Annotated in this window: 52 protein-coding genes (2 of these 52 running past the window's edge); 27 read left to right on the top strand and 25 right to left on the bottom strand. The window is 72.3% G+C overall.

Features of this window, described 5'->3' with window-relative positions; translation table 11 throughout:
- On the bottom strand, positions 1-202 hold the 5' end (the start) of the coding sequence (locus LZ198_RS13350; RefSeq protein ID WP_253972314.1) for a hypothetical protein. It extends 689 nt beyond the left edge of the window; 202 of the gene's 891 nt are visible here — the first part of the coding sequence; it begins with the start codon at positions 200-202; its stop codon lies off the left edge, out of view.
- A gap of 158 nt (positions 203-360) precedes the next feature.
- Between LZ198_RS13350 and LZ198_RS13345 the strand changes: the two genes are divergently transcribed.
- The 3 genes from LZ198_RS13345 to LZ198_RS13335 all read left to right on the top strand — a co-directional run bounded on the left by LZ198_RS13345 (position 361) and on the right by LZ198_RS13335 (position 2392).
- Positions 361-609 (top strand): hypothetical protein, encoded by a 249-nt coding sequence (locus LZ198_RS13345; RefSeq protein WP_253972313.1) that lies wholly within the window; start codon positions 361-363, stop codon positions 607-609.
- The gene (locus LZ198_RS13340) at positions 606-1148 is read left to right on the top strand and encodes a transglycosylase domain-containing protein (RefSeq protein ID WP_253972312.1); all 543 of its coding nucleotides are present in this window, start codon (positions 606-608) and stop codon (positions 1146-1148) included. Before LZ198_RS13345 ends, LZ198_RS13340 begins: the two co-directional genes overlap by 4 nt.
- Before the next feature lie 110 nt (positions 1149-1258).
- Complete coding sequence (locus LZ198_RS13335) at positions 1259-2392, top strand: hypothetical protein (RefSeq protein WP_253972311.1); 1134 nt, start codon at positions 1259-1261, stop codon at positions 2390-2392.
- Between the two features lie 36 nt (positions 2393-2428).
- Here the strand turns inward: LZ198_RS13335 and LZ198_RS13330 are convergent, their stop codons facing one another.
- From LZ198_RS13330 to LZ198_RS13320, 3 genes are all read right to left on the bottom strand, one after another.
- Positions 2429-2734: a cyclic-phosphate processing receiver domain-containing protein gene (locus LZ198_RS13330; protein ID WP_253972310.1), complete on the bottom strand. Its 306-nt coding sequence runs from the start codon at positions 2732-2734 to the stop codon at positions 2429-2431.
- Positions 2735-2778: 44 nt separating this feature from the next.
- Positions 2779-3012, bottom strand: coding sequence for a hypothetical protein (locus tag LZ198_RS13325; protein WP_253972309.1), 234 nt, complete (start codon positions 3010-3012; stop codon positions 2779-2781).
- A 70-nt stretch (positions 3013-3082) separates the two neighbouring features.
- A complete protein-coding gene (locus tag LZ198_RS13320) occupies positions 3083-3913 on the bottom strand; it encodes a 2-oxo acid dehydrogenase subunit E2 (protein ID WP_253972308.1) in 831 nt (276 codons plus the stop codon).
- Between the two features lie 117 nt (positions 3914-4030).
- Here LZ198_RS13320 and LZ198_RS13315 point away from each other — a divergent pair, with 117 nt between their 5' ends.
- From LZ198_RS13315 to yjjJ (LZ198_RS13305), 3 genes are all read left to right on the top strand, one after another.
- On the top strand, positions 4031-4966 hold the full coding sequence (locus tag LZ198_RS13315) for a DUF1684 domain-containing protein (RefSeq protein ID WP_253972307.1): 936 nt from the start codon (positions 4031-4033) through the stop codon (positions 4964-4966).
- A 143-nt stretch (positions 4967-5109) separates the two neighbouring features.
- On the top strand, positions 5110-6411 hold the full coding sequence (yjjJ, locus tag LZ198_RS13310; protein WP_253972306.1) for a type II toxin-antitoxin system HipA family toxin YjjJ: 1302 nt from the start codon (positions 5110-5112) through the stop codon (positions 6409-6411).
- A 252-nt stretch (positions 6412-6663) separates the two neighbouring features.
- A complete protein-coding gene (gene yjjJ / locus LZ198_RS13305) occupies positions 6664-7974 on the top strand; it encodes a type II toxin-antitoxin system HipA family toxin YjjJ (RefSeq protein WP_253972305.1) in 1311 nt (436 codons plus the stop codon).
- Between the two features lie 16 nt (positions 7975-7990).
- Here yjjJ (LZ198_RS13305) and LZ198_RS13300 read toward each other — a convergent pair whose 3' ends face one another.
- Positions 7991-8578, bottom strand: a complete 588-nt coding sequence (locus LZ198_RS13300; protein ID WP_253972304.1) for a type 1 glutamine amidotransferase domain-containing protein — start codon at positions 8576-8578, stop codon at positions 7991-7993.
- 210 nt (positions 8579-8788) lie between these two features.
- Here LZ198_RS13300 and LZ198_RS13295 point away from each other — a divergent pair, with 210 nt between their 5' ends.
- The 3 genes from LZ198_RS13295 to LZ198_RS43415 all read left to right on the top strand — a co-directional run bounded on the left by LZ198_RS13295 (position 8789) and on the right by LZ198_RS43415 (position 12741).
- Complete coding sequence (locus LZ198_RS13295) at positions 8789-9955, top strand: PQQ-dependent sugar dehydrogenase (RefSeq protein ID WP_253972303.1); 1167 nt, start codon at positions 8789-8791, stop codon at positions 9953-9955.
- Positions 9956-10018: 63 nt separating this feature from the next.
- Positions 10019-11614: a cation:proton antiporter gene (locus tag LZ198_RS13290; protein WP_253972302.1), complete on the top strand. Its 1596-nt coding sequence runs from the start codon at positions 10019-10021 to the stop codon at positions 11612-11614.
- Positions 11611-12741, top strand: a complete 1131-nt coding sequence (locus tag LZ198_RS43415) for an NAD-binding protein (RefSeq protein ID WP_253972301.1) — start codon at positions 11611-11613, stop codon at positions 12739-12741. The genes LZ198_RS13290 and LZ198_RS43415 overlap by 4 nt, the downstream gene beginning before the upstream one ends.
- Positions 12742-12750: 9 nt before the next feature.
- Here LZ198_RS43415 and LZ198_RS13280 read toward each other — a convergent pair whose 3' ends face one another.
- The 4 genes from LZ198_RS13280 to LZ198_RS13265 form a co-directional block, all read right to left on the bottom strand.
- Complete coding sequence (locus tag LZ198_RS13280; protein WP_253972300.1) at positions 12751-13920, bottom strand: tetratricopeptide repeat protein; 1170 nt, start codon at positions 13918-13920, stop codon at positions 12751-12753.
- 88 nt (positions 13921-14008) lie between these two features.
- The gene (locus LZ198_RS13275) at positions 14009-15727 is read right to left on the bottom strand and encodes an aldehyde dehydrogenase family protein (protein ID WP_253972299.1); all 1719 of its coding nucleotides are present in this window, start codon (positions 15725-15727) and stop codon (positions 14009-14011) included.
- Between the two features lie 85 nt (positions 15728-15812).
- Positions 15813-17879 (bottom strand): M56 family metallopeptidase, encoded by a 2067-nt coding sequence (locus tag LZ198_RS13270; RefSeq protein WP_253972298.1) that lies wholly within the window; start codon positions 17877-17879, stop codon positions 15813-15815.
- A 3-nt stretch (positions 17880-17882) separates the two neighbouring features.
- Positions 17883-18266: a BlaI/MecI/CopY family transcriptional regulator gene (locus LZ198_RS13265; protein ID WP_253972297.1), complete on the bottom strand. Its 384-nt coding sequence runs from the start codon at positions 18264-18266 to the stop codon at positions 17883-17885.
- A 312-nt stretch (positions 18267-18578) separates the two neighbouring features.
- On the opposite strand from LZ198_RS13265, the gene LZ198_RS13260 reads away from it, so the two are divergent.
- Positions 18579-20789, top strand: a complete 2211-nt coding sequence (locus LZ198_RS13260) for an ATP-binding protein (protein ID WP_253972344.1) — start codon at positions 18579-18581, stop codon at positions 20787-20789.
- A 16-nt stretch (positions 20790-20805) separates the two neighbouring features.
- On the opposite strand, the gene LZ198_RS13255 is transcribed toward LZ198_RS13260, so the two are convergent.
- The 3 genes from LZ198_RS13255 to LZ198_RS13245 all read right to left on the bottom strand — a co-directional run bounded on the left by LZ198_RS13255 (position 20806) and on the right by LZ198_RS13245 (position 24274).
- Complete coding sequence (locus LZ198_RS13255; protein ID WP_253972296.1) at positions 20806-22206, bottom strand: hypothetical protein; 1401 nt, start codon at positions 22204-22206, stop codon at positions 20806-20808.
- Between the two features lie 146 nt (positions 22207-22352).
- Positions 22353-23960, bottom strand: coding sequence for a phospholipase D-like domain-containing protein (locus tag LZ198_RS13250; protein ID WP_253972295.1), 1608 nt, complete (start codon positions 23958-23960; stop codon positions 22353-22355).
- A 74-nt stretch (positions 23961-24034) separates the two neighbouring features.
- On the bottom strand, positions 24035-24274 hold the full coding sequence (locus LZ198_RS13245) for a chaperonin (protein WP_253972294.1): 240 nt from the start codon (positions 24272-24274) through the stop codon (positions 24035-24037).
- Positions 24275-24667: 393 nt separating this feature from the next.
- On the opposite strand from LZ198_RS13245, the gene LZ198_RS13240 reads away from it, so the two are divergent.
- A complete protein-coding gene (locus LZ198_RS13240) occupies positions 24668-25249 on the top strand; it encodes a hypothetical protein (RefSeq protein ID WP_253972293.1) in 582 nt (193 codons plus the stop codon).
- 115 nt (positions 25250-25364) lie between these two features.
- Entirely contained in the window at positions 25365-26147 is a 783-nt protein-coding gene (locus LZ198_RS13235) for a hypothetical protein (protein ID WP_253972292.1), read from the top strand.
- A gap of 27 nt (positions 26148-26174) precedes the next feature.
- On the opposite strand, the gene LZ198_RS13230 is transcribed toward LZ198_RS13235, so the two are convergent.
- The 7 genes from LZ198_RS13230 to LZ198_RS13200 all read right to left on the bottom strand — a co-directional run bounded on the left by LZ198_RS13230 (position 26175) and on the right by LZ198_RS13200 (position 31495).
- Positions 26175-26633 (bottom strand): hypothetical protein, encoded by a 459-nt coding sequence (locus tag LZ198_RS13230; RefSeq protein WP_253972291.1) that lies wholly within the window; start codon positions 26631-26633, stop codon positions 26175-26177.
- A complete protein-coding gene (locus LZ198_RS13225) occupies positions 26630-27271 on the bottom strand; it encodes an anti-sigma factor family protein (RefSeq protein ID WP_253972290.1) in 642 nt (213 codons plus the stop codon). Before LZ198_RS13225 ends, LZ198_RS13230 begins: the two co-directional genes overlap by 4 nt.
- A 72-nt stretch (positions 27272-27343) precedes the next feature.
- Complete coding sequence (locus LZ198_RS13220) at positions 27344-27958, bottom strand: RNA polymerase sigma factor (RefSeq protein ID WP_234068188.1); 615 nt, start codon at positions 27956-27958, stop codon at positions 27344-27346.
- 75 nt (positions 27959-28033) lie between these two features.
- Positions 28034-28957, bottom strand: coding sequence for an Immediate early protein ICP0 (locus tag LZ198_RS13215; protein ID WP_253972289.1), 924 nt, complete (start codon positions 28955-28957; stop codon positions 28034-28036).
- Between the two features lie 324 nt (positions 28958-29281).
- The gene (locus LZ198_RS13210; RefSeq protein ID WP_253972288.1) at positions 29282-29797 is read right to left on the bottom strand and encodes a hypothetical protein; all 516 of its coding nucleotides are present in this window, start codon (positions 29795-29797) and stop codon (positions 29282-29284) included.
- Positions 29794-30717, bottom strand: coding sequence for an oxygen-dependent coproporphyrinogen oxidase (gene hemF / locus LZ198_RS13205; protein WP_253972287.1), 924 nt, complete (start codon positions 30715-30717; stop codon positions 29794-29796). The genes LZ198_RS13210 and hemF overlap by 4 nt, the downstream gene beginning before the upstream one ends.
- Positions 30718-30739: 22 nt before the next feature.
- A complete protein-coding gene (locus tag LZ198_RS13200; protein WP_253972286.1) occupies positions 30740-31495 on the bottom strand; it encodes a hypothetical protein in 756 nt (251 codons plus the stop codon).
- Between the two features lie 172 nt (positions 31496-31667).
- Between LZ198_RS13200 and LZ198_RS13195 the strand changes: the two genes are divergently transcribed.
- Positions 31668-32264: a hypothetical protein gene (locus LZ198_RS13195; RefSeq protein WP_253972285.1), complete on the top strand. Its 597-nt coding sequence runs from the start codon at positions 31668-31670 to the stop codon at positions 32262-32264.
- A 13-nt stretch (positions 32265-32277) separates the two neighbouring features.
- On the opposite strand, the gene LZ198_RS13190 is transcribed toward LZ198_RS13195, so the two are convergent.
- A complete protein-coding gene (locus LZ198_RS13190) occupies positions 32278-32568 on the bottom strand; it encodes a DUF3467 domain-containing protein (RefSeq protein WP_253972284.1) in 291 nt (96 codons plus the stop codon).
- Between the two features lie 66 nt (positions 32569-32634).
- Between LZ198_RS13190 and LZ198_RS13185 the strand changes: the two genes are divergently transcribed.
- The 9 genes from LZ198_RS13185 (at position 32635) to LZ198_RS13145 (ending at position 45319) form a co-directional block, all read left to right on the top strand.
- On the top strand, positions 32635-33438 hold the full coding sequence (locus tag LZ198_RS13185; RefSeq protein WP_253972343.1) for an alpha/beta hydrolase: 804 nt from the start codon (positions 32635-32637) through the stop codon (positions 33436-33438).
- Positions 33439-33492: 54 nt separating this feature from the next.
- Entirely contained in the window at positions 33493-34212 is a 720-nt protein-coding gene (locus LZ198_RS13180) for an ABC transporter ATP-binding protein (RefSeq protein ID WP_253972283.1), read from the top strand.
- On the top strand, positions 34209-36749 hold the full coding sequence (locus LZ198_RS13175; RefSeq protein ID WP_253972282.1) for an FtsX-like permease family protein: 2541 nt from the start codon (positions 34209-34211) through the stop codon (positions 36747-36749). Before LZ198_RS13180 ends, LZ198_RS13175 begins: the two co-directional genes overlap by 4 nt.
- Before the next feature lie 4 nt (positions 36750-36753).
- A complete protein-coding gene (locus LZ198_RS13170; RefSeq protein ID WP_253972281.1) occupies positions 36754-37989 on the top strand; it encodes a lipocalin-like domain-containing protein in 1236 nt (411 codons plus the stop codon).
- Between the two features lie 45 nt (positions 37990-38034).
- Positions 38035-40509 (top strand): AAA family ATPase, encoded by a 2475-nt coding sequence (locus LZ198_RS13165; RefSeq protein WP_253972280.1) that lies wholly within the window; start codon positions 38035-38037, stop codon positions 40507-40509.
- Positions 40506-41741 carry a hypothetical protein gene (locus tag LZ198_RS13160; RefSeq protein WP_253972279.1) on the top strand — a complete coding sequence of 412 codons (1236 nt, stop codon included), beginning with the start codon at positions 40506-40508 and terminating at the stop codon, positions 41739-41741. Before LZ198_RS13165 ends, LZ198_RS13160 begins: the two co-directional genes overlap by 4 nt.
- Before the next feature lie 101 nt (positions 41742-41842).
- Positions 41843-42661 carry a hypothetical protein gene (locus tag LZ198_RS13155; protein ID WP_253972278.1) on the top strand — a complete coding sequence of 273 codons (819 nt, stop codon included), beginning with the start codon at positions 41843-41845 and terminating at the stop codon, positions 42659-42661.
- Positions 42662-42736: 75 nt separating this feature from the next.
- Positions 42737-44425: a hydrophobin family protein gene (locus tag LZ198_RS13150; RefSeq protein ID WP_253972277.1), complete on the top strand. Its 1689-nt coding sequence runs from the start codon at positions 42737-42739 to the stop codon at positions 44423-44425.
- A gap of 51 nt (positions 44426-44476) precedes the next feature.
- Complete coding sequence (locus tag LZ198_RS13145; protein ID WP_253972276.1) at positions 44477-45319, top strand: AraC family transcriptional regulator; 843 nt, start codon at positions 44477-44479, stop codon at positions 45317-45319.
- Here LZ198_RS13145 and LZ198_RS13140 read toward each other — a convergent pair.
- On the bottom strand, positions 45294-46259 hold the full coding sequence (locus tag LZ198_RS13140; protein ID WP_253972275.1) for an MBL fold metallo-hydrolase: 966 nt from the start codon (positions 46257-46259) through the stop codon (positions 45294-45296). The two genes, LZ198_RS13145 and LZ198_RS13140, sit on opposite strands and share 26 nt — an antisense overlap.
- A gap of 199 nt (positions 46260-46458) precedes the next feature.
- On the opposite strand from LZ198_RS13140, the gene glpK reads away from it, so the two are divergent.
- From glpK to LZ198_RS13115, 5 genes are all read left to right on the top strand, one after another.
- Positions 46459-47949: a glycerol kinase GlpK gene (glpK, locus tag LZ198_RS13135; RefSeq protein WP_253972274.1), complete on the top strand. Its 1491-nt coding sequence runs from the start codon at positions 46459-46461 to the stop codon at positions 47947-47949.
- Positions 47946-49325: a hypothetical protein gene (locus LZ198_RS13130; RefSeq protein WP_253972273.1), complete on the top strand. Its 1380-nt coding sequence runs from the start codon at positions 47946-47948 to the stop codon at positions 49323-49325. Before glpK ends, LZ198_RS13130 begins: the two co-directional genes overlap by 4 nt.
- Before the next feature lie 44 nt (positions 49326-49369).
- Positions 49370-49681: a 4a-hydroxytetrahydrobiopterin dehydratase gene (locus LZ198_RS13125; protein WP_253972272.1), complete on the top strand. Its 312-nt coding sequence runs from the start codon at positions 49370-49372 to the stop codon at positions 49679-49681.
- Positions 49678-50961, top strand: a complete 1284-nt coding sequence (locus LZ198_RS13120; protein WP_407667422.1) for a hypothetical protein — start codon at positions 49678-49680, stop codon at positions 50959-50961. Before LZ198_RS13125 ends, LZ198_RS13120 begins: the two co-directional genes overlap by 4 nt.
- A gap of 126 nt (positions 50962-51087) precedes the next feature.
- Entirely contained in the window at positions 51088-52638 is a 1551-nt protein-coding gene (locus LZ198_RS13115) for a hypothetical protein (protein ID WP_253972271.1), read from the top strand.
- A gap of 114 nt (positions 52639-52752) precedes the next feature.
- On the opposite strand, the gene LZ198_RS13110 is transcribed toward LZ198_RS13115, so the two are convergent.
- From LZ198_RS13110 to LZ198_RS13095, 4 genes are all read right to left on the bottom strand, one after another.
- Entirely contained in the window at positions 52753-53142 is a 390-nt protein-coding gene (locus LZ198_RS13110) for a cell envelope biogenesis protein TolA (RefSeq protein WP_253972270.1), read from the bottom strand.
- A gap of 192 nt (positions 53143-53334) precedes the next feature.
- Complete coding sequence (dapE, locus tag LZ198_RS13105) at positions 53335-54417, bottom strand: succinyl-diaminopimelate desuccinylase (protein WP_253972269.1); 1083 nt, start codon at positions 54415-54417, stop codon at positions 53335-53337.
- Between the two features lie 115 nt (positions 54418-54532).
- The gene (locus LZ198_RS13100) at positions 54533-56296 is read right to left on the bottom strand and encodes a hypothetical protein (RefSeq protein WP_253972268.1); all 1764 of its coding nucleotides are present in this window, start codon (positions 56294-56296) and stop codon (positions 54533-54535) included.
- Positions 56297-56429: 133 nt separating this feature from the next.
- A protein-coding gene (locus tag LZ198_RS13095; RefSeq protein WP_253972267.1) for a cupin domain-containing protein crosses the window boundary here: on the bottom strand, positions 56430-56947 show its 3' portion. Its footprint extends 118 nt past the window's final position; the window shows 518 of its 636 coding nt (coding positions 119-636); its start codon lies beyond the right edge, outside the window; the stop codon is at positions 56430-56432.

Below are 56947 nucleotides of genomic sequence, written 5' to 3'. Positions count from 1 at the left end.
TGAGGGCGCCGAAGTTCGGGTCGGTGGTGGGCGAGGAGATGAGGTAGGGCAGGCTCGCGGTGACGACGTAGAGCAGCAGGCCCAGCGACACGGCGATGGCCAGGGTGAGGGGCCACGGGCGCAGGCTGCGCGCGCGCGTGTCCCGCGCGGGCGTGCGCGCGTTCCGCCTCACCGTGGTCACCGGGCTCTCGCGTCCACTCAAGCCAGCACCTCGCGACGTCGCCGTCGTCCACCCCGTCGCCCAGGCATAGCGCCACGCCACCCTGGGAGCCACCCACCCCGAGACACAGCCAGGACAGCACAGAATCGTCGCGGGTGCCCGTGCATGGGCTGGTCCAGAGGCTGCATCACGCCCACCCCATGCGACGTATCCGCGGGTTGCGCCCGTTGCTGTGTCTGCTGGGCCTCATCCTCGTGCTGCCGCTGGCGGCCATCGAGTGGCTGTATCGCCACGCCCTCGCCCAGGTGCCGGAGCTGCCCACGCTCCCTGCGTGGGAGATGACGCCGGACGAGCAACGCCGACGCGACTGGTGGCTGGCGATGGAGCTGCGGCCTGGAGAGAGGAGGTCCAACCCCTCTGGCCCTGGACCCTCGCCGGGTACTTCGTGAAGCCCCTGCTCGGCGCTCCCCACTTCGAGACGCTCGGTGGCTCGCGCCTCATAGGCCGCGCCGAGAGCTACTGGGGCTTCAAGTCGAGAGACCTCGAAGGCAATCCCTTGCGACGGTCCGCTCACGTGGCGTTGGGCATCTGGTTCTCCCGACACTGGAGCGCTGAGCAGCTCGCGACCGATGCGCTCGCCCAGCTGTCCGTGGGTCCGCGCATCGAGGGCGTACATGACGTCTCTCGCGCGCTCCTCGGCCAGGAATGGGCGGACCTCTCCGTCGCGGACGTGGCCCTGCTCGCGGCGCTCCACGACCTGCCGCACCGGCGCAGGAACCCCACGTGTGGCGACAACCTCGAATACATCCGCGGACGACGGGACTGGCGGCTGCGCGAACTCGAGCGCGCGTGCGTGCTCTCGCAGCGCGAACTCGAGGCCGCCCTGCGTTCGCCCCTCGTGTTCGCGCCGACGTTCTCGGACTGGCCTCCCTGCCCGGGAGCAAAGCCCACCAGCGAGGAACCCGGCGAGGCCCCCGTGGCCCGGTGAGTGATTCGACCATGCGGCCATGCTGCCGCCCGGCGACGCCCCAGCCCTCGCTTGTCGTCGCGATACGGGGGCCCACCTTTTCTTCCGGTGCGAAGGGAAAGGAACCGACCATGCGACTCGCTCTTGCCTCAGCGGCCCTGACGTTCAGCTTCCTGCTCTCCCCCATGGCTCACGCCCAATCCGCGGGAGGCAGCACGGGCGGAAGCTCCACCCAGGGGACGGGAGGAACCGGAAGCTCCACCGACACCCAGTCCGGCACAGGAGGCGCGGGGTCCTCCCAGTCGACGAACCCTGACTCCACCGGCGGCACCTACTCCGTCCCTCCAGAGGGCACCACCGGCACCCAGGACCAGACGGGCAGCGGCACCGGTAGCACCGGCACCACCGGCGGCGCCGACACGACGGGCACCGGTGGCGCCGGCTCCAGCAACCCGGACATGAACAACCCGAGCATGGGTGACGCCGGCACCGGTGGCTCCGACATCAACGGCACCGGCGGCGCGGGCTCCGGCGGCACGGGCGGCTCGACCCAGCCCGGCTCGGGGAGCAGCGGCGGCTCCGACATCAACGGCACCGGCGGCGCGGGCTCCGGCAGCACGACCTCACCCGACACGAGCGGCAGCAGCGGCTCCGGCAGCAGCGGCTCCGGCTCCAGCGGCTCGGGTTCCTCGGAGCCGAACAACGGCTCGAGCCCGAACATGGGCAGCTCGACCCAGGCGAGCTCCGGCACCACCGCCAATCCCCGCGACGCGGCCCGCGCCACGGATGAGCGCGCCCAGACTCGCAACGCGAACGCGCTCGCCTCCGGCAAGGCCCAGGACCCCAAGGCGCTCACCGCCGAGGTGGCCCAGCTCCGCTCCGACGTCCAGCGTCTTCAACGTCAGGTGAACACGCTCCACGGCGACAAGGGCGCCAACGCGCAGGGCACGGGGGGCTCCGGCGCCACCGCGAACACCTCGGGCGCGAACCCCGACCGGACGGTGGTGGCCTCGGTGGTGATGCGCGGGCAGGTCGCCTCCTCCCACAACGGCCGCGTCGTGGTGCGTGACGCGGAGACGGGCGACCTCTACAACCTCCGCGTGAGCCAGACCACGCAGGTGCTCCACGGCAACCAGCGCGTCGCCGCGCGCAGCCTGCGCCAGGGCACGCCCGTCCAGGCGGCGTACAACCTGATCGCCAACGGCGACAGCTACGCGACCCGGCTCCAGGTCACCCCGGTGGCCGAGCAGCCCGCGCGCCGCTGAAACCCCGCACGCGCGGGCACGCCCGGGACGCGAGCCTCAGGGTTCGCGCTCCCGGGCGAACCGCTCGATGCGCAGGATGGCCTGCTCCATCTTCTGGCGCGCGGAGCTGTTGGCGGAGTGCACGCGCACGCGCGGCGGGACGAAGCCCCGCGTGGCCACCGCCTCCTCCAACCACAGCAGCACGTCGTAGCCCGTGCCGTGGTCGTCATCACCGAGGTCGTGGTCGAGGCTCAGCTCCACCACCCGCCCGCCCTCGAGCAGGGTGATGACCTCCTCCGGCCATCGCGTCGGGACCCAGCCCTCGGGCGTGGGCCGCTCGTCATCCAGGAAGACCTTCAGCACGTCCATCCCTCCACGGGTGGCGCCGGCCGGGTCGTCTCCCGGGCTCAGCGCTCGCCGTCGCCGGACGAGGTGTTCCCGGCGAGCTGACGCAGCTTCGCGGCGAAGGGGCTCTCCCCCTCCTCGCGCCCAGGTCCCCCCGACAGCCGCTGCCGGCGCGCCATCGCGAGCCCGCCCTCCGCGGGGCCCTCCACGGCCTCCTTCTCGTAGCGGTCCTGGCCACCGAGCGCGCGTCCCACCGGACGGGATGCGCTGATGCGACGCTGGGTATCCACGGGCATTGCGAGAACCTCCTGCACGAATGCGACCCCCCGGTTCTACCTCAGCCCCGGGTTCCTGGCAGCCCCACCCCTAGGCCGGGGGCCGCCACACCGCCCCGGGGTCCTCCAGCACGGCCCCGATGTGCCGCAGCACCCGCGCCACCAGGTCCACGTCCAGCAGGCGGGCGTCCCAGGTGCAGGTGAGCGTCATCACCCTCCCGGGCACCAGTCCCCCCTCCTCCACCACGGGGACCTCCCGCACCGAGCCCGGGGCCAGCACCAGCGGCACCCGCGTGTACGGCGCCATGGCGACGAAGCCCCGCTCCAGGCCGAGTGAGCCCAGGCTCGTCACCACCACCGAGCCGAACGGGTCCCTCGGCATCCCCAGCCAGCGCAGGTCGAGGTTCAGCGTGAACCAGACGAAGGACAACAGGCGCAGCACCAGCCCCATGAGGAGGCCGGGGACGAGGGACGAGCGGCGCTTGCCGCGCTCGATGACCGCGTCCCTCCGCGCACGCACCTGCGCCACACGCGACTCCAGCTCCCGCGCGAAGTCCTCCAACGACAGCGTGTCCGCCCGAGGCACCGTGGCCGTGGTCAGGTCCGCGCGACCGGAGGACTCGGGCTGCGCCACCAGGACGCACACGCCCACGTCCACGCGGTAGGCGGGGCGGCCCCAGCGCAGGAGGACGTTGGCCTCCGGGTGCAGGCGCAGGGCGTCCGCGGCGGCCTTGGCCACCAGGTGTGTCACGGTGAGGTGCTGGCCCGTACGGGCCCGCCAGTCCTCCAGGAACCCGAGGGCGCGCTCCATGCGCAGCTCCAGGGTCGCATAGGCGCTCGGGTCCCGGGGGGCGCGCCACGTCCCCAGGGCCAGCTTGCGGAAGACACCGGGCGGCGGCGCCGGCTTGAGGTCGAGGTTCACGCGGGGCCTGCCGGCTTCGCACGGAGCGACTCGGCCTGCAACCCCGCCCTGCGCGGCGGACGGCGCCCTGTTAGACAGGGCCCACCGGACGCAGCACGCTCCCCGCAAGGCCCCGACATGACGCCCATCGCCCTGGCCCTGTCCCTCGCGCTCCATACCTCGCCGTCCCCCAAGGCCGCGCCGCCCGCGAAGCCCGCGACCGCCGCGAAACCCATGTCCACCACCGCGCCCCCCGACGACCTCTCCACCACCACCCGCGCCTGGCACGACCAGCGAATCCAGCGGCTCCAGTCCGAGGACGGCTGGCTCACCCTGGTGGGCCTGTTCTGGCTCGACGAGGGCGAGCAGACCGCGGGCTCCGCGCCCGACAGCAAGCTCGACTTCCCGGCGAACACGCCCGCGAAGCTCGGCGTCTTCACGCGCACGGGGAAGGCCGTGAGCTTCCAGCCCGCGCCGGGCGTGGCCATCACCCGCGACGGCAAGCCCTTCACGGGCGGACCGCTCAAGACGGACGAGCAGGGGTCCCCGGACGTGCTGAAGCTCGGCAGCCTCAACTTCCACGTCATCCAGCGTGGAGAGAAGCTGGGCGTGCGCGTGAAGGACTCGCAGGCCCCCGCGCGCCAGCAGTTCCACGGCATCGACACCTACCCGGCGAGCGCCACGTGGCGGGTGAGCGCGCGCTTCGAGCCGGCGACCACGCCGCGCACGCTCCAGGTGCCCAACGTGCTGGGGACGACCGAGGAGATGAAGGCGCCGGGCACGCTCGTGTTCACGGTGGACGGCAAGGAGCACCGCCTGACGCCCGTGGTGGAGGAGGGCTCGCAGCAGTTGTTCATCATCTTCGCGGACGAGACGAACCGCGACGCCACCTACGGCGCGGGCCGCTTCCTCTACGCGGACATGCCCAAGGACGGTCAGGTGGTGCTCGACTTCAACCGCGCCTACAACCCGCCCTGCGCCTTCACGCGCTTCGCCACCTGCCCCCTCCCCCCGCGAGGCAACCGGCTCGCCCTGCGCGTCGAGGCGGGTGAGAAGCGCTACGGCGACCACTGATTCGCCGGCGACACCGACTCACCCTCCGGGCTGGAGCCGCGCGAAGCGGGTCCGGCCCGTCTGCTTCGCGGGGCCATGCGGCGCGCTTGTGGACGCGGGAGCCGACGGAACACACTCCGGAAACCCGTTCAGCGCGGACGCCCATGGCCACGGTGGAACAACTGCTCGCGGTGCTCGACCAGTTCCCCGATGCGTCGGCCGAGGCGCTCGCGGAGCGACTCCAGACCGACCGCTCCACGGTGAAGCGACTGCTCACCTCCGCCGGGGAGCGCGTCTGTGCCATGCGACAGGACGCCGGGACGCGCTACGCGCGCACGCGCGAGCTTCCGGGACTCGGCGCCCAGCTCCCGGTCCACCGCGTGGACGACACGGGCCGCGTCCACCGACACGGGACGCTGCACCTGCTCGCGGACGGCGGACACTGGCTGGAGCGCACGGAGGGCGCCTCCGAGCGCTTCGCGGAGTTCCTCCCCGTCGCCATGGACATGAGCCCCCAGGGCTACCTGGGCGAGCGCTTCACCACCCTCCACCCCGACCTGCACCTCCCCACGCGGGTGACGACCTGGACGGATGACGAGTACCTCATCGCCCTGGGGCGGCGCGGCGAGGACTGCGTCGGCGCGCTCATCCTCGGTGACGAGTCGCTGCGGCGCTTCCTGGCCACGCCGCTCCAGGAGGTCGGGGTCGATGCGTTCCCCGCACTCGCCGTCGCCTCGAGAACCCATCCCTCCAGCGCCCTCGTCGGCGGAGAGCATCCCAAGTTCACGGCGTACGTCGAGGGCCGCCACGTCATCGTGAAGTTCGCGCCGGACGACGCGGGCGAGGTGTCCTCGCGCTGGAGGGACCTCCTGGTGACCGAGCACCTGGCCCTCGCGACGCTGCGAGACGCCGGTCGCGACGCCGCCAGGTCGCGCTGGATGGACGTCCAGGGCTACCGCTTCCTCGAGGTCGAGCGCTTCGACCGGGTCGGCCCCCGCGGCCGTCGGGAGCTGCTGTCGTTGGACGCCCTCACCAGCGAGGACCTGGACGCACGGAGCATCTGGACGCAGTCGGCGCAGCGGCTGCTCGAGGCCGGCTCCATCTCGCGGGAGGACGCGACGCGGATGCGCTGGCTCGACACCTTCGGCCAGCTCATCGGCAACACGGACCGGCACTTCGGCAACCTGTCCTTCTTCCCCGAAGGCACGCGCCGCTTCCGACTCGCTCCGGTCTACGACATGCTGCCCATGGTCTTCGCGCCCGTGGGCACGGTCGTCCCCGAGCGCGAGTTCGAGCCGCTCCCACCCACGGCCGACACCCTCGACGTCTGGCACGACGCCGCCCGCCACGCGCTGACCTACTGGGCGCGGCTCGCGCGGGAGCCCGCGCTCAGTCCGACCCTCCGCGAGCGCTGCGCCCGATGCGGCGACACGCTCCAGGCCCTCGTGCGGGAAGTCCCCGCATGAGCCCCGAGCCCGGCGGGCAGCACCCCGGCGCGCACTGAGCTGGTCACTCGATTTTCTCGAATTACAAGGATGGCGCGACCCCTCCAGGCGCTCGCTCCCCACCATCCAACCGTCCGGAATCCAACGGAAACGGCGCGTTCCGATCGATTCACCGTTCGGACGTCCGCATCGGATTTCTCAAATAAGATTCGCGAGTTGCGAGACCGAACCGCATCCATTATCAGTTCATGAATCTGTTCACGGACCGGTTCAATGACGACCGTCGACCACCTCCTCGACACGCTTCGCAAGCAGGTGGGCGCACGGGCCGCCGACCTGGAGAAGCAGTTCGGCATCTCGCGCCCGACGTTGACGCGCCTCATCGCGAAGGCGGGCGAGCGTGTGTGCCGGATGGGGCGGGGACCCGCGACGCGCTACGCCCTCACGCGGGAGGTCCATCACCTGGGCACGCAGGTCCCCGTGCACCGCATCGACGAAGCGGGGCGCATCCATCGCAACGCGACGCTCCATCTCCTGACCAGCTTCTCCGGCAACCACCACTGGCTCGAGCCCACCGAGGGGCAAGGCACGTTCTTCGAGGGGCTCCCTCCCTTCGCGGCGGACATGAGCCCCCAGGGCTACATCGGGCGGGGCTTCACCCGTCGGAACCCCGGACTGGAGCTGCCGCCGCGGGTGATCGACTGGCATGACGACCACAGGCTCGTCGCGCTCTCCCTGCGCGGCGAGGACTGCGTGGGCGCGTTCATCATCGGAAAGGAGTCGCTCGACCGCTTCCTGTCCTTGCACGAACAAGAGGTCGACGAGAGCGACTACCCGGGGCTCGCGACGGCCTCGGGCAAGGAGCAGACGGGCTCCTCCGCGGGCGGTGAGCAGCCCAAGTTCTTCACGTATTCGAGAGGGCGCCACCACATCGTCAAGTTCGCGAGCAACGACGACAGCGCCGCGGCGAGGCGCTGGCGCGAGCTGCTCGTCTGCGAAGAGCGGGCCCTCGCGAGCGTGGGCGCGGTCGGCATCGACGTGGCCACCTCGCGGTGGTTCGACAAGGAGGGCTATCGCTTCCTCGAGGTCGAGCGCTTCGACCGGATCGGCGCACGCGGCAGGCGTGGGCTGCTCTCCCTGGGCGCCATCACGGACGAGTACTTCGGAGACCGCGACAACTGGACCCAGGCGGCGCTTCGCATGGCGAAGGCCCAATCCATCACGCCTGAGGATGCCCGGCGGATTCGCTGGCTCGACACGTTCGGCCAGCTCATCGGCAACACGGACCGGCACTTCGGCAACCTGTCGTTCTTCGACGAGGGTCCCACGCGGTTCCGCCTCGCGCCGGTCTACGACATGCTGCCCATGCTCTTCGCTCCGAACGGGACCCTCATCGTCGAGCACGAGTTCAAGCCGCGTCCCCCCACGGCCGACACCCTCGACGTCTGGCACGACGCCGCCCGCCACGCGCTGGCGTACTGGGCGAGGCTCGCGCACGAGCCCGCGCTCGGCCCGGACTTCCGCGAGCGCTGTGCCCGGTGCGGCGACACGCTCCAGGCGCTCGTGCGGCAGGTCCCGTCCTGACGCGAGCGCCGCGCGCTCAATGCACGGCGGTCAGCACCTCGTGCGCGAAGATGACGTCGGGGACCAGCGGCGCCTCGAGCCGTGGCGCGCTCCCCTCCGCGACCTGACGCAGCAGCGCGGAGGTGAAGGCCTCCAGGTCTCCCGGGTTGCGTGAGGTGATGAGGTTGCCGTCTTCCACCACCTCGCGGTCCACCCACCACGCCCCCGCGTTGACGAGGTCCGTCTTGAGGGAGGGCCACGACGTGACGGTGTGCCCGTCCGCGATGTCGGCCTCCACCAGCAGCCAGGGCCCGTGGCACACCGCCGCCACCGGCTTGTCCGAACGGAAGAGGTCCCGCACCAGGCCCACCACGTCCACGTCCATGCGCAGGTGGTCCGGTGAGTAGCCGCCCGGAATCACCACCGCGTCGAACTCGCGCGAGGAGGCGTTGCGCGCGGCCCTGTCGATGGTGACCACCTCCCGGCCCTTCTTCCCCCGCACCTGCGTCCCGCCGTCCAAGCCGACGACCACCACCTCGTGTCCCGCCAGCCTCACCCGGTCATACGGCACACGGAACTCCGCATCCTCGAAGTCGTCCGCCACCATGAACGCGATGCGAGCCATCCGACGTCTCCCTGTGTTGCCCTGTCTGGGGTGTTTCGTGCGGTCAAGGTGCCCACGCGGACCGGCCCCCGGGAAGCGCGCCCACGCCCCACGCGACACCCGCCCGCCTGCCCTCCCGGCGGGGGCCTTCCCCGAGCCGACGGGACGCCGCCGGCCACACCGCACGTCGCCGCTGGCCCGCCCCTCCTGGACCGCGCATTAATCCCCCCCATGGTCTCCCCCCGCCTGCTCACGTCCGCCCTCGTGGTGCTCGCCTGCGCCACCTCCGCCTGCCGCAAGAGCCAGGCGCAGGGAACCGCGTCGCCCCAGGACTGCGTCCTCGTGGAGGACGGCTGGGGACCGACCGGCACCGTGCCCATCACCGTGGACGTGGTCGCCCAGGGCCTGGAGGTCCCCTGGGGCCTCGCCTGGCTGCCCGGCGGTGACGCGCTCGTCACCGAGCGGCCCGGCCGCGTGCGCCTGCTGAAGGCCGGCGCCCTGCAGGCCCAGCCGGTGGCCACCGTGCGCGTCACCCGCGTCGCCGAGGGCGGGCTGCTCGGCATCGCCGCCCATCCGGACTTCGCCTCGAACCGCTGGTTCTACGTGTACGTCACCACCGATGTGAGCGGGGAGGACGAGAACCGCATCGAGCGCTGGACGCTCTCCGAGGACCACGCCACCGCGACCTTCGACCGCGTCATCTACGGCGGCATCCCCTCCGCGAAGTACCACGACGGCGGCCGCCTGCGCTTCGGCCCGGACGGCATGCTCTACGCCGGCACCGGCGACGCGCGCGACCCGGACCGCTCGCAGGACGTGAACGACCCGGCGGGCAAGCTCCTGCGCCTCACCCCGGAGGGCCAGGTCCCCCAGGACAACCCCTTCCCTCCTTCGCCCGCCTTCCTCACCGGCATCCGGAACACGCAGGGCTGGGACTGGAAGGATGCCACCCACCTGTACGTCACCGACCACGGCCCCAGCGGCGAGACGCTGCGCCGGGGCCACGACGAGGTGAACTACGCCCACGCGGGAGACAACCTGGGCTGGCCGGGCATCTACTCGTGCGAGACACGGCAGGGGCACATCACGCCCTCCCTCACCTTCGACGACGCCGCGCCCCCGGGAGGCGCCGCCCTCTACACCGGCACCGCCATCCCGGAGTGGAGGGGCTCGCTGCTGGTGGGCACGCTGGGCTCGCGCCACCTCCACCGGGTGGAGTTCTCCTCGGAGAACCCCGCCCGCGTCGCCCGGCACGAGGTCTACCTCCAGGATGCGTTCGGCCGCCTGCGCGACGTGAGCATGGGGCCGGACGGCCACCTCTACGTCACCACCAGCAACTGCGACGGGCGCGGGGACTGCGGGCCCCAGAAGGACCGCATCCTGCGCGTCTACCGCTGAGTCCCACGCCCCGTCCCCACGGGGGTCGTGACCTCATCTGCCGGTTCTGGAAGACTGCGCGCCGTGCACCTGGAGATGCCCCTCGTCATCGGATTGATGGTGGCAGCCATCGTCCTCGCCATCGCGGCCAAACGGGCGCGAATGCCATACAACGTCGCACTTGTCGTGGGCGGGTTGCTCATCTCCATGGGCAACCTGCTCCCCGGCGTGCCGCCCCTCGACCCGGAGGTGGTGTTCCTCGTCTGTCTCCCCGCGCTGTTGTTCGAAGGTGGCATCACCGCGGACCTGTCTGGCATCCGCGCCAACGCCTTGCCCATCCTCATCCTCTCCACGTTGGGCATGGTGTTGGCGATCGGCGCCACGGGCACCGCGCTCCACCATCTGCTCGCCCTGCCGCTGTGGTCCGCGCTGCTGCTCGGCGCGCTGCTGTCCGTGACGGACACCGTCTCCATCCTCTACGCGTTCCGCCGCGCCCCGGTGCCCCCGCGCCTGTCGGGCATCATGCAGGGCGAGAGCCTCTTCAACGACGGCACCGCCCTGGTGGCCTACGCGGCCATCGCCAGCGTGGTGGCGGGCGCGACGACGCCGTCGGTGCCCATGCTCGCCGCGCGCGTGCTGCTGGCCTCGGCGGGCGGCGCGGTGGTGGGGCTGGCGCTGGGCATGCTGGGCGGCTTCGTCATCCGCCGCACCGAGGACCCGCTGGCCGAAATCATGGTGACGACGGCCGTGGCGCTGGCGTCGTTCGTCGTGGCCGAGCAGCTCCACCTGTCCGGCGCCATCTCCGCCGTCGTCGCGGGGCTCGCGGTGGGCATGAGCCTGCGCAAGCAGGTCTCGCCGCAGAGCCAGGTGGCCATCCACTCCTTCTGGGAGTACGCCACCTTCGGGGTGAACACCTTCCTGTTCCTGGCGGTGGGCCTCACCACGCGCCCGGAGACGCTGCGCGGCTACGTGCCGGAGACGTTGATCGCCATGGGCTGCGTCATCGCCGGGCGCGCGGTGGCCATCTACGGCCCCTTCCTGCTGCTCAGGCTCATCCGCCCGGCGGAGGCGGTGCCGCCGCGCTGGCAGCACGTGTTCATCGTCGGCAACATCAAGGGCGCGCTCTCCATCGGCCTGGCGCTGGGCCTGCCCGCGTCGACGCCGGGGCGGGAGCAGCTGCTCGCCGTCACCTTCGGCGTCACGCTCATCTCGCTGGTGGGCCAGGGGCTCCTGCTCACGCGCGCGCTGAAGTGGCTGGGCCTGTTCCATCAGGACGAGGTGGCGCTGGCCATGTCCGAGCAGCGGGGCCGGCTCATCGCCAGCCGCGCGGCGCACCAGGAGCTGGCGGTGCTGCACGAGCAGGGGCTGGTGCCCCGGGCCGCGTACGACCACCTGCGCAGCGAGTACCAGGTGAACATCGCCCGCGCCGAGCGCGAGCTGCGCAGGCTCAACGAGCAGCACCTGGCGCAGGGGGCGAAGGACCTCATCACCATGCGGCGGCGCCTCATCGACGCGGAGCGCACCGCGCTCCAGGGCGCGCGCCGCAGCGGGCTCATCCCCGAGGCGACGGCCGAGCACATGCTGGCGCAGTTGGACGAGCGCACGTTGAGTCTGGAGAAGGTGCTGCACGGGGCCCACGGCGAGGACGCCGGGGTCGAGCCCGGGAGGAAGGCGTCGTGAAAATCGTCATCGCGGGTGGAGGACGGGTGGGCAGCGTGCTGGCGGCGCGGCTGGTGGCCGAGCAGCACACCGTGACGGTCATCGAGCGGGACAACACCATCTGCACGCGCCTCTTCGAGGAGGTGGGCGTGGTGACGGTGTGCGGGGACGCGACGAGCCCCCAGGTGCTGGAGGCCGCGGGCATCACCTCCGCGGACGTGGCGGCGGGCGTGCTGGCGCGGGACTCGGAGAACCTGGCGTTCGCCATGCTGGTGCGCAGCATGTCGCCCGCGCGCATCATGGTGCGCATGCTCGACACCAGCTACCGGGAGGCGTACCGGCTGGCGGGCGTGAAGGAGCTGGTCGCGGAGGCGGAGGTGGTGGTGGCGAAGATGACCACGGCCATCGACTTCCCGCAGGTGGCCGGCTCGCTGCCGCTGGGCGACGGCGACACGGTGCTGTTCGAGCTGGCGCTGCCGCTGCGCGCGCGCGTGGCCGGCCAGACGGTGGCGCAGGTGCGCGCCAGCGAGGGCTTCCCGCGCGAGTGCATCTTCATCGGCATGGTGGACCCGCAGGGGCGCGCCGCGCTGCCGGACGGGAGCACGGCGCTGCGCGCGGGGCACACGGTCATCCTGGTGGCGCGGCGGGCGCAGCTCGCGGACGCGGTGGCCTTCCTCACCGCCGAGCCGGTGAACACCGGTGGCGCCGCCGCGCTGGCGGCCACGCTGCGCAAGGTGGACTTCCTGGCGCCGCTCAACCCGGACGAGCTGGAGACGGTGGCGCGCGGCGCCGAGCACCTGCAGCGCCCGGCGGGCACGGAGCTGTTCCGGCTGGGCGACGCGGGCGAGAACTTCTACGTGGTGCTCTCCGGGGAGGTGCAGCTCAAGGACACGGGCGGGCAGTCCGTGGCCACGGTGAAGCCGGGCGGCTTCTTCGGTGAGCTGGCGCTGCTGACGGGCGAGCCGCGCACCGCGACGGCGGTGACGGCCACCGTGTGCGAACTGGCGGCCGTGGGACGCGAGGACTTCCGCAGCGTCGTCATGGCCAACCCCGGCGTCGCGCTGGAGATGAGCCGCATCCTCGGCGAGCGCCTGTCCCGCGTGCAGGGCGGCAAGGCGCAGAAGCGCTGGGGCTTCTTCGGCCGGTAGCGGCCCCGCTCAGGCGCCGAGCTTCTCGACGAGCTTCCCGGCCTGCTCCTTCACGTGGCCCTCGCCCAGCGCCTGGGCCTGGCGCGCGTGGTGGGCGGCGACCGCGGGCTCCGTGAGCAGCGTCGCCATCGCCATGTACAGGTGCAGCGCGCCCTCCTTCGGGTGCGTGGCGAGCGCGTGCTCCAGGATGGCGCGGGCCCGCGCGGCGTCGTCGTCCTGGAGCAGCAGCAACACCAGGTCGTTGACGGGCTCCAGCGCCGTGGGCATCCGGGCCACGGCGGCCTCGAGCACCTGGCGCGCCTGCGTCCGCTCGTTCAGCGCCAGGTGCACCTGGGCCAACGCCTGGCGCGCCGGCCAGCTGTCCGGCGACGCCCCCAGCACCTCCTCGAAGAGGGCCTTCGCCTCCGCGAAGGTGCCGGCGCTCATCGTGGCCAGCCCGTGCATGTAGACGTAGTTGACGTCACGCGGGTCCAGCTTGCGCAGGTCCACCGCGGAGCGCTTCGCGCCCTCCGGGCTGCCGGCGGACAGGTACAGCTTGAAGAGGTCCTCCAGCACCGCCCGGCGCAGCCCGCCCTGGGCCTTGTCCAGCGCCTGCGTCCCCGCCTGGATGGCCAGCCCCAGCCCCCCCGTCGCCGCGTGCGCGCGCGACAGCATCAGCAGCGGCATCGACTCCTGGGGGGCGCCCTCCGCGGCCTTCTGGAAGTGCGTCACCGCCTCCGCGGGCGCGCCCTGCTGCAGGTGGATGCGCCCCAGCTCGAAGTGCACGTGCGCGCTGCCCGGCGCCACCTGGAGCGCGGACGCGTACGCCGCCTTGGCGCCCTCCAGGTCACCCCGGTCGAGCAGCAGCCCGCCCAGGTTGAAGCGCTCGAAGTAGCCGGACGTCGGCGCGGCGGCCAGCGCCTTGAGGGACTCCAGCGCCTCCGCGTCCCCCGCCTGCGCGCGCAGCATGGCCAGGTGCCCCTGGGCCTCCGCGTGGTCCGGCTTCACCTTCAGGAGCCGCAGCGCGGCGGCCTCCGCGTCCCGCGCGACGCCCAGGCTCAGGTAGGTGCGGACCAGCCCCAGCAGACAGTCGACGTCGTCCGGGTCGATGGCCAGCCCCTTCTGGAAGCTCTTCACCGCCTCCTGGGGCTGTCCCACCTGCAGAAGCCGTCCACCGTCCCGAGCGTGCGTCGATGCCATGCGTCGGGTCTACCACGGGGCCGCCGCGCCCGGCAGCCCACCCGGGAGGAGCGGCGGCCCCTTCACCGCGCGCATCAGCGCGCGTCACTCACCTCCACAGCGCCGCCGCGGCGAGGCCCGGCACCTTCGTCCAGGAGCGCTCCAGCTCGAACCCGACCAGCCGGCGCCCCAGCGAACCCAGCCCCCGGTGCCCCGGCACCCACGGCGGCGCGGGCAGGCTCGTCAGCGGCGCCCGGAGGACGGTCTTCTCCACCTGCTCCAGCATGAAGGTGTTGTGGACCCAGCCCGACCCGCTCTGGATGTCCCGGGGTGACGAGGAGGGGTGGCCGCCCCAGGGCAGCGTCACCAGCGCATACGCCGCCGCCGGCCAGGTGTTCACCGCCACCGCCCCGTAACGCAGCTCGCGGATGGCGCGCTCCACCGCGGCCGCGACGGCCGGGTCCCTCAGCGACCGGGGGTGGACGACGAGGGTCGCGTTCAGCGTGCCCCACACCTTCTGGTTGACGAAGGACACCGCCTGGTCGAGGAACGCCACCGGGTCGTCCCCGCCCGGCAGGCCCGTCTCCGACAACACCGCGCACCACGCCTCGCCCCGGAAGACGCGGTCCTCGGTGCGCGCGGGGTCCACGTCCGGAATCAGCGCGTACGACAGCTCGCCCGGCCCCGCCGTGCCCACCCGCCGCACCTGGGCGCGGTTCTCGGTGAGCTGCCGCCAGCGCTGCTCCGCGCCCGGGTAGTACGCGCGCCGCACCGGCGCCCGGCGCAGGCTCGCCTCCACCGCGTCCACGACGGCCGGGCGCCGCACCCAGTCCCGGGGCTGCACCAGCAGCCGGGCCGCGTTGCAGTTGAAGGCCGCGTTGTTGGCCACCGAGCCGGCGATGTTGTCCGCCTGGGAGCGCAGCTCGCCGTCCGAATACGGCCCGGGCACGAGGATGACGGGGGAGTTGTTGCCCAGCTCGCTGGTGACGCGCTTGCGCAAGAGCGGCGTGTCGTTCGCGCGGCGCGCGTCCGCGTCCGGCCCCGGAGCGCCCCACACCAGCGCGTCATGGGTCCGCTCGCTGCCGGTGACATGCACCTCGTCCACCATGGCGTGCGCCACCAGCGCCGCGCCCTCGTCCGCGCCGCCGTACACCACCGCGAGGACGCGGTGCCGCGACAGCGGGGAGAAGGCCTGCTCCAGGAAGGGCCCCAGGTAGGCGTTCACCGGGTTCATCTTGAGCACGCACGCGGTGCCCTCCACGAAGAGCTTGTAGAGACAGTCGGCCGGGGCAATCGAGTTGACGTTGCCCGCCCCCAGCACCGCGCACAGCCGGCCCTCGTGCGGGGTCCGGTAGAAGCGGGCCTGGTGCTCGCGCAGGTTGTCCGCGGTGACCCCGGGCAGGAAGTGGACCTCGCCGTGGCTGCGGGGCAGCAGCACCCCGTCGAGCGAGTCCAGCGGATGGAGGCGCGCGGCGAGCCGCCCGTCCTCCAGCGTGCGCAAGCACGAGGCGGGGAGGAGCGGTGTGCCCTGCCGTTGGATGTCCCGCAGGGCGTCGGCCAGCAGCCGCAGGTTGCGCAGCACCACCAGCGGCCCCGCCAACCACTCCTCCCCCGCCAGGGGCCCCGAGGGGTCCAGGCCCTTCGCCTCGCACGCCGCCCGCACGCTCGGCGCGGCGACGGCCGCGAAGGACAGGCGCAGCTCCTCGAGGAGGGCGATGCGCTCGCCCAACCCCAACCTCACCCACCCGCGAGAGCCCTCCTTCACCCGATGGATGACGGTGTCGAGGGTACCGGCGGGCGTGCTCCGGGGAACGGCCGCGACATTCATGGGGACCTCCTGAATGGGGATGGCGCGACTGGAAAACTAGGGGAGCGCCATCCCTCACGTCATCGGGAGTCCCGACGGACCGTTCTCAGGTGGGCAACGGCTGGCCCAGGCCTTTGCCCAGCGCCTCCTCGATGATGGCGCGGACCTTCTTGTGCGCCTCGCGGTGGCGCTTCTCCTGCTGCTCGCCCAGCTTCTGCTGCTCGCGGCCCATCGCCTGCTGCTGCTCGCCCAGCTTCTCCTGCTCCTCGCCGAGCGCCTCCTGCTGCGCGCCCAGCTTCTCCTGCTGCTCGCCCAGCGCGTCGAGCTGCGCCTCCAGCGCGTCGTCGCGCTTGTCCAGCTCCTCCTCGCGGCGATCCCGCTCCTCCTCGGAGAGGGAGTTCAGGCGCATGCGCTCCAGGCTCAGCCCCGCACGCTCGTGGCCCAGCTCCGCCTGGCGAATGCCCAGCTCCGCCTGCTTCTGGCCCAGCTCCGCCTGGCGCTGGCCCAACTCGCCTTGCTGCTCCCCCAGCGTGCCCATGCGGTCGCCCAGCCTGCCCTGCTCCTCGCCCGTGGCCCGGAGCGGCTCCAACGTGCCCCGCACCGCCTTGAGCGTGGTCTCGTCGCGGATGATGAACGCGTCGCCGTTGACGCGGGCGAAGAGCAGCGGCGGCCCGCCCTTCTTCCGGAACATCCGCGCCAGCTCCAGGTCCGTGGTGCTGCCGCTCATCGTCGCGGTGTTCGCGTCGACCATGAGCACGTAGCCGAAGTCGTCGTCGGACACGGCGGGAGGCCGGGGCGGCACGGGCGCGGCGACCCCACCGGAGGGCGGACGCGGCGGCACGGGGGCCGTGGGCGTCGTCGCCATGGCGACGACGGGCGGCGGAGGCCTGGGAGGCGCGGGAGGCGGCGGACGCCCCCCCGGCGTGACGATGACCATGCCCTGCGCGGGCGCCCCGGGCGCGGACGGAGCGGGCTTCGTCGGGAGCGCGCTCGACGGCTTCGGGACGGCGGGCTTCGGGGACGCGGACACCGTCGCGTCCTTCGGCGTCTCATCGGACGGCCTCGCCACCACCTGGAAGGGCACCAGCGCCGCGAGCCCCAGGGTGGAGAGGGCGACCTTCAACCACCGACGGGATGGAGGGGAAACGACTTCGACGTGCTCCAGCATGCTCAACCTCCTGTGCAAGACCTGAACGTGATTGGAAGCCCCCAGCGCGGCGGCCGTGCCGTGGGGACGCGTGACACCGAAGACGAGGAGCAGCTCGCCGTAGTCGGCGGCCTCGGCGCCGGTGAGCCGCAGCGCCTCCGCGTCGCAGGCCTCCTCGCGGGCCAGCGCGTACTCGCGGGCCACGCGGCGCGCGAGCGGATGGAAGAAGAGGAGCGCCTCCGCGAGCGCCGGCACCCAGCCGAGCCACAGGTCCCCGCGCCGCAGGTGCGCCACCTCGTGCGCCAGCGCCATGCGCAGCCCCTCCACGGGCAGCCGCCGCACCGCCTTCGTCGGCAGCACCACCACGGGCGAGAGGAGCCCCGTGGCCAGCGGGCTCGGCGCCGCGTCCGACACCAGCAGCCCGGGGACGCGCCGCAGGCCCGCGGCCTCCGCCAGCTCGCGAAGCTCCGCCTCCAACACGGGGTGCGTCAGGCGCGTCGCCTGGCGGCGCAGGCTCCTCACGTGGAGGAAGCCGCGCACGTGCTCGCGCGCGCGCCACAGCACCCCCGCCATCCACACGCCCAGCAGCCCCAGCACGAGCCCGCCCAGCCAGGTCCCGCGCGGAGGCGAGGTGAGGCGCGCCATCAGCCCCGTCTCCTGCTGGGCCTCGGGCTCGAGCCACGTGACGGCCCCGGGCCGCTCCGCCGCCCCCTCGCCCGCCTGCGCGACGACCGGCGCGTCCAGGCCTCGCGGCGCGTCCGCGACGACGGGCGCGGCGCGGACCGACTCGCGCGACGCGGGCAGCAACGGCAGCTCCAGCGGGCGCGGTCCCCCCAGCGCCACCACGAACTTCAGCGCCACCAGCCACCACAGCCCCGCGCGCAGCGACGCCGGCATCCGCGGCCACCACCGCGTGAGCGCCCACGCCAGCAAGGCGCAGAGCGCCCCCTGCCACGACGCACGCCACAACCCCTCCGACCACGAGACGGCCCACGCGGACAGGTCCAGCACTCCCAGCGTTTCCATGGGCTACTCCTTGCGCTTCTGCGAGCGAAGCCGCGCCACCACGTCCTGGAGCTGTTGCAATTCCTCGTCCGAGACGTCGTCCGCCTCGGAGAGGTACGCGGCGAACGGAGACACCGAGCCGGACAGGGTGCGCTGCACGAAGTCGCCCACCACGTCCCGCAGCAGCTCCCCGGCCGGCACCGGCGAGGCGTACTGGAACACGCCGTCCACCTTGCGCCGCGTCAGGTAGCCCTTCTGCCGCAGCCGCTCCATCACCGTCAGGATGGTGGACCGCGCCAGCCCCTGCGGCTCTCCGAAGCGCTCCGCCACCTCGCCCACCGTCGCGGGCCCGTGCTCGGCCACGTACCGCAGCACCGACAGCTCCTGCTCTCCCACCGGCTTCTTCATGGACGACCCCGCTGACGACAACTGTAGTCACAAAGCAAGGTACCCGTGACTACAAACGTAGTCAAGCCGGGCTCCGGCGCTCGGGGCCGACCCTTTCGCGCCGTCGTGGCGCGTCCCATCTTTGGGAGGAGCGGTTCCATCCCTGGAACGGAGACCGGGGCCCGGGAGGACGTGGTGGCGACGAAGGGCGACATGCTGCAGGGAGGGCAGGCACGCCAGGACGCCGGCCTCCTCGCGGAGGCCCGCACCGACGACGGGACGCGCGAGCGGGAGCTCCTGCTCCAGACGGGCCGGCACCTGCGCGCGGCGCTGATGGTGGACGCGGAGGGACGCGTCGCGTGGATGGACCCGGTGCTGGCGCGGGCCGTCGGCTGGGAGGCGCAGGCCGCCGTCGGACGGGCGGCCAGACAGGTGCTCGCCGTGTTGCCGTGGCTGGAGCACGCGGTGGTCGCGGGGCTGCGGGGTCAGGAGGACGCGTGCGAGGGGACCGGGCGCGGTCAGCGCCTGCGCGCCCTGGTGCTCCCCGTCTTCGACGGCGGGCGGCTGATGGGCGTGTGCGCGCGCCTGCACGTCGTCGAGCCCACGCAGTCCCAGGCGGACGGGAAAGAGGAGGTCATCCACCAGCTCGCGCGGGCGCAGCAGCGCTTCGAGTCCATCGTCGACGGCATCGACGGCATCGTCTGGGAGGCCGACGCGGACCTCCACCTCACGTTCCTCAGCCGTCAGTCCGAGCGGCTGCTGGGCTATCCCCGGGAGCAGTGGCTGGAGGAGCCGGACTTCTGGGACCGGCACGTGTACCCCGACGACCGCGCCTGGGCGCGCGCCTACTGCCTGCGGGCGTTGCGCGAGCAGCGCTCACTCGAGTTCGAGTACCGGATGTTCGCCTCCGACGGCCGCATCGTCTGGCTGCGGGCCCACGTGACGGTGGTGACCGACGACGGGCAGAGTCCGAGGCTGCGCGGGCTCCTGGTGGACGTCACCGAGCAGCGCCTGTCGCACGAGCGGCTGGAGCAGACCCACTCCATCCTCCGCGCCATCTTCGACTCCATCTCCGACGGGGTCGTGGTGGTCGACGCGGCCCAGCGAATCACCGCCTACAACAAGCGCTTCCAGGACATGTGGGGCCTGAGCGACGCGGTGATGGCGACGCACGACGCCGACACGGCCCTGCGCGCGGCGGCCCCGCTGGTGAAGGACGCCCAGGGCTTCGTCGAGGGCATCGAGCAGCGCTACTTCCCCACCGAGGAGGTCGACGTGCGGACGGTGGAGCTGGTCGACGGGCGCGTCCTCGAGTGCACGTCGAAGCCCCAGCGGCTCGGGGGGACGCCCATCGGCCGCGTGTGGAGCTACCGGGACGTGACGTCCGAGCGGCGCTCGAAAATCGAGCGGGAGCGGCTGCTCGTCGCCGAGCAGAACGCCCGCGAGCAACTGGAGGAGTCCTTCGCGCTCATCGACACGTTCCTCGCGCACGCGCCGGTGGGGCTGGCGTTCCTGGACCAGGATCTGCGCTACCTGCGCATCAACGACGCCCTGGCGGCGCTGCACGGCCGCCACCGCAACGAGGAGATGGGCCACACGGTGCGGGAGATGAACCCGCTGATGGCGGACACCATCGAGCCGAGGCTGCGCGAGGTGATGGCGACGGGCAAGGCCATCAACGGACTGGAGATGTCCGGCTACGTGCCCTCCACGCCCGACGAGCTGCGCCACTGGCGCGTCAACTACTACCCCATCCGCACGCCGAAGGTCATCGTGGGCGTGGGCGTGGTGGTGGTGGAGGTGACGGAGGAGTACCGCGCGCAGAAGGAGCGGGAGCGGCTGTTGCGCGAGGCGCAGGAGGCCATCCGCGTGCGGGACGACTTCCTGTCCATCGCCGCGCACGAGCTGAAGACGCCGCTGACGCCGCTCAAGCTCCACCTCCAGATGATGAAGCAGCAGGCCGCCGCGGGGCGCCCGCCGCGCGAGCACCACGTGGACAAGGCCCTGGCCCAGGTGAGCCGGCTGGCCGTGCTCATCCACGACCTGCTCGACGCGACCCGCATCCAGGCGGGGCGGCTGGAGCTCAAGCACGAGCCGGTGTCGCTGCAGGCGCTGGTGCGCGACGTGCTCGCACAGAACGCCGCGCCCGGGCAGGGCCACACGCTGGAGCACGAGGAGCCCGCCGAGCCGCTCGTCGTCCTGGGAGACCCGGGCCGGCTGGCCCAGGTGCTCACCAACCTGCTGGAGAACGCCTTCAAGTACAGCCCCACCGGCGGCGCGGTCCGGGTGACGCTCGAGAGGAAGGGGGACGAGGCCGTGGTGTCCGTCCGGGACCAGGGCATCGGCATCCCGGAGGACCAGCGCACCCAGCTCTTCGAGCGCCTGTTCCGCGCGCGCAACGCCCCCATCTCCGGCTTCGGCGGCCTGGGGCTGGGGCTCTACATCTGCCGCGACATCGTCGAGCGCCACGGCGGACGCATCTGGGTGGACAGCGAGCTGGGGCAGGGCTCCACCTTCCACTTCACCCTGCCGCTCATGACGTGAGGCGCGCCAGCGCCGCTCAGCGCTGGAAGTCCACGCCCACGCCCGCGCCCGCCGTCACCCCGCGCACCAGGTGGCCATCCGCCTGCGGGAAGTGGACGGTGCCCGCGGAGCCCCAGGCGTAGAGGTAGTTCATCAGCCGCTGGCGCAGCTCCGTCCCCAGCGAGTAGCGCGGACGGTCCCCCAGCGCCGTGAGCACCGCGCGCGCCAGCACCCGCGTGCGACCGCCCGGCAGCTCGAAGCCCGCGGACACGTCCAGGTCCGTGCGCCCGAAGCCGTGGTACTGCGCGGCCAGGCTCCCCAGGAGCAGCAGCGAGTCCGCGCTGCCCTTCGCGATGGAGGCCTCCAGGTAGCCCGCGAAGCCGTCCTCCAGGACCTCCTCCGCGAGCGGCTGCTCGGACAACCCCGTGCCGGAGAAGCGCCCCAGCTCGTAGTCCGGACCGAACATGCCGAAGCGGAACCGGCCGCCCTGCTTGCGCCCCTGGAGCGTGACGCTCAGCTGCGTGTTGGAGGCGGTCTGCCCCTCCAGCGCCACGCCCAGCAGCGCGCCGCCGGCCACCGAGTGCTCCGAGGCGAAGCGCGCGCCACCGGCCAGCAGGGCCCACACCCGCAGCCGCTCTCCCTTGTACAGCGCGATGTCGCCGCCCACCGAGGCCAGCGTCAGGTTGGGCGTCTCCCCGCCCGCCTTGCCCGCGTCGTGCGCGGCGGACACCCGCAGCAGGTAGCGGTCGAACTTCGCCGCGTCGTCGCTGCCCGCCCGCCCCAGGTCCAGCATCAGCTCGCCGGCGAAGATGCGCGCGCCGAGCACGTCGCTGGCCAGCACCTCCACGCGCACCGGCCCCTTCGTCACCGTCAGCGAGCCGCCCGCCGGGTGGTAGTCCGGCGACAGCACGTTGCTGTAGCGCCCCACCAGGTAGCCGCGCCCCAGCGACTCGTCCACGAAGGGCTCCACGCGCAGGTAGAACGGGCGCCCCTCCTGGCCGATGCGCAGCATGCGCACCACCTGCCCGGCGTCGCTCAGCTCGTCCCAGTCCTCGCGCCGCAGGTGCGCGCCGTAGTCGCCGTCCGTCTGCTTCGGCTCCTCGTCCACCATGCGCAGGCGCAGGTTGGCGCCCAGCCGCAGCACGAAGGTGTCCCCCTTCGTCACGCCCAGCGACGGGTAGACGCGGACGAACAGGTCCTGCCCTCCGCCCGGCGTGCCCGAGGGCAGGCTCAGCGCGCCCGCCTCCAACTGGCCGGTGAAGCCGAAGCCCTCGTCGCCCTTGCGGCTGCCCGGGGGCGCGGGCTCGTCCAGCCGCGCCTTGGACACGGGGGAGTCGAAGCCGCCGCTGGAGGACTCCTCCGCTGGACCCTCCTCGTAGATGGAGGAGCTCTGGGTGGAGACGAGGGACAAGAGGACGAGGAGAGGGGCGCCGGTCATCGTCCCTCGAGTCTACCCGGGCTCGCGCTCCGACGAAGCGACACGCCACCCCCGCCGTGTGGGTGGCGCTGCGGGAGGTCGGCACACCCCGCGCGCTTCACCAGAAGTGCGACACACGTCCGCGACAGAGGTCCCGCCGGCCCCGCTCAGGGGAGTCGCCCGTCCTCGTCCTCCCCGCCCGCGGGGAGGATGGCGCGGTGGGGCCGCTCCTCGGCCACGCCCACCAGCCAGCGGGACAGCAGCCGGATGCCGGAGGCGAACAGCCCGTCCTCCCCCCCGCGCAGCGCCTCGAAGAGGGCCTCGTCCAGCACGGAGTCCTCCGGGTCGATGATGAGCTCCTCCGGCTCCAGCGACTTGAGCAGCGGGCTCTGGTCGAACACCGTCTCCAGCGGGTGGGGGCGCAGCCGGTGCAGCCCCGCCTCCGCGACCGCGTCCAGGAAGTCCACCCAGCGCGCGTCCGCCCGGGCCAGCGGCGCCACCCCCTCCACGCCCCCCAGCCCCGCGTGCTCCGCCATCAGCGACACCCGCACGCGGCGGATGGCCCGGGCCACCGCGTCGCCCGGCGCGCCCGCCTCCCAGCTCAGGTTCAGCTCCGAGTCCAGCCCCAGGCTGCGGTTGGTGGTGTTGGCCGAGCCCAGCGTGAGGAAGGCGTCGTCCACCACCATCACCTTCGAGTGGATGTACGTGTAGACCTCCGCGCCCGTCTCCTCGTCGCGCGCCGCCGAGCAGTAGACGCGGAAGACGTGCCCCGTCTCGCGCGCCACGTGCTCGAGCGTGCGCAGCAGCCGCACCTGCGCCACGCCCATGGCCAACTGCTCACGCAGCGCCTCCGGCTGCCGGGGCAGCACCAGCACCACCTGGAGGCGGGGCCGGCCCGCCGCGCGGAAGCGCCGCACCAGCGCCTGGAAGATGGCGCGCGAGGAGAAGTACTGGTTCTCGATGTAGATGAACCGGTCCGCCGCGTCGATGGCGTCCAGGAAGAGCGCCCGCACCTCCTGCACCGCCTCCTGCGGCGGAACCAGCGTCTTGCCGAAGGTGCGGCTGAGCGCCACCGGCCCCGGCGGCGCGGGCACGCTCGGGCAGAAGCCCACGTCGTCGCGCGACACCCGCGGCAGCCGCAGCTCGCCGCCCCCCGAGTGGGCCCACCGCGCCTCGAACAGCTCCGTCAGCCGGTCCACCACGGGCCCGGTGAGCACCGCCTGCACGTCGTGGTAGGGGCCGTGGGGCTCGCGCCCGCTGTCGCAGCGCCACGGTGAGCGCGCCGCGTGGGTCCGGTCGTCCCAGCGACAATCACAGACATCCATCCCGCCGGAGAACGCCACCGCGCCGTCGATGACCACCAGCTTCTGGTGGTGGGCGCCGTACAGCGGACTGGAGGCGTCGAAGCGGAAGCGCACGCGCTCGTTCGTCGTCCAGTTGAACAGCAGGTGCTGCATCCACTCGCGCTCCATGGCGAGCAGCAGGCTGAAGTCCCACGCGAGCAGATAGACGTGCAGCTCCGGGTTGGCCCGGCACAGCTCGTCCAGCATGGGCAAGAGCCGCGCCTCTCCGCCGCGCGCCTCGTCCAGGTCCTCGCCGCGCAGCAGCGACACGTCGCTGTCGAACTGCCACCCGGTCATCACGATGTGGCGCCGAGCCTTCTTCATGGCCCGGTACAGCTCCCGGTAGTAGGCGCGACCGTCCACCAGCACGCCCGCCTCGCCCACCTCCTCCACCGTCCAGCAGTTGCGTCCGGGAATGATGATGCGCTTCACCGCTCAGCTCCCCTCGCCGCCGCCTCCCCCGAGGACGCCACGCGTGCGTGGCGCCACCTCCGTCACCGGACGCCTCAGCCCTCGAAGACGATGCGGCGACCGGTCGCCAGCGTCATGTCTCGCGACGACACCACCTGCTTCACCTTCTTCACCTCGCCGCCCACCGTGTCGAACGCCGCGGCGATGAGGTCGCCCAGCGTCATCTGCACCCGCCGCGCGCGCCGCCCCGCGCCCGCCACCGCGCGCTTCGTCGTCACCTTCACCTGCCGAGCCTTCCGCTGGATGCCCTGTCCACGCCGCTGAGCCTTCGCCATGGGTCTCTCTCCAAGGTTGAAGCGTTTGCCTGCACCACCACCGCACCCACCCGCCGCCGCCGCCCGCCCCAGCACCCAAAGCAACGCGCGTGCCGCGCACCAAACCCTTGTTTCCACAAGGGCCGGCCGCCTGCCCCCCTCCCCTCCGAGCCTGGAGGGACTGCCATTTTTTCAGCCCCCCGGTGCGATTTCCGCCAGTCGCGCCCGCCCGCACCCGCACCCCGCTCCCCCCACGTCGAGTGTCCACCACCCCACAAATACAAATGACACATGGGTCAACTCCGCCCCAATTCCAAACGTCCTCGCATAACGGAAAAGTTTAGACATATCAGTCAATTTGAAAATCATTGAGAAACCCGCTTCAATGTCTCTCAATCTCCCCAGGACGAGCACATGGATCTGAAAATCCCCCAGGTCGCCAATCAGCCCGAAGCGAAGGTCCCCCTCACCGCCTTCCAGGGAGTCGAGGTCGTCGGCCAGTCCATCCTCGCCATCGTCAATGGCATGGAGCTGGCGCAGGCCCGGGCCCTGAGAATCCTCGCGGAGAACGGCATCACTCCGCTGGAGGCCAAGACGTGGTACCCGATGCCAGCCTTGTTGAAATCGTTCAGTCTGGTTTTCGAGAAGATTGGCCCGAGCACGGTGCGAACGATTGGGCGGAAGATTCCAGACAGCGCGCACTTCCCCCCGGACATCGACACGCTGGAGAAGGGATTGCGCGCGGTGGACATGGCGTACCGGATGAATCACCGGGGCAAGGGCGCCATCGGCGGTTATCACTACGAGCCGGTGGACAAGCGCAACGCGAAGATGCGCTGCGACAATCCCTATCCATGCGACCTCGACTACGGACTGCTCGAGGCCATCACCGACCGCTTCCGCCCCAAGGATTCGCTTTGGGTGCGTATTGAACATGACCCCAAGAGTTGCCGCCGTCGCGGCGATGGGGCCTGCACGTACAACATCAGTTGGTAACGCACACCCCTGGCCCGGCGCGCCCGTGACGCCTGACGCGGGCGGGCGCGCCGCGCATCGAGAGACATCCTTCCGCCGAGGGCCGGGGCGGAGGACCGCAACCGGGAGGGACATCATGAAGGCCGTGCTCCAACACATCGCGGTGTGCGAGGAGCGGTTCGCCTCACACCCCTTCTTCTCAGACCTGCGTCAGGACCGTCCGCTGGAACAGGTGATGGCCTTCGCGCCGCGGCTGACGTTCTGGGTGATGACGTTCCAGGACGTGCTGCGCCTCAACGCCCACTTCGTGCAGGACGCGCACCTCAAGGCGCTCGCCACGCGGCACCACGCGGAGGAGGGCGGGCACGACCAGTGGTTCGAGGAGGACATCGCGGCGCTGACCGGGGGCTCGCTGAGCATCGGCTCGCTGTACGGCAAGGCGCACGCGAGGACGCGTGACGCGGCCTACGCCATCATCAGCGAGGTGCACCGGCCGCTGGACGACCGGCTGCGCATCGTCCTCTTGTGGGCGCTGGAGTCCACCAGCCACGTGTTCTTCAGCCGCACCGCCATCATCAGCGCGGCCAAGGGCGCGGACGACCGGCTCAAGTACTTCTCCGACCACCACATGCGCGCCGAGGCGCAGCACGCCATGTTCGAGCAGCAGCTGGCGGAGGAGCTGGAGGCCATGGTGCTGGCGCCGGAGCTGCGCGCGGAGGCGCTGGCCATGGTGGACCGCATCTACGCGGCGTTCGACACCATGTTCGACGGGCTGCGCATCCACCTGGAGCACGAGCGCGCCGACGAGGCCCCGCCGCGCCTGGCGCTGCCCGCGCACGGGGCAGAGGCCGGCGCGAGCGAGGAGACGACCCAGGCCGAGGCCACCGTCGTCCGGCTCACCGGGGAGCGCGCCGCCTGAGCCAGGCGCGCGCTCCGAGGGAGGCGTTCAGCGGGACGGCGGGGACAGCACGAGGATGAGCTCCCCGCCCACGTGCTTGCCGGCCTTCTGGTAGACGGCGCCCTGCCGCCCCAGCTCCACGTCCAGCGTGGGCTGGCGGGGAATGGCGACGCGCACGGTGGCGATGCCGTCCTTCATGCCCAGGAGCTGGAGCGACGCGTTGCTGCCGTTGGGCAGCTTCACCTCCACCGGCTTCTTGTCCCCCACCTCCAGCACCTCCATGGAGACGCGCTTGAAGGAGGTGAAGTTGAAGTTCTGCTTCTCGAACTGCTCCTTCATCTTCACCAGCTCCGGGGGCTCCACCTCCGAGCCCTTCCGGGACGCCAGCACCACCTCCGCCTGGACGCGGACCTTCTGCTCCTCCTGGGCCCGTGCCACCAGCGGCATGAGCAGCCCCAGTCCCAGTACGGCCAGGAGCACTCGACCCGACGTCACATGCGTTCTCACAGGGGACCTCCCGAAGGTCTCTCGACGTCCGTCTTCGGCTTGCGGCCGGGCTGCCGGCCGCCGTTGCGAAGACCACCCACGTCCTCTTGCAGCTCGTCGTCCTCGTCGGAGGGCGACGCGCCGTTCTGCACCTCGTCATCCACCAGCCAGATGATGGTGCCACCATTGTCGGTCTCCATCACCACCGGCGCCACCCGGGCGTCCTGGTAGGGCTGGATGGCCTTCACCGTCATCCGCTCGCCGGCGTATCCCACGGGGGCCCGTTCGCTCATCAACAACGGCACGCCCACCAGCGCCAGCACCGCCGCCGTGGCCAGCGAGGAGACCATGGCCGTGCGCTGGTAGAGGAACATCTCCGACAGCGACAGCTTCAGCCGCTCCAGCAGGGGCGGCTTCTCCGGCGTCACCCGGGCCATCACCTTCTGGGCGAAGTCCTTGAAGTCGACGTCGTCCACCGCCATGTCCAGGCCGACCCGGAGCAGGCCCGACTCCGCGCGCAGGTCCGCCGCGCGCCCCGTGCAGTCGCGGCACGCGGACAGGTGACGCTCCACGTTCACCCGCTCCGCGGGGGTCAGCTCCCCGTCGACGTACGGGGAGAGCATGGGGACGAAACGCTCACATGCGGGATTTCCGGCCATAACCTTCACCCTGCTCGGTGGTGGGAAAGCGATGGAAATGACGGGGGGGCTCCTCAGATATTCGAGGCCCCCTCATTCGTTCCCCACCCCACTCTTCGCTTCGTCCAACTCCAGGTACTCACTGAGGATTTTCTGGACCTTGGCCCGGGCGTGGAAGAGGCGGCTCATCACCGTGCCCTTGGGGATGTCCAGCGTCCGGGCGAGGTCCTCGTAGGACATGCCCTCGATTTCGCGCAGCAGGAGGATGGCGCGGTGCTTCTCCGGGACGGTGCCCAGGGCCTCCTGGATCTTCTCCGCCAGCTCCCGCCGCAGCGCGCTCTTCTGGGGGTTGGTGCCCAGGCGGCTGCCCAGCGCGCCGATGCGCGCCTCGGACAGGTCCATGGCCTGGGTCTCGTCGAACTCCACCGCCTCACCGCCGCCGCCGCGCTTGCGCAGCACGTCGATGCAGATGTTCACGGTGATGCGGTAGAGCCAGGTGTAGAAGGACGAGTCGCCCTTGAAGTGGTCCAGGTACTTGTAGACCTTGACGAACGCCTCCTGGGAGACGTCCATCGCTTCCTCCTTGTCCTTGAGCATTCCGAGCGCGACGGCATACACCTTGCGCTGGTAGCGCTCGACGAGGAGCTTGAAGGCGCGTTGGTCGCCGCTGCGGACGCGCTTGACGAGTGTGAGGTCGTCGGTGGCCAATGGGTGCGGCAACGTACCACAAGCCGGCCGGCACCGAGGACTTTCCACCACCCCGGGTCCTCCCTGGCCGCTCCCCTAGAGGCTGACGAGCGCCAGCACCACCAGCCCGATGCCCGCCAGGAAGAGCATCGCCCCGAAGGCGACCCGGTCCCATTGCCCGTCGGCCACGGCGCCGTCCTCGGGGTCCGACCGGAAGCGGTGGAGCACGTTCCAGAGCATCCTCCGCCCCAGGCGGCGGTTCGTCCCGGCGCGCCGGCGGCCGTCCCCGTCCCGGCCCGCCTCCGCGTCCTCCGCCTCCCGCGCGGACAGGCCGAGCGGCGCGGGGCCGCCCCGGAGCGGCGCCTCGGCGCCCCGGAGGGTGCCAGGGGCAGAGGGGTCGCCCACCTGCCCGCTCCTGGCGGCGGCCTCGGAGTGGCGCACCTCCGGCGGGGGCTCCAGGCGGACGCTGGCGGCGCGCTCGCGGGCCTCGTCGGGGGTGCGCGACGCCAGCACCCACAGGCCCTGCGTCACGCCGTCCTTGCCGGTGTTCGCGTCGCGCAGCTCGGCGAAGCCCTGGCCCTTGAGGGCGTCGCGGAAGGCGGCCTCCCCCTCCTTCTGTCGAGGCAGCGCGGCGGCGGACTCCGCGTAGGCGGAGAAGAAGGCCCACAGGCGCGTGGCGCGCTCGGAGCTGGAGGACTGGGAGGGCTTCAGCAGGGCGGCCAGCAGCGCCGCGTCCGAGCCGAAGCGCATGCCCAGCGTCTCCGGGTCCGCGACCTGCTCCAGGCCCGGCGGCACCAGGTCCTTCACCGCGCGCACCGGGACGCGCTCCTGGCCGCCCAGCGTGGGCCGGACGTTGGAGGGCGGGGCCTCCGCGGCGCCGAACGCGTCGTTCGTGGGGACGATGGGGATGTCCACGTCGCCCTGCACGTCGGGGATGCGCGGTCCGCCCTCGCCGGGGGGCTTCGGGGTGCCCTCGCCGCCGGGCACGCTGACGCGCGGAGGAATGCGGATGGTGGACATGGCGCTCGCCCCCTGCGGGTGTTGGGAGCCTAACGCCGGGCGCTCCCGCGTGCCGGCACGGGGGCCGGGTGAAATGTCCAGCAATGAAGAGGCGACGCTCAGCGCGAGGGGGACGTCCGGGGGTGACATCCCGTCGTCGATGTGGAGCCCGCCCTGGGACGCGGGCGTCGACGTCGGCGCCGGGCCGGGGCCGGTGGGCGTGGCGCCGGACGCGCGCGGCCCGTGGCCCCACCCGCCCCGCGGCCCCTCTCCGGGCCCCTTCATGTCGCCGATGTGGCCCATGTCCCGGATTCTCGCGCGGAGCACGCGGCGGGTTGCGACCGGCTACTCGCCGGGGTTCTCGACCTCGACGGGCGTCGTCATCCCGTTGGCGTCCAGGCGGACGCGGTAGACGGTGTTGAGGCCGTCGCCGTCCACGTCGCCGCGCGCCAGGCACGACACCTCCGGCTCGCCCACCGGGCTCTCCTGCAGCATCACCTCGTACTGGAAGTTCACCTCCTCGCCGGGGTCGAACCCCAGGTGGAGGAAGGCCTCGTCGCGGGGGAAGGGCACGGGCTTGCCGGCGCGCGGCACCTCCCGGGGCTCGGGCCCGGCGACGAGGTAGCCGCCGTGCTCGTCGCGCCAGGCCTGCGCCGCGTCGCACAGGGCGAGCACGTTCACGCGCGCCTCGGTGTCGAGCGACGAGCCCGCATGGGCCGGCCCCGCGCCCGCGCCCGGCGTGGGCCCGCCGCGCAGGGCGAGCAGGACGCCGCCGGCGACGCCCAGCACGACGAGCCCCGCGACGACGAGCGGCAACTTCTTCCGGGGTGGAGGTGACGGCGTCGGCGTCGCTCCGCTCATGCCTTCCGGGCTCCCTCGTCGAGGGCCGCCCAGTCGCGGGGCTGGCGCAGCACGTCCACCAGCCGCGCCTCCCACGAGCCCGGCTCCGGCTGGAAGTCGTAGCGCCAGCGCGTCTGGGGCGGCAGGGACATCAGGATGGACTCCACGCGCCCGCGCGTCTCCAGGCCGAAGACGGTGCCCCGGTCATAGACGAGGTTGAACTCCACGTAGCGCCCGCGCCGCACCTCCTGCCACAGCCGCTGCGCGTCCGAGTACGGCACGTCCTTGCGCCGCTCGGCGATGGGCAGGTAGGCGTCCAGGAAGGCGCGCCCGCAGTCCTGGACGAAGGCGAACTCGCGCTCCAGGTCCCCGCCCATGTTCTCGAAGAAGATGCCGCCCACGCCGCGCGACTCGTCGCGGTGGCGCAGGAAGAAGTACTGGTCGCACGCCGACTTGAAGCGCGGGTAGAAGGCCGGGTCGTGCCGGTCGCACGCGGCCTTGTGCACGCGGTGGAAGTGCGCGGCGTCCTCCTCGTAGAGGTAGTACGGCGTCAGGTCCGCCCCGCCGCCGAACCACGCCTTCCCGCCCTGGTGGATGAAGCGGTAGTTGGCGTGGACGGTGGGCACGTGCGGGTTGCGCGGGTGGAGCACCAGGGACATGCCCCCGGCCCAGAAGGTGCGCCCCTCGCCCTGGAGCTTGCGGGCGAACTGCTCCTCCAGCTCGCCGTACACCACGGACGTGTTGACGCCGGCCTTCTCCAGCACGGCGCCGTCCTCCAGCACCCGGGTGCGCCCGCCGCCGCCGCCGGGCCGCTCCCACGCGTCCTCGCGGAAGCGCGCCTGGCCGTCCAGCCGCTCGAGGCCCGCGCAGATGTCGTCCTGCAGCGACTGGATGAAGGCCGTCATGCGCGCCTTCACGCTCTCCACGTCCACCTTCGTCATGCGTGCTCCCGCCGGTGTCGGCTCACGGCTGCCCGGAGTAGTCGGCCGGCGCCTCGAAGTCCACAGGGGGGACGGCCGGCGCGTTGTGCCCGGCCGCGTCGAAGGCCTCGATGCGGGCGCGGTAGCTGCGGCCGTCCTCCAGGGCGAAGGTGCCGCTGCACGCCTCGTGGCCGATGAAGGCCGTGTTGTTGACGATGGGCACCACGTACTGCTGGACGCTCGGGCCGGCGCGGCGCGGCTCCAGCTTCACCACCAGGTAGGCGGGGCTCTCCTCGCGCAGGGACAGGTTCAGGCGCACGAAGCGGGCGGTGCCCTGGGGCGTGCGGCGCAGGAAGCCCTCGGAGACGGCGGGGCGCTTCTGCCAGCGCGGGGCCTGGGTGTCGGCGCCCTTGCCGGTGCGCCACTCGGGCAGCACCGCGCCGCGGCCGTTGAGCACCGCCGCGCCGGGCAGCACCTCGTCGAGCCGCAGCGTGTAGCGCTTGTCCGGCTCCAGCGGGCCCGTCACCTTGAGGACGACGGTGGCGCGGCCCAGGCTGCTCTCCCAGCCCTTCTGCACCTTCACCTCCGCCTCGTGGCTGTCCGACACGAGGCGCAGCTTCTTGCCCACCAGCCCGATGACCTGCTCGCGGGCGGTGCCCACGCCCTCCAGCAGGAAGCGGCTGTTGATGGGGACGATGGCCCCCGGCGTGGGGAACACCTGGACCCCGTCTCCCAGACACTGGGCGGCGGCGGCGGGGGCGAACAGCAGGGCGACGAGCGACAAGAGGATTCGAGGCACGGTGCCCCGAGTCTGCGCCGCGACGGGGAGGATTCCAACCCGCTCCGAGTGGAGCGTCGATATGGGAATCCCCGCCACGCGTTCCCGGGAATGGACCACGCGCCGTCCCTCCGCCCCGACGGCCCGCTGGCGACGCCTGCCTCCCCTCCACCCGGGGCACCTGGAACGGACGATGACCTCACGCCTCGCCATCCGGGCGACGGCCGGGCTCTGCCTGCTCGGAGCCCTCGGCTGCGCCACGACGAAGGACCCGCGCCAGCAGTTGCTGGAGGGCACGAGCACCAACGCCGTCTACAAGCTCGAGCCCGCGAAGCTGGCGGACACGGTGCGCCACCTGCTCACCGAACAGCAGTACGAGCTGCTGCCCACGTCGGACCCGCTCTATATCAAGACGACGTGGCGCATCGACGGCGCGCTGGACATGGGCGGCAGCTGGTCCCGCATGCTCGTCCAGTTGGTGCCGCTGGGCGACGGGCGCACCGCGGTGCGGGCCTACCGCATGGGCTACACCACCACGGGGATGGCGCCCTCACACCCGGGCCTCGCCGCGAACCAGAAGGACACCGGCAAGTCGGAAGGGGGCGTCACGGGCAGCTACGTGTCCGGAGAGCCGATGTCCCCGGCGAAGCCCTCCGTCATCCGCGCCGCCGACTTCGAGTGGACGCTGCTCAACCGCGCCGACCCGAGACTGGGCGCGCACCTGGAGGCGCGCGCCGACGACTACATCGCCCACGGAGACCTGGACCCGAGCGCGCCCACCGAGGAGTGAGCCCGCCGGCGCGTCAGTGCACGCCCGCGTCGTCCTCGCGCAGGACGATGGGGCCGTACTTGGCCTCGTAGCGGTTGAGGTTGTCCTGCATGGCCAGCATCAACCGCTTCATGTGCTTGGGGCTGGTGATGATGCGCGAGCGCACCTTGGCGCGGAGCTGCTGCGGCTGGACGTAGATGAAGTCCAGGGTGAACTCCGTGTCGGTGTGGTTCACGAGGGCCATGTTGACGTACTGACCGTTGGCCACGTCCTCGTCGATTTGAATCTGCAACTGCATGTCCGGGGGCTTCGGAGTGTCCGCCATGAGGCAGGGGGCATAGCGCCTGCGCCCCCGCGTGACCAGCGTGTCCTCATGAATGCGTCGCGGGCCCTGGAACCGGACAAGACCGCCCCCTTCGAGCTGGGTCGGGGCGACGAGACCTGCCTGATTCTCCACGGCTTCACGGGCAGTCCCTGGGACGTGCGACCCCTGGGTGAGGCCCTGGCGGCCCGGGGAATGCACGTGGTGGCGCCACGACTCCCAGGGCATGGCACCACCCCGCAGGCGCTGCTGCGCGTCACGTGGCGGGACTGGCGCGACGAGGCGGTGGCGGCGCTGCGCGCGCTGGGCGGTGGACACCGGCGGGTCGCCGTGGCGGGGCTGTCCATGGGCGCGCTGCTGGCGTTGGGGCTGGCGGCGGAGCATCCCGACCTGGTGCGCGCGCTGGTGCTGGTGGCGCCGGCGCTGCGCTTCCAGGGCGCGCGCATGCGGCTCGTGCGGCAGTTGGCGCGCACGCCGGTGCTGGAGTGGGCGCGGCCCTGGGTGCGGAAGACGGGCACGGACATCTCCGACCCGGAGGCGCTGGCCCAGGCGCCGGTGTTGCCCGCCTTCCCCGTGGCGCGCCTGCGCGACCTGTGCGCGCTCCAGGACCAGGCGACCCGGCAGGTGTCCCGCGTCCAGTGTCCCACCCTGGTGGCGGTGGCGGAGCAGGACCACGTGGTGGACCCGGAGGGTGGCCATTGGCTGGCGCGCCACCTGACGGCCTCGCCGTCCGTGCGGTGCGTGTCGCTGCGGCGCGGCTTCCACGTCATCCCCCGGGACGTGGACGGGCCCCTGCTCGCCTCGGAGGTGGGGGACTTCCTGGCCCGGTGGCGACACTTCGGGGAATGGGAGCCACAACCCGCGCACACATGACGCCACGCGGAGCGGCGGCGAAACCCGCGCCCCGCGTGTATCAAATGTGGGCCCATGTCCGTGTCCGACTCCCCGCCCCTCGTCGAGCTGCGTGACGTCACCAAGTCCTACGTGGAGGGAGACACCTCGCGCGAGGTGCTCTCCGGCGTCCGGCTGACGCTGCGCCGGGGCGAGTTCGTGGTGCTGCTGGGGCGCAGCGGCTCCGGCAAGTCCACGCTGCTCAACCTCATCAGCGGCATCGACCTGCCCACCCGGGGCGAGGTCCGGGTGCAGGGGCGCGACCTGGGCGGGATGAGCGAGCGCGAGCGCACGCTGCTGCGCCGCGAGCGGGTGGGCTTCATCTTCCAGGCCTTCAACCTGCTGCCCACGCTGACGGTGGAGGAGAACGTGCGGCTGCCGCTGGAGCTGAACGGGCGGAGCGCGGCGGAGTCGGGCGAGCGGGCGCGGGCGCTGTTGGAGCGCGTGGGGTTGGGGACTCGCGCGCACAGCTTCCCGGACCGGCTCTCCGGCGGCGAGCAGCAGCGCGTCGCGGTGGCGCGGGCGTTGGCCCACGCGCCGCCGCTGCTCCTCGCCGACGAGCCCACCGGCAACCTGGACGAGGCCACGGGCCGGCAGGTGCTGGACCTGCTGGAGGGGCTCACGCGCCAGGGGGACGCGTGCGCGCTGGTCGTCACGCACGAGCCGGGGTTGATGGCCCGCGCGGACCGGGTGCTGGAGATGGCGGGCGGGCGGCTGGTGGTGCGCGAGACCCCGCGCAAGGAGCCGCGCGGATGAGGCGCCTGCTCGTGCATTCGAGCCTGCGGCACCTGGGACGCCATCCGTGGCTCACGGCGCTGTCGCTGCTGGGCATCGCGCTGGGCGTGGCGGTGGTGGTGTCCATCGACCTGGCGAGCGGCAGCGCGCTGCGCGCCTTCGAGCGTTCGACGGACGCGGTGGCTGGCCGCGCCACGCACCAGCTGGTGGGCGGCACGTCGGGCCTGTCGGAGGACGTCTACCGGGACCTGCGCCTGCGGCCGGGCGCGCCCGTGTCCGCGCCGGTGGTGGAGGGCTACGTCCAGGCGGCGGTGGGCGACCTGCGCACGCTCACCGTGCTGGGCGTGGACCCGTTCGCGGAGGGGCCCTTCCGGGACTACGCGCGCGGCGAGGCCGTGGGCGACGTGGGCCAGCTGCTCACGCGGCCGGGCACGGTGCTCCTGAGCGAGCGCGCCGCGAGGGCGCTGGGGGTCTCCGCGGGCGGCGAGCTGCCGGTGCGCGTGGAGGGGCGACAGGTCGTGCTGCGCGTGGCGGCGCTGCTGGCGCCCGCGGACGAGGACACGGCGCGGGCGCTGGAGGCCCTGGTGTTGACGGACATCTCCACCGCCCAGGAGGTGCTGGGCAAGGAGGGGCGCCTGACGCGGGTGGACCTGCGGCTGCCGGGCGGCGAGGCGGAGGCGAAGCGACTGGAGGCGACGCTGCCCCAGGGCGTGGAGCTGCTGCGCGCGGCGGCGCGGGCGGGCACGGTGGAGCAGATGACGCGGGCCTTCCGCACCAACCTGACCGCGCTGTCGCTGCTGGCGCTCGTGGTGGGGATGTTCCTCATCTACAACACGATGACGTTCTCCGTGGTGCAGCGGCGCGGGATGCTCGGGCGGCTGCGCGCGGTGGGCATCACCCGGGGCGAATTGTTCGCGCTCGTGCTGGGCGAGGCGCTGGTGCTCGGCGTCATCGGCACGGTGGCGGGCGTGCTGCTGGGCATCTTGTTGGGGCGCGGGTTGGTGGGGCTCGTCACCCAGACACTCAATGACTTGTATTTCGTGGTGAGCGTGCGGCGGCTGGCGTTGGAGCCGCTCACGCTGGCCAAGGGCCTGACGCTGGGGCTGGGCGCCACGCTGCTGGCGGCGCTGGTGCCCGCGTGGGAGGCGGCGCGCTCGGCGCCCGTGACGACGCTGCGGCGCTCGACGCTGGAGGAAGGCTCGCGCTCGCGCGCGCCGAGGCTGGCCCTGCTGGGGCTGGGCGTGCTGGGGCTCGGCGTGGTGCTCCTCGCGTGGTCGACGCAGGCGCTGCTGCCCGCGTACGCGGGCCTCTTCGCGGTGCTGCTGGGCGCGGCGCTGCTGGTGCCGTGGCTGACGGAGCGGCTGTCCTCGCTCGCCACGGGGCCCCTGGGGGGCGCCTTCGGACTGCTGGGGCGCATGGCGGCCCGGGGCGTGCGCACGAGCCTGAGCCGCACGGCGGTGGCGCTCGCGGCGCTGATGGTCGCCGTGGCCACCACCGTGGGCGTGGGGCTCATGGTGTCCAGCTTCCGGGGCACGGTGGTGTCGTGGCTGGAGACGTCGCTCCAGGCGGATGTGTTCATCTCTCCGCCCTCGCTCGTCGCGCGGCGAGGGGACGCCACCCTGGCGCCGGGGCTCGCGGAGCGCCTGCGCGCCACGCCGGGCGTCGCGGGCAGCAGCACCATCCGCGTGGTGAAGGCGCGCGCGAACGACATCCCCACGGACCTGCTGGTGGTCGACTTCTCGCGCACCGGCGCGCGGCCCTACCGCTTCAAGGAGGGCGACGCGGCCACGGTGTGGCGCGAGCTGGATGCCTCTCCCGACACCCTCATCGTCTCCGAGCCGTTCGGCTTCCACCGGAACGTGGGCGTCGGAGACACCGTGCGGCTGGCCACGGACGAGGGGCCTCACGACTTCCGCATCGTGGGCGTGTACTTCGACTACGGCTCCGACGTGGGCACGATGCTCATGCCGCGCGCCACCTACGAGCGCTGGTACGACGACCGGGGCGTCAGCGGCGTGGCCCTGTACGCCGCGCCCGGCCAGGACGTGGACGCGCTGGTGACGGCGGCGCGCGAGCGCGTGGGCGACACGCAGGCGCTGATGGTGCGGCCCAACCGCTCGCTGCGGCAGGCGTCGCTGGACGTGTTCGACCGCACCTTCACGATTACGCAGGTGCTCCGCTTGCTGGCCATCGGCGTCGCCTTCGTGGGGGTGCTCAGCGCGCTGATGTCGCTCCAGATGGAGCGCGCCCGCGAGCTGGCGGTGATGCGCGCCACGGGGCTGACCCCGGGACAGCTCTGGGGGCTGGTGTCGCTCCAGACGGGGCTGCTCGGGTTGCTGGCGGGGCTGTTCTCCCTGCCCCTGGGCGTGGGGCTCGCGTACATCCTCGTCCACGTCATCAACCGACGCTCGTTCGGCTGGACGCTGCGGCTCGTGGTGACACCGGAGACGCTGGTCCAGGCGATGCTGTTGGCCCTGGTGGCCTCGGCGCTCGCGGGCCTCTACCCGGCGTGGCGGATGGCGCGCGCCAACCCCGCGCTCGCGCTGAGGGAGGAGTGACGTCATGAGCCATGGACGAGGACTCGTCATCGGAGTCGCGACGGCGCTGGGCGCGCTCGCGGTGGCCGCCTGGTTCGTCACGCGCGAGACGCAGGCCCCTGTCTCGCAGCGGGGCGGCGCGCTCACGGTGGCATCGGCCCTGGGCGGTGGAGGGGACGGCGGCACGGAGGGCTTCGCGCGCGCCTTCACGCCTCGCGACTTCGTGTTCCCCGAGGACCACGGCCCCCACCCCGCGTTCCGCACCGAGTGGTGGTACTGGACGGGGAACCTCGAGACCGCGGACGGACGCGCGTTCGGCTATCAGTTCACGCTGTTCCGCAACGCGCTCGCGCCCGAGGCCGCGCCTCGCGAGTCGGCCTGGGGCACGCGCGACGTGTACCTGGGGCACTTCACCGTGACGGACGTCTCCGCCGGGCGGTTCCATGTCGCCGAGCGCTTCAGCCGCGCATCGCTGGGGCTGGCGGGCGCGAACACCCGCCCCTTCCGCGTGTGGCTCGAGGGCTGGGGCGCGCAGAGCACCGGCGAGGCGATGTGGCCGGTGCGGCTGCACGCGGAGACGGACGAGGCCTCGCTGGAGCTGACGCTGGAGCCGGGCAAGCCGCCGGTCCTCGAGGGAGACCGGGGACTGAGCCAGAAGAGCGCGGAGCCTGGGAACGCGTCGTACTACTACTCGATGACGCGCATGCCCTCGCGCGGCACGGTGCAGGTGGAGGGCAAGCGCTACGCGGTGACGGGCGAGAGCTGGATGGACCGGGAATGGAGCACCAGCGCGCTCGGCCCGAACCAGGTGGGCTGGGATTGGTTCTCGCTCCAGCTCTCCGACGGCAGCGAGCTGATGTTCTACCAACTGCGCGACCGGAACGGCGCGTCGGACCCGTTCAGCTCGGGGACGTGGGTCCCTCCCGCGAGCGCGGCCGACAGCGCGCCGGTGCATCTCTCCCGGGACGACGTGGCGCTGGCCGTGTCGAAGACGTGGAAGAGCCCTCGCGGCGGGGAGTATCCGGCGCGGTGGAACCTGCGCGTGGCGAAGCTGGGGTTGGAGCTGACGGTGACGCCGAAGGTGGCGGACCAGGAGCTGCCGGTGAGCGTGCGCTACTGGGAGGGCAGCGTGGACCTGGAGGGCAGCCGTGAGGGCAGGCCCGTGGCGGGCCGGGGCTACGTGGAGCTGACGGGCTACGCGGACCTCGCGGCCCACGCGCGCACCGGGACGACGACCCGCGGGATGCCCGAGGCGAAGTAGACCCGTCGCGGATGGTTGGCCCGGGGCGCCGGCTGTTGGTGTTGAATGCCTCTCGCGCTGGTGGACGGCGACGAGGCAAGGACCCGGGTGCTTACTTCTCCGCTGCAACGACATGACGCCAATCAGCGCGCCCTGCATGTGGCGCGCGCCATCCTCGACGCGGCGACGGACCTGTCGCTCGACATCGAAGGGACCGCGGTCACCGTCACGGTGAAGCGACTGCCGCCACCGCCGTGGCCGCGCCTGCATGTCGAGGGACAGCGTGACCTGGACGAGCGGCTCGATGGCCCCTGGCCCGGCGCCGTGCAAGCCGAGTGCACGTGGACGGGAGGCTCCCGGACGCTGCTCGTCCAGGCGGACCATTTCCGGGGCCAGCCCTACAACCACCTCGTGGCGCTGCGGGTCATGCTCGTCGAGCCCCGACAGGAGCTGGTCTGGATCACCCTCGCGCTGCCCCTGCGCGACGCGCCCGAGGAGGGCGAGGTCGACGTCCTGGCGAACACCAGCATCGTCAAACGCCGGGACAGGGGCGGCGCGTCGGAGGGAGCCCAGGCCGCGCTGCGCGCCGTCGTCAGGCGCGCGGGGATTCCCATGCCCTCCGTGTCGCGCGCCGAGGCCTTCCGCGTGCGACTGCCGAACCTGGAGGTCCTCCCCTCCCACGCGGAGGCGTTCCGGAGGCTCGTCCACCTCGCGTTGCTCAAGCTGCCGTTCCTCGTGCGCGCGGAGGCCGACGTGCCCGGAGGGAGCATGCCGTTCCGGCCGGAGGTGGTGCCGCTCGAGGCGCCTCGCGGTGAGGACGCACCGGAGCCCTCCGCGAAGCGAGCCGGCATCTGGCCCCTGCCCGGCGGCGTGAGGCAGTACAAGGAGACCCTCGACACCCTGCTCGCATGGCTCGCCGAGGAACCTCGCACCATCGAGACGTTCGAGCGGCAGTTGTTGGAGCGCTATGGCGTCAATGGCGAGACAGCCATCCTGACCTACCGGCGCATGCTCACCAACCTGGGGCTCGCCGCGGAGACGGACGGGCTGATTCACCTCACCGAGCTCGGAGAGAGCTACCTCGCAAACCCAACACCTCACCGCCTCTTCGACATCCTCCATGCGAACTACGAGGGCATCCTCGCGACGCTCCTGATGACGAGCGCTCCCAGGGGTGCCAGCGGTGAGGAGATCCACCGGCTCCTCAAGCTCCTGCTCGAGACGGACTGGAGGTCCACCAACCAGACCTCTTTCCGCAGGAACTGGTTGTTGTCCCTGGGGCTGACGGAGCGCACTCCCCACGGTGACGTCATCACCGACCTGGGCCGACAGGTGCTGAGCGCGCACGCGGAGGAAGTGGAGCGGCTCCGCTCCGGAACCGGGTGGAGGCCTGGACTCTTCTCCAGCGAGACGGGCACGAACGATGCGCATCGTGTGCTCACGGTGGAGCGCGCGAACTCCTCCGCCGAAACACCCGGGGACGACACCGAGGCCCCTGACACGGACCTCGAGGCCCCGGTCGTCGCCACCCCCTCCCCCGACGAGGGCGCGCCTCCGGGCTGGAGCACGGAGCGCCTGGACCTCACGACGGCCCACGTCCAAGCGCACCTGGGCACGCTGGAGTTGCCCACAGGTGTGCTCGACCGCGCGTGCGCGGCGCTCTCGGCGGGCAAACACCTGTTGCTCGTCGGACCTCCGGGAACGGGCAAGACGGAGGTCGCCCACGCGCTCGCGCAAGCAGCACGCACGGAGGGCTACTGTCGGGGACTCTTCGAGGCGACCGCCTCGGCGGACTGGTCCACCTACGAAACCATCGGCGGCTACGCGATGGAGCGTGACAGCTCGCTGCGCTTCCGTCCCGGCGCCTTCCTCCGCGCCCTCGAAGCCTGGCAGTGGCTGCTCATCGACGAGCTGAACCGCGCGGACGTGGACAAGGCCTTCGGCGAGCTGATGACCGTGCTGGCCGGTCGAGGCACGGACACGCCCTTCGAGCTGGACGGCGGTCGCCGCGTCTCCATCGGCTTCGACGCGGGCCGCTCGCACCGCGTGCCTCGCACGTTCCGCGTCCTCGCCACGATGAACACGTGGGACAAGACGTCGCTCTTCCGGCTCTCCTACGCCGTGCAGCGGCGCTTCGCCATCATCCACATCGGCCTGCCCTCGGATGACGCCTACGCGCGGCTCATCTCCCAGGCCGCGCTGGGCCCGGGCCTCGACGCGCCATTCGAGGAGACCGCCGTCCAGCGCATCACCCGGCTCTTCCGCCGCGACGGCCTCCTGGGACACCGCGACATCGGCCCCGCCATCGCGCTCGACATCGTGCGCTACATGCGTCGGCGTCAGGCCTCCGGTGACGGACTCGCGGAGGCGCTCGGGATGTTCCTCCTGCCGCAGCTCGAAGGGCTCCCGCTGGACAGCGCGCGACAGGTCCACGAGCTGTTCCTCTCCGCCCTCCAGGGCTGGACCTCCGACACCGCGCGCAAGGAGCTCCAGGCCCAGTGCGCGGAGGTGTGGCCGCCTGGAGCGGTGCCCGGGACATGACCACCGCGTCCGCGCCGTGGGAGGACTTCCTGCGGGGACACTTCCCGGGCTACCTGCTGCCCGAGTCCCACCGACAGGGCATCGACGCGGCGGACGCGGCGCGCTTCCTGGAGCGCATCACCCAGCGCCCCGAGCAGCTCCACCTCCTGCTCCTCGCCAGCCTGTTCGCCGCGCGCATGGACGCCCTGCGGGACTTCGCCTGGGTCCAGCTCCCCGAGTTGATCCGCACGCTCCACGCGCGCACGGAGGTCCACGCGAAGACGTGGGAAGGCGGCTACCAGGGCCGCCTGGACGTACGGGCCACGCTCGCGCACCACCTCAACGGCAACCCCACCCGCTTCGTCACCCGCGCCCGCCGTCGCCGCTTCGACCTGCCCGAGCAGCTCCTCCTGCGCGCCACGGTGCGCCGACTCATCGCCGAGCTGGCGAAGCTCCGCCTCGCCGGAGTCACCGCGAGCTACGGCTGGAGCCAGGACGCACAGGCCTGTGAAGGGCAGCTCCACCACCTGCTCGCCTCCACCGTGCTCCGTGAGATTCCCGAGGAGCGCATCGACGCCTTCCACCTCAAGGCCGCCACGATGGCGCGGCACGCGGGCTACACCCTCGCCCGGGAGTGGTTCCTGTGGTTGGAGGACGTCGGGTCCATCGACCCGGAGCGCCGCGCGCGACTGCTCGCGGAGGGCGCGCTCGTCCCGCTCAAGGACCACACCCGCTTCGAGCTGGCCGTGGCCGTCCGACTGCTCCAGTCCCTCGAGACGCGCCTGAAGACCACCCAGCCCGGGCGCTGGCGGATGGAACGCACGGCGGTGCTCCCCAGGCGCGCGGAGCTGGCCACGCTGACTCGGGAGGACGGCGCGCGCATCCAGCTCTTCTACAACCAGTCGGCGCTGGACTCCGGCGCCGTGGAGGCGGGCTCGCGGCACTACCTGGGGCACACCGGACGCATGCGCCCGGACCTCACCCTCATGCTGCACCACCCGGGAGCATCCGCGCGCGCCGTCGTCGTGGAGATCAAACACTCGTCGAACACCGACACCCTGCTCGCGGGTTTCCACGAGGCCCACCTCTACCGACTCGAGTACGGCGCATGGCTCACCGGCTGGCCGCAGGCCGTGCTCGTCTCCTCCGGCGCCATCGCGGGAACACCTCGACGCGAGGACCCCGTGGTCGCGGTGGACTGGGTCCACTGGGTCCCCGACCTCGTCCTCGACGGTCTGCTCGACGGGTTCTGAGTCCCACGTGACTCGCGCGTGGCGACTGTCACGCGGAGGTGCCTCGAAGCAGCCTGGACCCCGGCGCTGGTATGCTGCGCTCCATTCTCGAGGGGGGAGACATGAGCGACGAGACGGGTTCCGCGCCGGTGACTCCGGCGAAGAGCGTGCCCACCGCCAGTCCGAGGACGGAGAACCAGGTGCTGGTGGTCTTCACCATCCTGTTGCCCCTGGGCATCTTCGCGGCGGCGTGGTTCATCGAGCCCGGCTGGAGCTACATGTCCACCGCGGGCGTGCTGACGCTCTTCCTCGCGATGCTGGGCTACACCCTCACCGGGTCACCGTTCGGCGTGCTCATCAGCGAGCGCAACCTCATGAGCCTGTCGCGCTTCCAGGCCGTGGTGTGGACCGTCATCGTCCTCGCTGGCTACCTGACGATGGTCGTCGCCCGCGTGAGGGCGGGCACGCCCGACGCGACGTCCGTGAGCATCCCCCAGGAGCTGTGGTGGGCCATGGGCATCTCCTCCACGTCGCTGCTCGGCACGCCGCTGCTCCAGGCCGCCAAGCGCCTCAAGACCCCCGACGCGAAGCTGCTCCAGAGCACCGCGAGCCAGCTCGGAGAGAACCCCGAGTCCGTGGAGACGCGACGACAAGGCACCCTCTACGCGAACGCGAGCGTCCTCGACGCGCGCATGGCGGACATCTTCCAGGGAGACGAGGTCGGAGACACCGCGCACATCGACCTCGCGAAGGTGCAGATGTTCTATTTCACCGCCATCGCCGCGGTGAGCTACTTCGTCGACCTCTCCATGGCCGTCCGGCGCGGAGAGACGCAGGCGCTCCCCGCCCTGTCACAAGGCTTCGTGGCCCTGCTCGCCATCAGCCATGGCGGCTATCTGGTCAGCAAGTCCACGGACCACTCCAACGCCCGTCCGACGTGAGCCCCGACATGCGCGGGCGAAGGAAACGGGGGACGCCCGTATAGCCAGGAGTCGTTCTCCTGGAGGGGGATCCTCATGCGTCGTCTCGTCGTCCTCGCGGCCATCGTGCTGCCGTGGCTGTCATTGGCGGCACCGGTCAGCCGCTTGAATGTCAACACCAGCAGCGACAACTCCCGAACCTTCGTCGGCATCACCCCGGACCGTCCCGTCCTGCAGCTCTTCATGAACCACGTGGACCGCGCGACGGATGTGTCGCTGCAGTTCTCGGGGCCGGTGTACGCATCGAAGCAGGACGACTGGCTGCGCCTGCGTGTCCTCGACGGCTGTCTCAACGAGGTCTTCTCACAGCAGTACCCGCTCAGCCTCACGCTCGGCACCAACCAGCGCAACTGGTTCAACTTCCCCCTGGGCGTGAACCTGACGCACGGCAGCTACTACTACCTGGAGGTGTCCACGCGTTACGGCGGCTGGGACGGCAGCGCGCAGCTCGTCGTGAACAACGCGCGTTACGAGCACGGCCGGATGTTCGCCTCCGCTTCGATACAAGGGCTCGGCTTCCCGGAGAAGAAGGACGACGTGACCTTCATCCTCAACGGCACCGTCGAGGAGACGAAGGCCTGGTATCCGATGCCGACCACGAACGTGCTCTGCCCCGGGCGCTGTCAGGTGCTCGGCACGGAGAAGCAGGGCTACGGGCTGCGCAACCAGTTCAACGTCATCATCCAGGAGACGGGCACGGCTGGCGCCACCGGCTCGTTCTGGAGTGACTACCTGGCCGACCCGGCCCTGCTCACCCTGAAGGAGAACGTGCGCCGCGTCCTCGAGGACCCCAGCGGTCCACCCCAGGCCGGCGGGCGTCAGACGGCGCCGCTGGCGCAGACCGTCCCCTTCAACGCGTACTACGGGCAGATGAACTTCTACGTCGCGGTGGAGAACCCCGCGACGGACCCTCGCGCGGCGAAGGGCTTCCTGTACTGCGCCAACATCGACGCGCAGATCTCGGTCAAGACGGGCTCCTATGCCTCCTATGGCGCGACCTACTTCGGCGGAGACATGCCGCGCCCCTCCCCGGGCCAGCCCTGGCAGCATGACTTCTCGCGCGGCATCCTCCAGCACGAGCTGCTCGGCCACGGCATCGGTCAGCTCACGGAGGAGTACATCCTCCCGACGGACGCCGGGGCGACGGTGCAGACGGTGTTCGCCCCCAACATGGACCCCATCGGCTGTCCGTCCTGGTGTGGCTCCGCGTCGACGGTGAACCAGCTCATCACCCAGATGGCGGCGGACCCGAACGCGGCCTGCTGGAGCTACGACGCGACCACGTGCCAGGCGCATCAGGCGCAAGGCAGCAGCCCCCGCTGCCTGAAGCTGAGCGGCTTGAGCGACCCGGGCCTCGCCTGGTTCGGCGGACGCGCATGTGCTCCCGCCACGGTGACGAACTACGACATCGGCCAGTCGTGCACCGGCAACACGGGCTGCTACATCGGCAAGACGAACGGTGGGCTCATCGTCGTCAACGCGGCCCAGCCCGGCGGCGACATCATGGGGGCGCTGGGGCGCTCCGGCACCGCGGCCCAGGGCTTCAGCACCGCGATGGAGAACCACCTCCGGGACGTCATGGACTGCTTCTTCCCGAACACCTGCGCCTTCTACCCGGAGGCGCGCTGCGTGGCGTTCCAGTCGAAGTGGAGCGCGGGCGGCAACCGCACCGTCTTCGCCACGCGGGCCAACGCCTGCGAGAACAGCTGGTACCGGCGCCGTTGATATGCTCCTCCCGGGTGCGCCCCTGTCTCGCGCACCCGGGAGGACGTCGCGGTGCCCAAGCCCCTGGTGGACGTGGACGCGGCGCCCGCCTCCGCCTTCTGCCTCACCGACGAGCTGACCCCGTTCACCTCCGGCTGGCACACGCACAAGCGCCACCAGTTGCTGTACGCGGCGCGCGGCGCGCTCCACCTGGAGGTCGCCGAGGCCCAGTGGCTCCTGCCCCCCCAGCGCGCGGCCTGGCTCGCCGGAGGCACGCGCCACCGCGTGCGCGCCACCCAGCCGGCCACCCTGTGCACGGTGTACCTGGAGCCCTCGCGAGTCCCGCTGACGCCGGAGGGCGCGTGCCGCGTCTTCGTCCTGCCACCGCTCGCGCGGGAGATGCTGCTGTACTCCACGCGCTGGGGACCGGAGCGCGCGCCGAGGGACGTGGTGGCGGAGAGCTTCTTCTCCACCCTCGGCCACCTGCTCACGGAGTGGTCCGCGGAGCCGCGCGACTGGCGCCTACCCCGGGCCCGGACGCCGGAGCTGGAGCGCGCCATGGCCTACACCCTGGCGCGGCTTTCGGGCGCGGCGACGCTCGCGGGCGCGGCGAAGGCGGCGGGCCTGTCCCAGCGCACCCTCGCCCGGCGCTTCGAGGACGAGGCCGGCACGTCGTGGCGTCGCTTCCTCCACGACGCGCGCATGCTGCGCGCCATGGAGCTGCTCGCAGAGGACGGCGCCCGCGTCACCCAGACGGCCTACGCGGTGGGCTTCGAGAGCCTCGCCGCGTTCACCCACGCCTTCACGGACTACACGGGCGAGCGCCCCCGGGACTTCCGCCAGCGGGTGGCCCGGAGCGCGCCGCTGCCACCCCGCCCGACGGCGCGCGCTACCCGCCGCACGCGACGCGGTTGACCAGCCCGTAGATGCTGTACTGCACCATGTACGGCAGCGCGTAGTCGGGGAAGGCCGCCGTCGCGCGCTTCGTCAGCTCCGCGTAGTGCGGGCTCGCCGCGTCTCCGCACAGCTCCGCCTTGCGGCCCCCCAGCTCCGCCGCGTACGCCGACACCAGCGACTCCACCGTGCCCAGGTAGCGCTGCTGCGCGGCGATGGCCTCGGCCACCGGCGCGGAGACACCCCGGCCGCCGTACACCGTGGCGCGCGGCCACGCGGACAGCTCCTCCAGCGCGGCCTTCCACGACGCGAGGTCCGGCCGCACCTTGCCGTCCACGATGCCGCCCTCCAGCCACGCGTGGGCGCCGTGGTGCACCAGGTCGCCGACGATGAGCGCCTCCCGCTGGGGCAGGTACGCCACGGTCTGCGTGGTGCTCACGCCCGCGTGCTTCAGCTCCGTCAGCTCCACCTTCGCGTCGCCCTCCAGCGGCAGCGAGAACGTGCCCGTGAACGTGAGGTCCACCTTCGCCTGCGCCGGGTACGTCTCCTCCGTGAAGGCGTGGGCGACGCTGACCCAGTAGTACTTCTTGTACGCGTGGACGGCGGGAATCGCGGCGGCGGTGGCCTCGCTCGCCACCACCTTCGCGCCCTCGCGCTGGAACACCGCCGCGCCGTTGAACTTGTCCGGGTTGGGGTGGGTGACGACCACATAGCGGATGGGGTGGTCCGTGCGGGCGCGGATGGCGGCGAGCACCTTCTGGGCCTCCCCTTCCGTGAACTGCGTGTCGAAGACGACGACCTCCGCGCCGGTGTCGTAGAAGAACGAGTGCGTGTCGAAGCCGTTCGCGTCGCTCGTGTAGTGCTGGACCTCCGAGTCCTTCGGCGCGGAGGGCGTCCCCGCGCAGCCGGTGGAGAGCGCGGCGCCCAGCGCCAGGGCCTTCAGGTTCGTGGTGACTCGCATGATGTCCGTCCTCGTGTCGTGGGCCGGGGCGACATGTCCCGGCGAGCGAGCTGGACAGTGCCTCTGGGGCCGTTGGCGCGCTTGCGCGCATCCGCCAGCGATTTGTTCCCATCCGCCAGTCGACGCCGCATCCCCATGCGACTGGGACGTGGAGTAGGTTCCCGTCCAACGCGCCGTCACCGTCGGGAGGACCCACCCCATGCCGAAGGCGAAGTACGTGCTGGCCCTGGACCAGGGCACCACCGGAACCCACGTCTCCATCCTCGATTCGAAGCTCCGCGTGGTGGGCAAGTCCTACAAGGAGTTCACCCAGCACTTCCCCAAGCCGTCTTGGGTGGAGCACGACCTGGACGAAATCTGGGCCTCCAGCGAGTGGTGCATCGCCCGCGCCCTGCGCGACGCCGGGCTGCACGGCCGCGACATCTCCGCCATCGGCATCACCAACCAGCGCGAGACGACCGGCCTGTGGACCCGCGACACGGGCAAGCCCCTGCACCACGCCATCGTCTGGCAGGACCGGCGCACCGCGGACTACTGCCGCAACCTCAAGGAGAAGGGCGCCGAGCCGCGCGTGCGCGAGACGACGGGCCTGGTCATCGACCCGTACTTCTCCGGCACCAAGCTGCACTGGCTGATGGAGCACCTCAAGGGCGTCCGCGCGAAGGCCGAGCGCGGCGACGTGTGCTTCGGCACCATCGACACGTGGCTCGTCTACAAGCTCACCGGCGGCACCACCCACGTCACCGACGTGTCCAATGCCAGCCGCACGCTGCTGATGGACCTGCGCACGCTCCAGTGGAGCGACGAGATGCGCTCGCTCCTGGGCGTGCCCGGCGCGTGCCTGCCGCAGATTCGCGGCTCCGCGGAGGTGTACGGCACCACGCGCGGCATGCGCAGCCTGCCGGACGGCATCCCCGTGTCGGGCATGGCCGGGGACCAGCAGGCCGCCCTCTTCGGCCAGGCGTGCTTCGAGCCCGGCGAGTCCAAGTGTACGTACGGCACCGGCGCCTTCCTGCTGATGAACACGGGCACGGAGCCGGTGCGCTCGTCCGCGGGCCTGCTCACCACCGTGGCGTGGCGGCTGGGCGGCACCGGCACCACCACCTACGCGCTGGAGGGCAGCAGCTTCATCGCCGGCGCGGCCGTGCAGTGGATGCGTGACGGGCTGCGCGTCATCAAGCGCGCGCCGGACATCGAGGCGCTCGCCGCCAGCGTGAAGGACTCCGGCGACGTCGTCTTCGTGCCCGCGCTCGCGGGCCTGGGCGCGCCGCACTGGCGCCCGGAGGCGCGCGGCCTCTTCGCGGGCATGGACCGCTCCACCACCGTGGCCCACATGGCGCGCGCGGTGCTGGAGGGCATCGCCCTGCAGATCCACGACCTCGCGGACGCCATGCGCCGCGACAGCGGCCGCGACATCCCCGTGTTCAAGGTGGACGGCGGCGCCGCGGCCAACAACCTGCTCATGCAGTACCAGGCCGACCTGCTCGGCGTCCCCGTCGTCCGCCCGCGCAACCTGGAGACGACGAGCCTGGGCGCGGCGTTCCTGGGAGGACTCGGCGCGGGCGTCTGGGACAGCACGGACGCCATCCGCCGCTCGTGGAAGGCGGAGAAGACCTTCCGGCCGAAGATGAAGGCCGACACGCGCGAGCGCCACCTCGCCAAGTGGAAGCGCGCGGTGGCGCGGGCATGACGCCGCGCGCCCGGGGGGCTCGCTGGGCCGTCGCCCTGCTGGCGCTGGCGGGCGTCGGCTGCCCGGGCCAGCCACCCGAGGTGTGCCTCGTCGGCGCACCGTCGCCCACGACGCCGCCGCGCATGTTCGCGGTCGACGAGGAGGCCGTCGTCCCCGCCGTCGCGACGCTGCCCGTCGATTGCGGCACGACGTCCCTGACGCCCAACACCCTCCCGGAGTCGGTGACGGTGACGCTGACGGACCCGGACAACCTCCCCGTGGAGGCCACCGTGGAGCTGACGCCGGACCGGACGGGCGCCACCGTGCGCTTCACCCCCACGCGGCTGGGCCGCCACCACGCCATCGTCGCGTTCGCCCCCGTGGGCAGCCTCCACCAGTTCGACGTCCAGGTCGCCGAGAACGGCCGCGACCGCCCGGAGCTGGCGCGTCTGACCCCGGGCCGCGAGTGCCTCTATCTCGACCGCACGCGACGCGGCACCTGGGTGTGCGACGACGTCGCGTTGAAGGCCACCCCGAACACGCACCAGGACCTCGGCGCGTTCGGCGAGAGCAGCACGAAGGTGGCCGGGGACGTGGTGTGGACGGTGTCCTCCGAGGGCAGCGTGCGGCGCTACGTCGACGCGGGGGCCAGCGGCGGGTTGACCCTCACCGGCACCTCTCCGCTTCCACCGAACGCGCTCTCGAACCAGGAGGCCTTCGCGCGGCTCGCCACGGAAGACGAATACCTGCTGCTCACCCCCCGCCGGCTCTACCGCTACACCTTCACCCCGGAGCAGGGCGTCCAGGCCGCGCCCTCCACGTCCTGGGTGAAGGAGGACACGGGCAACGCCAGCCAGGTCGCCCTCCGCGCGGGCGCCACCCTGTGGCTCATGCACAGCACCTCCACCTCCTCGCCGCCCAACCTCGGCACCCACGTCTGCCCCTTCGTCCTCGGCCCCTCGGGCGGCTACGTGGCCCGGCCCGACCCGGGCTGCTACGACCTGACCGGCGTCCCGCTCGCGTTCGAGGAGGACGTGGTGTGGACGTGGGAGACCCAGTCGCGCGGGGAGCAGATGCCCGTCCATGTCCTCTACCGTTACGTGGCGACCGAGACGGGGATGGTGCGCCAGGGCATCGTGCAGTTCGAGACCCAGTTGTCCCTGTACCCGGGCTCGCTGCGCTACGGCACCACCCTGCCCCTCGTGGCCAACCCGGCGGGTCAGGGGCCGTTCGCCACCGTCCGCTGGAACCCATCCACCCAGGGCGTGACATTCGTGCTGCACCCGAAATCGTCCAGCGCGGGCATCGCCCCCCGTGCCTCGAGCCACTTCGTGTGGGGGCCCTCCCCGGACAACCCGAGCGAGCTTTCCGTCTATCCGTGGCCTCCTCCGCCCTGACGGCAACGGCTTTCCTCGGGCGCTGGAGCGGATATGAAGAGGCCATGGCCCACGACCGCACGCTGCTGACGCCCGAGGCGCTCCAGACCTTCCTCGCCCAGCACCCCGACTGGAAGCACGAGGGCGGGATGATTCGCCGCGCCTACGAGGCGCCCTCCTTCCTCGCGGGCATCGCCTTCGTGGAGAAGGTGGCGCAGGCGGCGGAGAAGGCGGACCACCACCCGGACATCGACATCCGGTGGCGCAAGGTGACGCTGGCGCTCGTCACGCACGACGCCGGGGGCCTCACCTTCCGTGACACCCAGCTCGCCAGCGAAGCGGATGCCCTCTTCGCGGAGGTGGTGCGGGCGAAGTGAAGACCTCCGGAGTGGCGGTGTCGAAGCGGTGGAGGCGGTGGGCGGGCGCGGCGGCGTGCGGCGCGGTGCTGGTGACGGCGCCCGTCGCGAGCGCCCAGGACGAGACGCCCGTGGAGCCGCGCCCGGAGCGGCTCTACTTCAACCCGGGCGCGCTGCTGGGCTCCGCGCGCGTGGTGGCGCTGGGCGGGGCCTACGTGGGCATCGCCGAGGGCGCCGCGGGCTTCCCCAGCAACCTGGCGGCGCTCGCGCACCGGGGGCCCACGCTGGAGAAGGACTGGGACCTGGGCGTCACGCTGTCCTGGCTGGACCTGCCGTTCACGAGTGGACGCACGCGGGACGTGGACAACGACGGCAAGGCGGACGCGTCGCGGGACCGCCGGCAGCTGCTCGGTGGACTGCTCCTCCAGTACAAGCGCTTCGGCATCGGCTTCGCGCTGCGCAACAGCGCCGTCACCTACTGCGCCACGGAGGCGTGCGCCGGGGACGGCGAGCGCATCCGCGTGTCGATGACGCAGTCGGTGCTGGCGGGCGCGGTGTCCTTCGGCCAGGACGACTTCATCCTCGCGCTGGGCATCTACGCGGCGCAGGCGACCTTCCAGTTGGCGTCGGGTGGGCCGGACCTGCGCTACGGCGACACGGCCGTGGCGGTGGACATGCTGTACCGGCCCCACGGCCGCCCCTGGCGCCTGGGCGTGACGGTGCGCCCGGAGGTGGTGGCGGACTGGCGGCGCGAGGAGGGCCAGTCGCCGGTGCTCGCCGGACGCACGCTGTTCGGCGCGGTGGTGTCGCCCGCGGTGCTGTCGCTGGGCGCGAGCTGGCGGATGGGCGAGGGCGCGGAGCGCTACAACCGGCTGTCCCCCGCCGCGCGGCGGCAGCTCATCCTGGAGGGGGACGCGCTGCCCGTCCCCGACGAGGAGCCCAAGGACGCCCCCGCCGGACGCTGGCTCATCAGCGCGCAGGTGGACCTGCTGTCCAGCGTGGACAACGCGGTGCCGCTGCGCAGCTTCGCCTCCACGGCGGAGGAGGAGCCGGTGGGCCACACCACCCTGTTCGCGCCCCGGCTGGGCGTGGAGCACGACACCGTGCCGGGCATGGTCCGGCTGCGCGCGGGCGTGTACGCGGAGCCCTCGCCCTTCGACGGGCGTCCCCCCCGGCCCCACATCACCGGCGGCTTCGAGGTCTTCGTGCTGCGCTACTGGGAGGACTGGTCCATCAGCGCCTCCTTCGACCTGGCCAGCCGCTACACCAACGTGGGGCTGTCCATCGGCTTCTGGCGCTGACGGCCGCCTGGGCGTGGCGCGACGACGGGGCGCCACGCCGTCGCGAGCGGACAGGCATGCGGACGTCGTACCTGGTATTGCTGGCGCCTACCGGCGTGGCGAACCTCCGTGAGCAGAGGGGGCGTCATGCATCTGGAGCGGTGGTGGTTCCGGACTGTCGTGTGCGCGACAGCACTGGGCTGGTTGGGGTTGGGAGTGGGCTGCAGCAGCAAGAGCGACGCCCCCGATGACGACACGGAGTGCCGGAACGGCTGTCCCGAACAGGAGACACCGCCCCCGGACGAAGAGGTCCCCCCGCCGAGCGGGGAGACGCCCGACGCCGGGACCTCGCCGCCGCCCCTGGAGCCTCGACCGCCACCGCCGCCGCCCACCAGCGGCAGCACGCTGTGGCTGACGCGCGAGGGCTCCGCGCAGGACGACCTCGCGCTGGGCGCCGCGGTCGACGCCAACGGCGACATCCTCACCGTGGCGGTGCACGAGCTGGATGACCTCCAGGAGCGCGAGCCCACGGACAACACGGTGCGGCTGGTGCTCTCCCGCCACTCGGAGGCCGGGGAGCCGACGTGGACGCGCGGCTACGCGGTGCGCGTGGCGGAGACCCCCGAGGCGCTGTTCGCCAACGTGCAGGCCCGCGTGGCGCCCGCGCCGGATGGGGGCTGCTTCCTCGCGGTCGCCGCCGACGGGGTGGTGGACTTCGAGCCCCAGGAGCTGGGCAACGGCGCCTTCCTGGCGCGGCTGGACGCCGCCGGCAACCTGGTGTGGGCCAGCCCCGTGAACGGAGAGGGCATCACCGTCATGGACCTGGCGGTGGACGCGCAGGGGCGGCCGGTGGTGGCCCTCAACTCCGCCGGCTGGTCGGTGCTCGGCGAGGGGGTGGAGGGCGACGGCGCGATGGTGGTGCGCTACTCCCCGGAGGGAAAGGCGGAGCGGGCGGTGCCCATCGGGCGCGCGGACGGGCGTGACTCGCGGGTGGACGTGACGACCATCGCCCTGGATGGCCAGGGGCGGCTCGTGGTGGGCGGCCGCTACGTGGGCGCCGCGCGCTTCGGCAACCAGCGCTTCACCTCGGAGGAGGACGGCAGCCCGTTCCTGGCCGTGTACCAGGACTCCGGGGCGCTCGCGTGGGTGCACGCGCTGCACCAGGCCAGCGGCACGCTGAAGGACGTGGGCGTGGACGCGCAGGGCACGGTGGTGGCGCTGGGCTCGTTCCTCGGCACCGTCTCCTGGGGACAGAAGCGGCTCGAGGGACACGTGTACCGCGCCAGTCCGTTCCTGGTGTCCGCGGACAAGAATGGCCGGGAGCGCTGGAGCCGCAACCTGGGGGACGGCCTGCTGGCGGGCGCGCTCGCGGTGGAGCCGGACGGGAGGCTGGTGGTGGCGGGCTTCACGTACTCGCTCATCGTGGATGGCGAGTCGGGGCCGGATGGGCTCGGCTCGGCGCAGCCGGTGGCGCTGCGCTACGGCGCGGACGGCGCTTCGGTGGGGCTGAGGCTCTACCTGTCCGACCCGCCCCGCGCGCGCGGCGAGCTGTATGGCGTGGAGGACATCCCCTTCGTCGGCCTGCTCGCGAACGGGGACGCCGTCCTCTTCGGACACACGGACCGGACCTCCGACTTCGGCACCGGCCGCCAGACGCCCGCGCGCAGCGACATCTTCCTCCTGAGGATGATGCGCTGAGCGCGCCGACGCGCGCCCCGGGCGACTCGGGGCGCGCCTCTCCAGGGCCCGGTGGAGGCCTTGGACCATCCGGACCTGGCGGGAGGGGTGCGCGTCCCCGGAAGGGGGACGTGCCTACTTGCGCGTCGAGCGGCGCGTCGTCTTCCGCGCACCGCGCCGCGAGGTCGTCACCTTCTTCGCGGCACGACCGCGGCCGGTGCTCTTGCGCGCCGTGCGCCCCGCGACCGCCGACTTGCGGGTGGTGGCCTTGCGCGCGCCACGACGACCTCCCTTGGTGGCCGCCTTGCGCGCCGTCTTGCCCCGCGCCGACGTGCTCTTGCGGGACGTCTTCTTCGCGCGAGCACCGCCGCGCGCGGCGCCCTTGCGCGCCGAGGTGCGACGCGCGCCACCGCGGCGCGCGCTCGTGGACTTCCGCTTCCGCGTCGAGGACATGGGCAGGCCGGGGTCCAGGTCCGAGGCGGCGACGACGTCGGTGATTTGCGGATTGACGGTCTCTTGAGTCATTCCATCTCCTCCAGTGAGGGAGAACGGCTGGCGATACACGACGCAGGGTACGCCCGCGCGCGCGACGAAGAGAGCCCTCCGCGACGAAGATGAACGACAGCGGACGAATGGCTCGCGCGCATCGCTCGCGAGCCGACGTCCGCGAAGCCGGAGGAGCGCGCGCGGGAGGCCGGAAACTCGGCCTCCCCGGCCTCAGCCCCGGAGGAACGCGGCGAGCTTCTCGTACGCCACGGCCAGGGGAGGGATGGGCGCGCTCTCGTGGGCCTGGTGCGCCTGGGCCGTCTCGCCGGGGCCGTAGTTGATGGCGTCCACGCCCCACTCACCGAAGCGCGCCACGTCCGTCCACGCCTGCTTGGACGCGGCGGGCAGGCCGGTGATGGCCAGCAGCTTCTGGAACAGCGGGTTGCCGGCGACGACGGGGCCGCTGGGCGAGGCGTCCGTGAACTCCACCTCCGCGCGGCCCGCGACCAGCTCGAGCACGTCCTGCTTCGCCCGCGCGATGCTCTTGCCCGGCGCGAAGCGGTAGTTGAGGTTCAGCTCGAACGACTCGGGGATGACGTTGCGCGCCCGGCCGCCCTTGGCGAGCGTGGCGTTGAGGACCTCGTAGAAGGGGAAGCCCGCGACGTCCACCTCCACCCGCTGGCGGGCGAGCAGCTCCGCCAGGAACGGCCCCGCCTTGTGGATGGCGTTCTCCCCCTGCCACGGCCGCGCCGAGTGCGCGCTGCGCCCGGCGAAGCGCACCGTCACCTGCATGGAGCCGACGCAGCCCACCTGCACCACGCCGTCCGTGGGCTCCATGGCGATGCCGAACCTCACCTGGGCCAGGTCCGGCCGCTTCGCGAACAGCGGGATGAGGCCGCTCTCCGCGTAGGCCCCCTCCTCCCGCTCGTAGAAGAGGAACGCCAGGTTGACCGGCAGCGTGTCGCGCCGCAGGTCCTCCGCCAGCGCCATCATCACCGCCAGCCCGCCCTTCATGTCCGACGCACCCAGCCCGTGGACCCGCTCACCCTCGATGCGCGGCTCGCGGCCCTGGTCGCTGGGGTGCGCGGGCACCGTGTCCAGGTGCCCGATGAGCGCCACCGTGGGGCGAGGGTCCGAAAGCCTGCCGAGCAGCAACGTGTGCCCCACGCGGAAGATCTCCCCTGGAGGGAAGTGCTGGGCCGCCCATCGTTCGATGAAGTCGGCGATGGGGCCTTCGTGCGTGATGGGACTGGAGATGCGGCACAGCTCGAGCGTCGTGTGGGCGAGCCTCGTGGCGAGGTCTTGAGAGGACATGCTGCGACGCACCATACCGCCCTCCCCGCACCCTCGCGGAAGTCCCCCCCACCGCGGTGACGAATGGCCGACCCGAACCCCCGCCCTGGGGCGGAAGCTTGGAATTTCAACCACTTCAGAAGGTGCGGATGAAGTCCAACTCCGCGTCGGGGTTGCGACCGCCGCCCGCGTCCGAGGGGGTGACGCCGGGGCTCGGCCGCTCGGGCGTCACGGGGCTGCCGGCGGCCTGCCACGCGGCGACGTGGCGGAACGAGTTCGCGTCGAAGCCCGCCAGCATCAGCACGTGGGGCAGCTTGGAGGGCAGCGGCGCGTTGTCGTGGGCCGCGAGGTTCCACAAGACGACGTCCACCGGCCCCAGCGCGCGGTGCCACGCGTCGAGCGCCGCGAGCAACGGCGGGGTGCCCGCGTCCAGGTCCACGCCCAGCTCCCGGAGCAGCGCCGCCTTGCGGTCCGCGGCCTCGCCCCGGGTGTCGCCCAGCGACTGGAACTCCGGCGGGTGGAACTGCATGTCGGAGAAGAAGTAGAGCGTGCGGGGACGCGGGCGCGAGGGCTCCGCCAGGAGCAGCTGGATGAGGCTCACCACGGAGCCCGCCACCTGGGTGCTGCCCCAGCCCGGCCCGCCGCGCAGCGCGTGCGCGAGGTCGAACACGCCCTGCCCCCGCTTGCGGTCCTCCACGAAGATGTCGTCGGAGAACGTCGCCGCGTAGCCCAGCTCGCGCGCCATCACCGCCGCCAGCGTCACCGCCGCGTCGCCCACCGTCGCCTGGCTCTGCGTGCCGCCCAGCGACGCGCCGAACATGGAGCCGGAGATGTCCGCGATGCCCAGGCTCCCGCCCTCGGGCAGGAGGCCCTCGCACACCCGCTCCAGGATGGCCTCGAAGACGGGCTCGATGGCGGGCGCCGGCTCCGCGCGGTAGCCCGGACGGTTCGAGCCGGCATGGGCCGCGCTCCACCCCATGTAGACTTGATGGGGCCACAGCCCGGCGAAGCGCCGCTTCCGCGCCATCTCCACCAGCGTCGCCACGGGGATGCCCGCCAGGTACATGGCCCGCACGTAGCCCTTGAAGGCCAGGTCCGGCAGCAACCCCGGCACGTCCAGCACGCGGCGCCACGTCTCCTGGGTCGACCCCATGAACGACAGCGCCTGCTCCGTGGACAGGCGCCCCTTCACGAAGTTCTCCACGCTCGCGTCGCCCTGGAAGAACGCGCGCCGGCCCTCCAGGAGCGCCAGCCCCTGGGTGAGGCCCTCGCGCGCACGGGTGGGCGCGTGCAGGTAGCGGTAGAGCTTCAGCGTGCGCGCGTCCAGGTGCGCCTTCGCCAGCCCCATCACGTCCACCAGCCGCAGGCTCGCGTGCTTCCCGTTCGGCCGCCGCCGCGCCAGCGGGAACTGCCGCCGCGCGTACTTGAGCAGCTGGTACTCGTCGAACTGCGCCAGCGCGCGGGCCAGGCCCTTGCGCGCGGCCTCCGGCACCTCGCCCAGCCCCAGGTTCTGGAAGTGGGTGACGAACAGCACCGCGTCATCCGCGCGATGGCGCAGGCCGCGGAACGTGTACTCCTCCGTGAAGGGCCCCTCCGGGTCCGCCGCGGCGAGGATGGCCGGCGCGAGGCTGCCCTGGATGCGGTTGCCCTTCCCCTCCACCGGGTCGCGCATGTACGTGGCGAACTTCCAGCCGAAGCCCCGCTCGTGCCGCTCGGCGGCCAGCAGCGCGGCGGCGTACGCGCGGAGCGCCTCCACCTGCGTGGCGTAGAACGAGTCCCCGAACAGCGCGGCGCCCTGGGTGAAGGTCAGGTGCGTGAGCGGGTCCGTCTGGGAGAGGTCGAAGGCCACCGCGCCCTCGTGCGTGAACGTCGCCACCACGTCGCGCAAAACCCCCGGCATGCCGCTCTCCCCTCGGAAGGAAAGTCGGCGCCCCATCCCCGTGGCAAGCCAGCGGGGATTCTAGAGCGAAGTAGGGGCGCCAGATGTCGACGAGCCTACGTCAACCCGCTGGGGCCTCACAACCCGCGCGCCCTCACGCGGGCGAGGCCAGCTCCTCGTCGAAGCGGGTGGCGCCGTCGAGCAGCGACGCGCACAGGCACGCGGGGCCCTCCAGCGCGGTGAAGCCGTGGGCGCTGCCGTCCGTCTTCTCCAGCTCCTCGCCCGGCCACACCTCGTGGCCACCGTCCTCGCGGAAGCCGCCCTCCAGCACCAGGTTCAGCTCCCGCCCGTGGTGCGTGTGCAGCGGGTAGCGAGCGCCCGGGTCCAGCCGGAGGATGGCGGCGAGCATCCCCTCGCGCCCGGGCCCCGCCTCCACCGGCAGCAGCGACGTGCCCTCCACCGGCCCGGGCATCCACAGCGAGGCGTCACCGAGCGCGTCGAGCAGCGCCAGCGTCCGCTCGCGGGTCAAATCGAAGAAGGCGGCGAGCCGGTCCGCGAAGCGCTCGAGGCGGCGCGGCCCCTCCATCCGGACCAGCAGCCGCTCCAGCACGACGGGCGGCGGCTCCACGGGGGCGTCGAGCAGCGACAGCCCCTCGCGGGCGATGGCCAGCC

This window comes from Myxococcus dinghuensis (assembly GCF_024198235.1).
GTDB classification, from domain to species: domain Bacteria; phylum Myxococcota; class Myxococcia; order Myxococcales; family Myxococcaceae; genus Myxococcus; species Myxococcus dinghuensis.
The sequence above is the reverse complement of the archived record's forward strand: the minus strand, read 5'-3'. Positions and strand labels throughout refer to the sequence as shown.

Coding starts and splice junctions, on each gene's coding strand:
- LZ198_RS13345 (WP_253972313.1), top strand. CDS start 361: ATGCGACGTATCCGCGGGTTGCGCCCGTTGCTGTGTCTGCTGGGCCTC.
- LZ198_RS13315 (WP_253972307.1), top strand. CDS start 4,031: ATGACGCCCATCGCCCTGGCCCTGTCCCTCGCGCTCCATACCTCGCCG.
- LZ198_RS13210 (WP_253972288.1), bottom strand. CDS start 29,797: ATGAGCGGAGCGACGCCGACGCCGTCACCTCCACCCCGGAAGAAGTTG.
- LZ198_RS13215 (WP_253972289.1), bottom strand. CDS start 28,957: ATGTCCACCATCCGCATTCCTCCGCGCGTCAGCGTGCCCGGCGGCGAG.
- glpK (WP_253972274.1), top strand. CDS start 46,459: ATGCCGAAGGCGAAGTACGTGCTGGCCCTGGACCAGGGCACCACCGGA.
- LZ198_RS13115 (WP_253972271.1), top strand. CDS start 51,088: ATGCATCTGGAGCGGTGGTGGTTCCGGACTGTCGTGTGCGCGACAGCA.
- LZ198_RS13280 (WP_253972300.1), bottom strand. CDS start 13,920: ATGGCATCGACGCACGCTCGGGACGGTGGACGGCTTCTGCAGGTGGGA.
- LZ198_RS13150 (WP_253972277.1), top strand. CDS start 42,737: ATGCGTCGTCTCGTCGTCCTCGCGGCCATCGTGCTGCCGTGGCTGTCA.
- LZ198_RS13155 (WP_253972278.1), top strand. CDS start 41,843: ATGAGCGACGAGACGGGTTCCGCGCCGGTGACTCCGGCGAAGAGCGTG.
- LZ198_RS13270 (WP_253972298.1), bottom strand. CDS start 17,879: ATGGAAACGCTGGGAGTGCTGGACCTGTCCGCGTGGGCCGTCTCGTGG.
- LZ198_RS13110 (WP_253972270.1), bottom strand. CDS start 53,142: ATGACTCAAGAGACCGTCAATCCGCAAATCACCGACGTCGTCGCCGCC.
- LZ198_RS13335 (WP_253972311.1), top strand. CDS start 1,259: ATGCGACTCGCTCTTGCCTCAGCGGCCCTGACGTTCAGCTTCCTGCTC.
- LZ198_RS13300 (WP_253972304.1), bottom strand. CDS start 8,578: ATGGCTCGCATCGCGTTCATGGTGGCGGACGACTTCGAGGATGCGGAG.
- LZ198_RS13170 (WP_253972281.1), top strand. CDS start 36,754: ATGAGCCATGGACGAGGACTCGTCATCGGAGTCGCGACGGCGCTGGGC.
- LZ198_RS13235 (WP_253972292.1), top strand. CDS start 25,365: ATGAAGGCCGTGCTCCAACACATCGCGGTGTGCGAGGAGCGGTTCGCC.
- LZ198_RS13190 (WP_253972284.1), bottom strand. CDS start 32,568: ATGGCGGACACTCCGAAGCCCCCGGACATGCAGTTGCAGATTCAAATC.
- LZ198_RS13265 (WP_253972297.1), bottom strand. CDS start 18,266: ATGAAGAAGCCGGTGGGAGAGCAGGAGCTGTCGGTGCTGCGGTACGTG.
- LZ198_RS13195 (WP_253972285.1), top strand. CDS start 31,668: ATGACCTCACGCCTCGCCATCCGGGCGACGGCCGGGCTCTGCCTGCTC.
- LZ198_RS13160 (WP_253972279.1), top strand. CDS start 40,506: ATGACCACCGCGTCCGCGCCGTGGGAGGACTTCCTGCGGGGACACTTC.
- LZ198_RS13125 (WP_253972272.1), top strand. CDS start 49,370: ATGGCCCACGACCGCACGCTGCTGACGCCCGAGGCGCTCCAGACCTTC.
- hemF (WP_253972287.1), bottom strand. CDS start 30,717: ATGACGAAGGTGGACGTGGAGAGCGTGAAGGCGCGCATGACGGCCTTC.
- LZ198_RS13130 (WP_253972273.1), top strand. CDS start 47,946: ATGACGCCGCGCGCCCGGGGGGCTCGCTGGGCCGTCGCCCTGCTGGCG.
- LZ198_RS13140 (WP_253972275.1), bottom strand. CDS start 46,259: ATGCGAGTCACCACGAACCTGAAGGCCCTGGCGCTGGGCGCCGCGCTC.
- yjjJ (WP_253972306.1), top strand. CDS start 5,110: ATGGCCACGGTGGAACAACTGCTCGCGGTGCTCGACCAGTTCCCCGAT.
- dapE (WP_253972269.1), bottom strand. CDS start 54,417: ATGTCCTCTCAAGACCTCGCCACGAGGCTCGCCCACACGACGCTCGAG.
- LZ198_RS13225 (WP_253972290.1), bottom strand. CDS start 27,271: ATGGCCGGAAATCCCGCATGTGAGCGTTTCGTCCCCATGCTCTCCCCG.
- LZ198_RS13180 (WP_253972283.1), top strand. CDS start 33,493: ATGTCCGTGTCCGACTCCCCGCCCCTCGTCGAGCTGCGTGACGTCACC.
- LZ198_RS13100 (WP_253972268.1), bottom strand. CDS start 56,296: ATGCCGGGGGTTTTGCGCGACGTGGTGGCGACGTTCACGCACGAGGGC.
- LZ198_RS13260 (WP_253972344.1), top strand. CDS start 18,579: ATGGTGGACGCGGAGGGACGCGTCGCGTGGATGGACCCGGTGCTGGCG.
- LZ198_RS13255 (WP_253972296.1), bottom strand. CDS start 22,206: ATGACCGGCGCCCCTCTCCTCGTCCTCTTGTCCCTCGTCTCCACCCAG.
- LZ198_RS13245 (WP_253972294.1), bottom strand. CDS start 24,274: ATGGCGAAGGCTCAGCGGCGTGGACAGGGCATCCAGCGGAAGGCTCGG.
- LZ198_RS13175 (WP_253972282.1), top strand. CDS start 34,209: ATGAGGCGCCTGCTCGTGCATTCGAGCCTGCGGCACCTGGGACGCCAT.
- LZ198_RS13165 (WP_253972280.1), top strand. CDS start 38,035: ATGCCTCTCGCGCTGGTGGACGGCGACGAGGCAAGGACCCGGGTGCTT.
- LZ198_RS13325 (WP_253972309.1), bottom strand. CDS start 3,012: ATGCCCGTGGATACCCAGCGTCGCATCAGCGCATCCCGTCCGGTGGGA.
- LZ198_RS13240 (WP_253972293.1), top strand. CDS start 24,668: ATGGATCTGAAAATCCCCCAGGTCGCCAATCAGCCCGAAGCGAAGGTC.
- yjjJ (WP_253972305.1), top strand. CDS start 6,664: ATGACGACCGTCGACCACCTCCTCGACACGCTTCGCAAGCAGGTGGGC.
- LZ198_RS13295 (WP_253972303.1), top strand. CDS start 8,789: ATGGTCTCCCCCCGCCTGCTCACGTCCGCCCTCGTGGTGCTCGCCTGC.
- LZ198_RS13275 (WP_253972299.1), bottom strand. CDS start 15,727: ATGAATGTCGCGGCCGTTCCCCGGAGCACGCCCGCCGGTACCCTCGAC.